Source organism: Dyadobacter sp. HNCC25DJ184 (genome assembly GCF_056895215.1).
This window is the reverse complement of sequence record NZ_JBXHAQ010000002.1, coordinates 346,029-403,699: the sequence shown is the minus strand read 5'-3', so window position 1 is coordinate 403,699 and position 57,671 is coordinate 346,029. Positions and strand designations below refer to the sequence as shown.

General features: G+C 42.4%; 47 protein-coding genes (2 of these 47 cut by a window edge). 11 read left to right on the top strand and 36 right to left on the bottom strand.

Features of this window, described 5'->3' with window-relative positions; genetic code table 11:
• The 5 genes from ccsA (AC1XUD_RS04590) to AC1XUD_RS04570 all read right to left on the bottom strand — a co-directional run.
• Window positions 1–2,089, bottom strand: the 5' portion of a protein-coding gene (gene ccsA, locus AC1XUD_RS04590; RefSeq protein WP_483359786.1) for a cytochrome c biogenesis protein CcsA. 509 nt of this gene lie to the left of the window's left edge; only the first 2,089 of its 2,598 coding nucleotides appear in the window; it begins with the start codon at window positions 2,087–2,089; its stop codon lies beyond the left edge, outside the window.
• Entirely contained in the window at window positions 2,086–2,520 is a 435-nt protein-coding gene (locus AC1XUD_RS04585) for a cytochrome c maturation protein CcmE domain-containing protein (protein ID WP_483359785.1), read from the bottom strand. The genes ccsA (AC1XUD_RS04590) and AC1XUD_RS04585 overlap by 4 nt, the downstream gene beginning before the upstream one ends.
• 102 nt (window positions 2,521–2,622) lie before the next feature.
• Window positions 2,623–2,856, bottom strand: coding sequence for a CcmD family protein (locus AC1XUD_RS04580; protein ID WP_483359784.1), 234 nt, complete (start codon window positions 2,854–2,856; stop codon window positions 2,623–2,625).
• Window positions 2,857–3,025: 169 nt separating this feature from the next.
• Entirely contained in the window at window positions 3,026–3,688 is a 663-nt protein-coding gene (ccsA, locus tag AC1XUD_RS04575) for a cytochrome c biogenesis protein CcsA (RefSeq protein WP_483359783.1), read from the bottom strand.
• Window positions 3,689–3,857: 169 nt separating this feature from the next.
• Window positions 3,858–4,520, bottom strand: coding sequence for a heme exporter protein CcmB (locus tag AC1XUD_RS04570; protein ID WP_483359782.1), 663 nt, complete (start codon window positions 4,518–4,520; stop codon window positions 3,858–3,860).
• Window positions 4,521–4,815: 295 nt separating this feature from the next.
• Here AC1XUD_RS04570 and AC1XUD_RS04565 point away from each other — a divergent pair, with 295 nt between their 5' ends.
• Complete coding sequence (locus tag AC1XUD_RS04565) at window positions 4,816–5,043, top strand: FeoA family protein (protein WP_483359781.1); 228 nt, start codon at window positions 4,816–4,818, stop codon at window positions 5,041–5,043.
• Between the two features lie 23 nt (window positions 5,044–5,066).
• Window positions 5,067–7,193 carry a ferrous iron transport protein B gene (gene feoB, locus AC1XUD_RS04560; RefSeq protein ID WP_483359780.1) on the top strand — a complete coding sequence of 709 codons (2,127 nt, stop codon included), beginning with the start codon at window positions 5,067–5,069 and terminating at the stop codon, window positions 7,191–7,193.
• A gap of 3 nt (window positions 7,194–7,196) precedes the next feature.
• Here feoB and AC1XUD_RS04555 read toward each other — a convergent pair whose 3' ends face one another.
• Window positions 7,197–8,678, bottom strand: coding sequence for an NAD(P)H-hydrate dehydratase (locus AC1XUD_RS04555; RefSeq protein WP_483359779.1), 1,482 nt, complete (start codon window positions 8,676–8,678; stop codon window positions 7,197–7,199).
• Between the two features lie 298 nt (window positions 8,679–8,976).
• Here AC1XUD_RS04555 and rplS point away from each other — a divergent pair, with 298 nt between their 5' ends.
• Together rplS and dapF are read left to right on the top strand one after the other, a co-directional pair.
• On the top strand, window positions 8,977–9,342 hold the full coding sequence (rplS, locus tag AC1XUD_RS04550) for a 50S ribosomal protein L19 (protein ID WP_483359778.1): 366 nt from the start codon (window positions 8,977–8,979) through the stop codon (window positions 9,340–9,342).
• 289 nt (window positions 9,343–9,631) lie between these two features.
• Window positions 9,632–10,411 (top strand): diaminopimelate epimerase, encoded by a 780-nt coding sequence (dapF, locus tag AC1XUD_RS04545; protein WP_483359777.1) that lies wholly within the window; start codon window positions 9,632–9,634, stop codon window positions 10,409–10,411.
• 135 nt (window positions 10,412–10,546) lie between these two features.
• On the opposite strand, the gene AC1XUD_RS04540 is transcribed toward dapF, so the two are convergent.
• The 17 genes from AC1XUD_RS04540 to rpe form a co-directional block, all read right to left on the bottom strand.
• The gene (locus AC1XUD_RS04540) at window positions 10,547–11,044 is read right to left on the bottom strand and encodes a GNAT family N-acetyltransferase (protein ID WP_483359776.1); all 498 of its coding nucleotides are present in this window, start codon (window positions 11,042–11,044) and stop codon (window positions 10,547–10,549) included.
• A gap of 136 nt (window positions 11,045–11,180) precedes the next feature.
• Complete coding sequence (locus AC1XUD_RS04535; RefSeq protein ID WP_483359775.1) at window positions 11,181–11,486, bottom strand: rhodanese-like domain-containing protein; 306 nt, start codon at window positions 11,484–11,486, stop codon at window positions 11,181–11,183.
• A 192-nt stretch (window positions 11,487–11,678) separates the two neighbouring features.
• Entirely contained in the window at window positions 11,679–12,812 is a 1,134-nt protein-coding gene (locus tag AC1XUD_RS04530) for a DEAD/DEAH box helicase (protein ID WP_483359774.1), read from the bottom strand.
• A gap of 223 nt (window positions 12,813–13,035) precedes the next feature.
• Window positions 13,036–13,887, bottom strand: coding sequence for a bifunctional helix-turn-helix domain-containing protein/methylated-DNA--[protein]-cysteine S-methyltransferase (locus AC1XUD_RS04525; protein WP_483359773.1), 852 nt, complete (start codon window positions 13,885–13,887; stop codon window positions 13,036–13,038).
• Between the two features lie 78 nt (window positions 13,888–13,965).
• Complete coding sequence (locus AC1XUD_RS04520; protein WP_483359772.1) at window positions 13,966–15,696, bottom strand: M14 family metallopeptidase; 1,731 nt, start codon at window positions 15,694–15,696, stop codon at window positions 13,966–13,968.
• Between the two features lie 127 nt (window positions 15,697–15,823).
• Complete coding sequence (locus AC1XUD_RS04515) at window positions 15,824–16,855, bottom strand: hypothetical protein (RefSeq protein ID WP_483359771.1); 1,032 nt, start codon at window positions 16,853–16,855, stop codon at window positions 15,824–15,826.
• Window positions 16,856–16,857: 2 nt separating this feature from the next.
• Window positions 16,858–19,539 carry a DUF3352 domain-containing protein gene (locus AC1XUD_RS04510; protein ID WP_483359770.1) on the bottom strand — a complete coding sequence of 894 codons (2,682 nt, stop codon included), beginning with the start codon at window positions 19,537–19,539 and terminating at the stop codon, window positions 16,858–16,860.
• Between the two features lie 11 nt (window positions 19,540–19,550).
• Window positions 19,551–20,294, bottom strand: a complete 744-nt coding sequence (locus AC1XUD_RS04505) for a glycosyltransferase family 2 protein (protein ID WP_483359769.1) — start codon at window positions 20,292–20,294, stop codon at window positions 19,551–19,553.
• Window positions 20,295–20,368: 74 nt separating this feature from the next.
• The gene (locus AC1XUD_RS04500; RefSeq protein ID WP_483359768.1) at window positions 20,369–21,511 is read right to left on the bottom strand and encodes an acyltransferase family protein; all 1,143 of its coding nucleotides are present in this window, start codon (window positions 21,509–21,511) and stop codon (window positions 20,369–20,371) included.
• A 1-nt stretch (window position 21,512) separates the two neighbouring features.
• Entirely contained in the window at window positions 21,513–23,207 is a 1,695-nt protein-coding gene (locus AC1XUD_RS04495) for a hypothetical protein (protein ID WP_483359767.1), read from the bottom strand.
• On the bottom strand, window positions 23,204–24,124 hold the full coding sequence (locus tag AC1XUD_RS04490; RefSeq protein ID WP_483359766.1) for a transketolase family protein: 921 nt from the start codon (window positions 24,122–24,124) through the stop codon (window positions 23,204–23,206). The genes AC1XUD_RS04495 and AC1XUD_RS04490 overlap by 4 nt, the downstream gene beginning before the upstream one ends.
• Window positions 24,121–26,115, bottom strand: a complete 1,995-nt coding sequence (locus AC1XUD_RS04485; RefSeq protein WP_483359765.1) for an NAD-dependent epimerase/dehydratase family protein — start codon at window positions 26,113–26,115, stop codon at window positions 24,121–24,123. The genes AC1XUD_RS04490 and AC1XUD_RS04485 overlap by 4 nt, the downstream gene beginning before the upstream one ends.
• Entirely contained in the window at window positions 26,108–26,935 is an 828-nt protein-coding gene (locus AC1XUD_RS04480; protein ID WP_483359764.1) for a transketolase, read from the bottom strand. Before AC1XUD_RS04480 ends, AC1XUD_RS04485 begins: the two co-directional genes overlap by 8 nt.
• Before the next feature lie 167 nt (window positions 26,936–27,102).
• Window positions 27,103–28,998: a glycosyltransferase family 39 protein gene (locus AC1XUD_RS04475; RefSeq protein ID WP_483359763.1), complete on the bottom strand. Its 1,896-nt coding sequence runs from the start codon at window positions 28,996–28,998 to the stop codon at window positions 27,103–27,105.
• Between the two features lie 80 nt (window positions 28,999–29,078).
• The gene (locus AC1XUD_RS04470; protein WP_483359762.1) at window positions 29,079–31,118 is read right to left on the bottom strand and encodes an OmpA family protein; all 2,040 of its coding nucleotides are present in this window, start codon (window positions 31,116–31,118) and stop codon (window positions 29,079–29,081) included.
• Window positions 31,119–31,345: 227 nt separating this feature from the next.
• A complete protein-coding gene (locus AC1XUD_RS04465) occupies window positions 31,346–32,620 on the bottom strand; it encodes an apiosidase-like domain-containing protein (protein ID WP_483359761.1) in 1,275 nt (424 codons plus the stop codon).
• A gap of 5 nt (window positions 32,621–32,625) precedes the next feature.
• Complete coding sequence (gene rpe, locus AC1XUD_RS04460) at window positions 32,626–33,273, bottom strand: ribulose-phosphate 3-epimerase (RefSeq protein ID WP_483359760.1); 648 nt, start codon at window positions 33,271–33,273, stop codon at window positions 32,626–32,628.
• A 308-nt stretch (window positions 33,274–33,581) separates the two neighbouring features.
• Between rpe and AC1XUD_RS04455 the strand changes: the two genes are divergently transcribed.
• On the top strand, window positions 33,582–33,863 hold the full coding sequence (locus tag AC1XUD_RS04455) for an HU family DNA-binding protein (protein WP_483359759.1): 282 nt from the start codon (window positions 33,582–33,584) through the stop codon (window positions 33,861–33,863).
• Window positions 33,864–34,019: 156 nt separating this feature from the next.
• On the opposite strand, the gene AC1XUD_RS04450 is transcribed toward AC1XUD_RS04455, so the two are convergent.
• The 13 genes from AC1XUD_RS04450 to AC1XUD_RS04390 all read right to left on the bottom strand — a co-directional run bounded on the left by AC1XUD_RS04450 (window position 34,020) and on the right by AC1XUD_RS04390 (window position 47,459).
• Entirely contained in the window at window positions 34,020–34,634 is a 615-nt protein-coding gene (locus AC1XUD_RS04450) for a sterol desaturase family protein (RefSeq protein ID WP_483359758.1), read from the bottom strand.
• A 1-nt stretch (window position 34,635) separates the two neighbouring features.
• On the bottom strand, window positions 34,636–35,202 hold the full coding sequence (locus tag AC1XUD_RS04445; protein ID WP_483359757.1) for a DUF4833 domain-containing protein: 567 nt from the start codon (window positions 35,200–35,202) through the stop codon (window positions 34,636–34,638).
• Between the two features lie 15 nt (window positions 35,203–35,217).
• A complete protein-coding gene (locus AC1XUD_RS04440) occupies window positions 35,218–36,126 on the bottom strand; it encodes a PfkB family carbohydrate kinase (protein WP_483359756.1) in 909 nt (302 codons plus the stop codon).
• Between the two features lie 50 nt (window positions 36,127–36,176).
• A complete protein-coding gene (locus AC1XUD_RS04435) occupies window positions 36,177–36,890 on the bottom strand; it encodes an HAD family hydrolase (protein ID WP_483359755.1) in 714 nt (237 codons plus the stop codon).
• Window positions 36,891–36,955: 65 nt separating this feature from the next.
• A complete protein-coding gene (locus tag AC1XUD_RS04430; protein WP_483359754.1) occupies window positions 36,956–37,996 on the bottom strand; it encodes a lysylphosphatidylglycerol synthase transmembrane domain-containing protein in 1,041 nt (346 codons plus the stop codon).
• Window positions 37,986–38,942 carry a CDP-alcohol phosphatidyltransferase family protein gene (locus tag AC1XUD_RS04425; RefSeq protein WP_483359753.1) on the bottom strand — a complete coding sequence of 319 codons (957 nt, stop codon included), beginning with the start codon at window positions 38,940–38,942 and terminating at the stop codon, window positions 37,986–37,988. The genes AC1XUD_RS04430 and AC1XUD_RS04425 overlap by 11 nt, the downstream gene beginning before the upstream one ends.
• Window positions 38,942–39,811, bottom strand: a complete 870-nt coding sequence (locus AC1XUD_RS04420) for an ATP-grasp domain-containing protein (protein WP_483359752.1) — start codon at window positions 39,809–39,811, stop codon at window positions 38,942–38,944. The genes AC1XUD_RS04425 and AC1XUD_RS04420 overlap by 1 nt, the downstream gene beginning before the upstream one ends.
• Window positions 39,812–39,884: 73 nt before the next feature.
• Window positions 39,885–40,610: a nucleotidyltransferase family protein gene (locus AC1XUD_RS04415; RefSeq protein WP_483359751.1), complete on the bottom strand. Its 726-nt coding sequence runs from the start codon at window positions 40,608–40,610 to the stop codon at window positions 39,885–39,887.
• A gap of 27 nt (window positions 40,611–40,637) precedes the next feature.
• Window positions 40,638–43,196, bottom strand: coding sequence for a DUF5686 and carboxypeptidase-like regulatory domain-containing protein (locus AC1XUD_RS04410; RefSeq protein ID WP_483359750.1), 2,559 nt, complete (start codon window positions 43,194–43,196; stop codon window positions 40,638–40,640).
• Window positions 43,197–43,376: 180 nt separating this feature from the next.
• On the bottom strand, window positions 43,377–44,387 hold the full coding sequence (locus tag AC1XUD_RS04405; RefSeq protein WP_483359749.1) for an NAD-dependent epimerase/dehydratase family protein: 1,011 nt from the start codon (window positions 44,385–44,387) through the stop codon (window positions 43,377–43,379).
• The gene (locus AC1XUD_RS04400; protein ID WP_483359748.1) at window positions 44,384–45,520 is read right to left on the bottom strand and encodes a P-loop NTPase family protein; all 1,137 of its coding nucleotides are present in this window, start codon (window positions 45,518–45,520) and stop codon (window positions 44,384–44,386) included. The genes AC1XUD_RS04405 and AC1XUD_RS04400 overlap by 4 nt, the downstream gene beginning before the upstream one ends.
• Window positions 45,517–46,725, bottom strand: coding sequence for a serine palmitoyltransferase (gene spt, locus AC1XUD_RS04395; RefSeq protein WP_483359747.1), 1,209 nt, complete (start codon window positions 46,723–46,725; stop codon window positions 45,517–45,519). Before spt ends, AC1XUD_RS04400 begins: the two co-directional genes overlap by 4 nt.
• 107 nt (window positions 46,726–46,832) lie before the next feature.
• Window positions 46,833–47,459 (bottom strand): TetR/AcrR family transcriptional regulator, encoded by a 627-nt coding sequence (locus tag AC1XUD_RS04390; RefSeq protein ID WP_483359746.1) that lies wholly within the window; start codon window positions 47,457–47,459, stop codon window positions 46,833–46,835.
• 911 nt (window positions 47,460–48,370) lie between these two features.
• On the opposite strand from AC1XUD_RS04390, the gene AC1XUD_RS04385 reads away from it, so the two are divergent.
• The 6 genes from AC1XUD_RS04385 to AC1XUD_RS04360 form a co-directional block, all read left to right on the top strand.
• Window positions 48,371–49,258: a sulfite exporter TauE/SafE family protein gene (locus AC1XUD_RS04385; protein WP_483359745.1), complete on the top strand. Its 888-nt coding sequence runs from the start codon at window positions 48,371–48,373 to the stop codon at window positions 49,256–49,258.
• 306 nt (window positions 49,259–49,564) lie between these two features.
• A complete protein-coding gene (locus AC1XUD_RS04380; RefSeq protein ID WP_483359744.1) occupies window positions 49,565–50,494 on the top strand; it encodes a hypothetical protein in 930 nt (309 codons plus the stop codon).
• 240 nt (window positions 50,495–50,734) lie between these two features.
• Window positions 50,735–51,340: an RNA polymerase sigma factor gene (locus AC1XUD_RS04375; protein ID WP_483359743.1), complete on the top strand. Its 606-nt coding sequence runs from the start codon at window positions 50,735–50,737 to the stop codon at window positions 51,338–51,340.
• Between the two features lie 261 nt (window positions 51,341–51,601).
• Complete coding sequence (locus tag AC1XUD_RS04370) at window positions 51,602–52,720, top strand: FecR family protein (protein WP_483359742.1); 1,119 nt, start codon at window positions 51,602–51,604, stop codon at window positions 52,718–52,720.
• A gap of 193 nt (window positions 52,721–52,913) precedes the next feature.
• Window positions 52,914–56,222 (top strand): SusC/RagA family TonB-linked outer membrane protein, encoded by a 3,309-nt coding sequence (locus tag AC1XUD_RS04365; protein ID WP_483359741.1) that lies wholly within the window; start codon window positions 52,914–52,916, stop codon window positions 56,220–56,222.
• Window positions 56,223–56,234: 12 nt separating this feature from the next.
• Window positions 56,235–57,671, top strand: the 5' portion of a protein-coding gene (locus AC1XUD_RS04360) for a RagB/SusD family nutrient uptake outer membrane protein (RefSeq protein ID WP_483359740.1). It continues 72 nt past the right edge of the window; only the first 1,437 of its 1,509 coding nucleotides appear in the window; its start codon is at window positions 56,235–56,237; the stop codon falls past the right edge of the window.

The window sequence follows — 57,671 nt, the reverse complement described above, 5'->3', positions numbered from 1 at the left end:
GCTCATCAAGCGGATTAGTGACCATACTTACGTAAGTATACATATCCTTGCTCAACTTTCGCTGAATATCAGGAGAAGAGACGATCCCACCCATTCTTGGATTAATCTGAACGCGCGGGAAAAGGCTGAACACCTGCCCTGACGGATCACGATATTCGATTTCATAGTAGAAATTCTCAGGGGATATTTCGAGCGTATCACCTTTTGAATAGTACTTCTTTTCATCTACAACGATATCGCGCAAAGCTACAGCGCGATAATCGCCCTCAATAATATCTACCCAACTTTTAGAAATATAGGAAGGAACATGTCTTGGCTCCACGCGTACATCACGCCAGGTAAGCATATAGTCCCCCATTTTCTCTGGCTTGTTTTTCCAAAGCGTGATGTTTTCACGGTTTTCTTTATTGTCGTTCTGTGTAAATTCTTCGCTTCGGGAAATCATCAAACCCGAAGTATTCAAAGAAATCACCTTCGTATATGCGGACGAGAATAGGATTCCGATTAACATTAAAGCAACTCCGATATGCGTAATCGCACCTCCTGACAGGCTATAATTTCCACGAATAATATCCCAGAGAATACTTCCGTTGGCCACCACCGCAAATACAGAGGCAGTAAGGAATATGATATAACGGATGTCTTTTACTCCCTCAAAAGTGATGATCGCACCGCTGATCAACAGTGTCAATATCAATGGATTATAAAGTGCCTGAAGTTTCCCCTGACCCACTCGCTTCCACCAGAAATATTGGCCAATACCGGTCATAATGATAATGATGGAAAAGAACCAAAGCTGGAATTTGTTATAGTGTCCGATCTGGTCGGTTGGTAACGCCAGGTTAAGGACGGTTCCAAAAAGCTCCGCGATTTTATTATAGACCGGGATAGAAGTAGTGGCGATAATCTGGAATCCTGAAAGGCACAATAGCGTAGCACCAATAAAAATCCAGAACTCTTGCGAATAAGTCGACACTTCTTCTTTATCGCCTGGAAGGTCTTTCCAGCGATATATCAGCAATCCGACGGACACAAAAAGGAATGTAAGGAGATATATTAAAAGCTGACCGGAAAGTCCAAGATCTGTGAATGAGTGAACAGACGCGCTTCCCAAAATTCCGCTCCTCGTCATAAAAGTCGAATACAAAATCAATACAAAAGTCGTGATCGTCAAGATAAACGACGTTTTGAGAGCGGTTGCGTTTTTGCGGCCGATGATCATGGTGTGCACCGCGGCAACCAAAATCAACCAAGGTACGAACGACGTGTTTTCAACAGGGTCCCAGTTCCAGTATCCTCCGAAGTTCAACGTTTCATATGCCCAATAAGCGCCCATCAGAATACCGACGCCCAGTATCAGGCATGAGAGTAATGCCCAAGGCAATGCGGGACGAATCCAGTCCTGAATTTTCCTGGTCCAAAGTCCTGCGATTGCAAATGAGAAAGGAATCAGAGTAGACGCAAACCCTAGAAACAGGGTAGGAGGGTGAATAACCATCCAATAGTTTTGAAGTAACGGATTAAGGCCGTTGCCGTCTTTTGGAATGAAGTTCGGATCCATTTTCCAAACTGGCATATCCGGCATTACCTCTTTTAAAAGTAAAAACGGAGTTGAACCTATTTTCAGATCGATGCCCGGAATGACGACCCCTAGAATCATGGAAGTCAAAAATGCCTGAACCAGTGCGAAAATGGTCATTACAGGTGCTTCCCACGACCTGTTTGTATAAATCAATATGGCACCCAGAATTACATTCCAGAAAATCCACAAGAGAAAACTACCTTCCTGATCTTGCCAGAAACTGGAAATAGTATATCCGGCGGGAAGTGACAATGACGAATTTTTCCAGGCGTAATGATACTCAAAATAATGGTTTCCGATGATCCAGTACAGGGAGAAAACCACTCCAAATACCGCTAAAAGGTGCATGAAGAAGGTGGCTCGCGCAAATTTTTTCCAACTATCGACATCCGCGATCGCCGTGTTAGACATGCCAGCCTTAAAATAAGCAAAAGTGGCTACCACCGCTGTTACAAAAGCAATGATAACCAATAAGTGACCTGCACTTCCTATGGTAGTATGGATCATGAGTTTTTCGCGGTATGTTCAGTGGTTTCAAGTTTACCTTCGTTGTATTTTGAAGGGCATTTCATCAGAATTTTTTCAGCAGAAAATACGCCATTGTCCATTTTGCCAATAACGACCACCTGCTCAGATTTATCAAAATCCTGTGGTTTAGTGTTCTTGTACACCACTTTTTGGACAATTCCTTTATTGTCAACAAGGGTAAAAGAAAAATAATTAGGGTCAATTTGCGGTTGATACGACATATCCAAAATATTCCCGGCGGCATCTTTTTTCAATTTGCCAACTACGTGAATACTTTCGTCATCGCCGTCCGCTGCCATTTCCTGGGCTTTTGCAAAATCGACATATGTGCTGGCGTCACCTGCGGTTGATACGATAATTCCTATCGCTACCGCGATGATGATCAAGCCGAATATTTGAATCTTTTTCATGTTTTTAACTTTTGGCTGTTAGCGATTAGCAATTAGTTTTCAGTACCAAGCTGAGATTACAGATCAAAGCCTTTGTGCTAACACCTAACTACTAATACCTAATCACTTAATTTTAAGTTCTTTTTCTACTTTACTGATCTTGCTGTCTAATCTGAGCATATTGATGGCTATACCAATAAAAACTACGGCAATTACCGCAACCACAACCCAGATTTTGCCATCTTCCCGCATCTTGTCGGCCATTTCCACTTGATCAGTGCCGGATTGGGCAAACAAAGAAGTCATGCTCAGGAGCAGGATCGCGAAGGCGTTTGAAAGTTTTTTAAGCGTACTCATATGATATCTTTATTCGTAACGAAATTTTATATAGAAATGTTAAAAAAGAAAGAAATTAAGTAACTACAATTATTCAGTGTGTTGTTACCTAAAAATTTAACAATAATCGAAAAAAATATAAACAATTGTTTTTCAGTTCAGAATTCAGTTATGACGATATTTCCCGCCGCTACTGGTCATGCTGAATCCGGTCAATAACTTTCAACCTCACTCTAAGTTCTGCCATCCATAGCCCAAGCAAAATCCATCCGATAATGGCTGGGTAAAACACCATTCTAAGGTTATTGTCCAAGTCAAAAGAACCGAAGGTTGCATTTCCACCGCTTCCCGGATGCAATGAATCGGTTAATCTTGGAAGGATATATATCAATGGTACGAAAACAGCAAATGCGAATATGTTGTACACTGACGATATACGCGCTCTTCTTTGCTCATCTTCAAAAGAACTTCTTAATAACAAATAGGCCAGATATATCAGAATTCCAACAGCCGCACCGTTCAGCTTCGGGTCGTTCGGCCATGGATCACCCCATGTGAAATTCGCCCACATAGACCCGGTTGCACAACCTAAAATACCATAAAATATCGCCGACTTCGCGAGTTCGCTAGCAATATCATCGTCCTGGACTTTTCCATTTTTCAAATATAAAATCGAGAATATCATCGAAGCCAGTAATAGAGTCGTCATTGCCAACCATAAAGCAACGTGAAAATATGTATTCCGAATCGACTCATTTAATATCGGAAGATGTGGAACCGGACCCATAAATCCATATACCATCACATATACTAACAGGATGATACACAAGAATTTCCACCATTTCTTTCTCATTTTCTTCAATATTTATTCGTTACTAAATTTAATCTTTCCCGGTTCCAATAAACCTGGTCGTCTAGCCGAAAATCCCGACTACTTCAACAGTCAAATGACAATTCCTTGACAACCCCCGACTACACCATTGTGCAGCTCTATTTTAGCAATACCCAGAAATGAGTCCGTCTTAACTCCTCCATAAATAAGGGAAAAGCAAATAACTCAGCGTTATTACTATGGCATCAATGGACAACAAGGTTCTGATCTCATCCATACTAACATCCCAATCCAATCCATCCAATGCATTTTTTGCCAAACGAATCGTCATTAAAAGCATAGGTAATATGATCGGAAAACTCAATACGGTCATCAAAGTAGCACTATTCTCGGCTTTTGAGGCTATTCCTGCTACAAGTGTCAGAACCGATGCAAAACCGATCGCTGCGAGTGCAATACTTATTAGATAAAGGCCCATATCACCTACCGGATTACCCATCACAAATGCGTAAAACGCAAAACCTGTCAACGACAAGGTTAACATAATGAGGCAGTTGTAAATGATTTTGGATAAAATAATGGACTGCGGACTGCAGAGGCTGTAATAATATATCAGTCTTCCGTAACGTTCCTGAGAAAAACTTTTGGCGATGGCATTAACTGCCGTAAAAAGAAGGATAATCCAGAAAAGTGTGTTCCAAACTATGGGCGTTAACTGGTTTCGTTTCATGCTAAAGCTCAGGTAGCAAACGAAAACAGTGCTTACAACATAAAGGAGCATCCCACTTAATGCGTACTTTTGGCGCCATTCCAATGTGGCCTCTTTCCAGATAAGGGTTTTAATCTCCTTCAATTTGAAATATTTCCGGTTCGAATGTTCGGAGGCCGGTTTAAGATCGGTTCATGGTGAAATACGATTGAAGGGCTTTTCCGAAGCGACCGGACATCGTCAAGAAATCCTGAAATTTTCAGTTGAGTCGTTCAATTCAGCCACAAAAGTACGACAGAAAGCCTCAGGGTGATAACAAAACCATCAGTATTTTATATGACTTTTTACTAAATACAGAAATTGACAATCTTAATTATTTGATTTCCCGACCGTGACCGCTTACTTTGTAGTTAACTATATTCGATCTAAATAAAAAATCATGAGAGAAAGGACTGTTTCCAAGTTGAAAAGAGGTGAGACGGGGGTTGTGAAGTCATTCACAGATCCGGCAATGTCCTTGAAATTGCTGGAAATGGGCTGTGTTCCGGGATGTGAGATTACGTTGGACGCCGTGGCGCCTTTCGGAGATCCGGTGTGTGTGAACATTGGAGGCAATTACTGTTTGTCGCTGAGGCTCAATGAAGCCTCCACGATCGTGATCGAATGACATTTTAATTACTAAAAGTAGCGTTGAAAAAAGCAAGTAAAAAGATAGCCCTCGTAGGAAACCCGAATGCTGGAAAGTCGACTTTGTTTAATGCCCTCACCGGTTTAAATCAGAAAACGGGCAATTTCCCCGGAGTTACTGTTGATAAAAAGTTTGGTCGGTTTAATTTGACAGAAGATAGTTCGTCAGAAGCTGTTTTGGTCGATTTGCCGGGAACCTACAGTATATATCCCAAATCCGTGGACGAGTCAGTCGTAATGAATATTCTTGCCAATCCCGCAAATCCTGATTACCCTGATGCGTTGATTGTTGTTGCTGATGCGTCAAATCTGAGACGTAACCTACTGCTGTTCACTGAGGTGCAGGATTTGGGGATACCCGTGGTTTTAGCACTAAATATGATCGATGTTGCGAGAGAAATGGGATTGACTGTAAATGCGGTTCAACTGGCTATGCAGTTAAATGTGGCGGTCGTTAATATCAATGCCAGAACGGGAGAGGGGCTTGATCGTTTGAAAGCGGCTCTTGTAAGTTTACTGGAAGGTGCACCCATTAAAATGGATCGATATTTCTTTGATCCGGCTGATAAGGATCTGGCATTAATTGAAGAAGTAAAGGAAATCCATCAGCTCAAGAACAGCTATCTGGCGATGCAATATGTTTGTCAGCACGATAATTTCTCGTTTGTAGCGCAACCAGCAAGGGCACGACTGGATGAGCTGATTGAAAAGCATAATTTTGACGAACAACAATACTTAGCGGATGAAACGATCACGAGATATAAGAAGCTTGATCCGATCGTAAAAAAGGCTGTCAAAGTTGAAGGGGTTATTCGACAACCCTATTGGACCAGAAAACTCGATAATGTTTTTTTACATCCAGTTTGGGGTTTTGTATCGTTTGGATTGGTATTGTTCCTGATATTTCAGGCGATATTTGCGCTGGCATCCTATCCAATGGACATGATCGATGCTGGAACGGCTGCGACCATATCCTGGGTAAAGACCACGTTACCTGAGGGTGTTTTAAACGACCTGATCACGGATGGTATACTGGCTGGGATCGGCGGAATTGTTATTTTTATCCCTCAAATCGCTATTCTCTTTGCACTGGTTTCTTTGCTAGAAGAATCTGGATATATGGCCAGGGTGATGGTGATCATGGATAAAATGATGCGCAAATTTGGATTGAACGGGAAAAGTGTTGTTCCACTAATATCCGGAGTGGCGTGTGCGGTTCCAGCGATTATGACGACCAGAAGTATCAGTAGTCGATATGAACGACTGCTGACTATATTAGTTACGCCATTGATGAGCTGTTCGGCCCGTTTACCGATCTATGCAATTTTAATCGCTGTAATTATTCCGTCTACCAAAGTTTTAGGATTTATTAATCTTCAGGGCGTTGTGTTGTTCGGGTTGTATTTCTTGGGATTGATTGGAGCGCTAGGTTCGGCTTGGATACTGACTCTTTTTATTCCGAGAACAGATCCGGGATATTTCATGCTCGAAATGCCATCATATAAATTGCCTCATTGGGGCCGCGTTGGTATGACGATGCTTGACAGTGTGAAGTCGTTTGTGTTTGAAGCAGGTAAAATAATTATTGCCATATCCATCGTACTTTGGGTGTTGGCATCTTATGGTCCGGGTGACCGGATGGATGTTGCTGAAAAGCAGGTAATATCCGAAATGACCACCCAGCCGCAGGAGGAAGTCGATGCAGCAATTGCCTCCGTGAGACTTGAAAATTCATATGCCGGAAGTTTCGGACATTTCATCGAGCCGGCAATCCGACCATTAGGTTATGACTGGAAAATAGGAATTGCACTTTTAACTTCATTTGCCGCGAGGGAGGTTTTTGTGGGAACAATGTCGACGATTTACAGCATTGGTGGGGATACAGAGGACGTGCTGACGGTAAAGGAAAGACTTATAAAGGAGATCAATCCCGAAACTGGTGAAAGGATGTATACAACGGCGGTTTGCTTCTCACTACTCATGTTTTACGTATTTGCTATGATGTGTATGAGTACCATCGCAGTGGTTTACCGCGAAACGAGAGGCTGGAAATGGCCGGTTATCCAGTTGGTGTATATGATGGCGCTGGCTTATGTGGCCGCTTTTGCCGCTTATCAGCTATTGAGTTAGAGTTCACCAACCCAGATTCTCAATTACATCTGAAGCAATTAATGCACTCTGACCCTTTTTTGACGCAGCCCGGTCTCCTGCCAGGCCGTGTTCATATGTGCCCAAAATTGCGGCCTTTTCAGGTTCATATCCCTGTGCAAGCAAACCTGTAATAATTCCTGTGAGCACGTCACCCGTACCGCCAGTCGCCATTCCGGGGTTTCCCGTTGAATTGAAATGTACGTCGCCATTTGGCAAAATGGCGGCGGTATTCGCTCCTTTTAGGCAAATGATCACCTGATATTTTTTGGCAAACGCTCTTCCTTTTTCTAATCGTTCATATTCGTCGCTGCTTTCGCCAACCAATCTTTGAAACTCTTTTGGATGTGGTGTCAGAATGCTTTTTGCAGGAATATATGTCAGTAAATCAGGGTTTTGAGATAAGATATTGAGCGCGTCCGCATCAATGACCAGTGGTTTATTGGCGGATTTCAAAAGATCACTACACATGGAAACTGTTTTCGAATCCTGCCCAAGCCCTGGACCTATCCCTATTGCCGAATAAGGTGATAAATCAGGAAATTCAGTGTTACAGTTTCTATCGTTATCAATTGTAGCCATTGCCTCCGGAACCGATATTTGAACAATTTGATACCCGCGTTCTGGAATATGCATAGTTAACAGTCCTACCCCCGAACGTAAACACGCTTTCCCGGAAAGCACCGCCGCACCCATTTTTCCATAGCTGCCGGCAATGATCAGTGCATGACCAAAAGTGCCTTTGTGTGAGTATTTATCCCTTGGCTTGATGATACCCTCAATTGCGTCAGCATCAGTATAGTAATTTTTAGTTTCGGTTTTTGCGATAAAGTCTTGATCAAGCCCAATATCCAGCCAACGCCATTCTCCAACGTATTGTGCATTTTGGGGAAGCATAAAAGCAAGTTTGGGAAGCTGGAATGAAATAGTGAATTGAGGTTCAATAATCACATCGTTTTTATCATTGGAGCGGTTCGCAAAAAGGCCACTGGCGATGTCAACCGAAATGATCATGTTGCCGGATCGGTTGATATGGTTAATGATATCTGCTAATATTCCCTCAGTGGATCTTGACAATCCCGATCCCAACAACGCGTCGATACAGATGGTGCCTTTTCTTAAAGCAGGTATATCTTCTAAATCAGTTATAAATTGAGGACTAAGATGGTGTTTCAGTCTTTCCAGGTTTTTGCTGAAATCTGCTGAAGCATTGCTGGAATGGTCAGCTATGAATACCTGGACACTGAACGTTTTTTGACTAAGAATTCTTGCTATTGCCAAACCATCGCCACCATTGTTTCCTTTTCCACAAAAAATTGCGACTGGTTGCTTATTCTGAAATTGATTGCAAAACCACCAGCTAAATGTCTGTGCGGCCCGTTCCATTAAATCTATTGATGAAATGGGTTCGTTGGTGATGGTGGTTTCATCCAGTTTTCGGATCTGATCAACTGTCAGTATTTTCATGGGAAGCTTTAACGGATTTTAACTGAAATTTATGCCGATTTTAAAACAATTGAAAGTCAAATGCCATCTATTGGTATTCTCTTCAGGGTTTCGTGGAAATTTAATACTCCTCAAACTCAGCGAAATACTCTTGTAACTCCGCGTTTAAATTTAAGCTATAAATATTAAGCCAAAGCTTCCATATATCAGGAATAAGAATTAGCTTTGCACTCGTTTTCTCAAAAACTGCTTTGAATGAAGGGGCGTCACCTCATCCGCTGGGAGTAGATATTAATTTAAATATATAAAAGCATTCGTCATGAGCGAACTTATTAAACTCGTTGAAGCTACGATCGAAAATCGTAAATCCGAGTATCCTGCATTCGGTGCAGGCGACACAATTAACGTTCACGTGAAAATCAGTGAAGGTAACAAAGAGCGTATCCAGCAGTTCCAGGGAACAGTGATTCAACGCCGCAACGAAAACTCTCCTGGTGAAACTTTTACAGTTCGTAAAATTTCTAACGGAATAGGTGTTGAGCGTGTTTTCCCTATCCTTTCACCAAGCATCGCGAAAATCGAATTGCTTCGTCGTGGAAAGGTACGTCGTGCCCGTTTGTTCTACCTACGTGGCCGTCAAGGTAAAGCTGCTCGTATCAAAGAGCTTAAAAAGACATCGAAATAGAATAATTTTCGATTCGAATTGGAAGCCCTGCAACGATCTTTTCTTGCAGGGCTTTTTTGGTTGTGAGCTTTAAGTTGCTATTGCATGTGTGCCTGTGGTAAAGGGAACCTATTGGGACAGTTCACAGTTTATTTTTTTGAAAAGGGTAATAAAAAAAGGGATAAATCAAACCAATTTTGAGGTTGACACCAGGGGCTAGTTAGAGGATCAAATCATGATGGCTCTGTTGAAATGGATATTAGTTAATTAAACTGGCATAGGGGAGTATAACTTCGTGCCTAAATATAAAATGAAAGTAACTTTTTTTAAATACCAGGGTACCGGCAATGATTTTGTGATGATCGATGACCGTTCTCAAACGTTTCCCATTGATAAAGATTTAATTGCTCATTTATGCGACCGTCGGTTTGGAATTGGTTCCGACGGGCTTATTCTGTTGCAGAATGACGACAGCTATGATTTCCGCATGGTATACTTCAATGCCGATGGCGGAGAAGGTAGTATGTGTGGCAATGGCGGACGGTGTGTTGTTAGGTTTGCGCACGATTTGGGTCTTTTTGAAGAAAGGACGAGCTTTATAGCGGTCGACGGCCCTCATGAAGCAAATGTCGATGATGAGGTCATCAGATTGAAAATGTCACCTGTTTCTCATGTTGAGCTGCATAGTGATTATGATTTTATGAATACTGGCTCACCTCACTACGTTACTTATGTGGATAATGTCGACGAGACGGATGTGGTGGAAATAGGAAAAGATATTCGATATGGTCCCAAATATGGTCCAAACGGTGGTACAAATGTAAACTTTGTACAAGTGATGGATGAGAACCACCTGAGTGTCAGGACATATGAGAGGGGTGTCGAAGACGAGACTTACTCCTGCGGAACTGGGGTTACGGCCTGTGCGTTATCGGCAAGTCTTCGGGAGGAGTGGGCGAGCCCGATCGCCGTGGAAACAGTTGGTGGCAATCTGACAGTTGAGTTTCAGTCGCTTGCAGATAACAATTTTGACGACATATACTTAATTGGTCCGGCGAAAAGAGTTTTTACCGGTGAGGTAGAGATTTAAGTTGGCAATTAAATTATAAAGTGGCAGCCCCGGGACAGTAAAATGTTTCGGGGTTTTTTGTTGGATTGAAATTATCCAGAATGATTTCATTTGTTTTCAAGCAAACCAATTTCAATGATTTAAAACCATTATTCCTTAAAGTTCAAGCCTATAAAGCCAATACTGTTTCCCGAACATCGAGGGAATTTCCTTGATTCGGACAAACCCCAATCCTTCATAAATATGCCTTGCAGCGTCCATAAATTCTGAGGTATGCAAGGCTACTGTTTTCTCGTCCGCTTGTTTGGCATAATCCAGACATATTTGAGTCAATTTTCTTGCTATACCTTGCCCGGAATGTTCGGGAGAAACTCCAACCATGCGAAGATAGCACCAGTCAGCAGCAAAAACTTCAGTGGGATTCCCGTTAGGCACTAAAAAGGCCATACCTATAATTGTATTATCGTCTTCGCAAACGAAACATTTGGCCTTGGATAATAAATCTACATATCTGCTTTCGTCGGAGAGTCCACTTTGTAATTTGAGCCAATTCTCTTCTGTTAAGGCAGTCCTGTGTGCTCCAAAGGAATCTAAACCCAGAGCCAGAAGTTGTTGAATATCAGCTATGGTCCCCTGTCGAAATTTATGGCTCATGAAATTTTTTGTTCTAAATAGGGTTTGGGAGGAAAGGATATTGGAATTGATACTTTATGCGGGCAGTCATTGACTTACGAAATGAACGACGCGTAAATTAAGCAATCTCTAAGAGGTAAAAATCTTAACTTCGGCATCACTCTGCCTCAATAATCCCGCCTTTCACGTGTAATATCCGCTTGTCAATCCACTCAGGAACGCGGCAGTAATCCATGGCAGCTACTTTGCTTCGCACTCCATTAGTGCATATGACAATAATGGTTTGGAAATCCTTTAATACTTCACGTTTCTCGCGAATTTCGGCCAATGGTATATTGACACCACCTTCATTAAATTCCTCAAATTCCCAAGGCTCGCGAACATCGACTACAATTGTCGACTCATCATTTCGTGATAATTTCATCTCAGGAAGGCTGATGTCCTGATAAGTATTCTTTTGCATGCTAAATTGAACAACTTTTTTTCTCGACAAGGCTGTATAACCACTGCGGTAAAGATTGAATAAATAAAAGAAGCAAAATTCACCCATTTAACCTTAGCTTCTTCGCGTCTTTGTAACAAAAAAACGCAACTAGTTTTAAAAAAATAACCACGACGAAGGCCGTGGTTAGTGATATGCTTGCTGATTAATGGATTATGAAAAGGGATGATCCTTAACAACCGGGATATTTTTGGCAATCAGTTTATGAATATCTTTCAGATACGGTTTTTCTTCATTATCGCAGAAAGATAGTGCAATTCCTTTCGCTCCTGCACGTCCCGTTCTTCCGATCCGGTGCACGTAAGTTTCAGGGATATTCGGGATTTCGTAGTTGATCACGTGTGTAAGATCATCCACGTCAATACCTCTCGCAGCAATATCAGTGGCTACTAATACTCTGGTTGTCTGTGCTTTAAAGTTTTTCAAGGCATTCTGGCGAGCAGTTTGCGATTTGTTTCCATGAATTGCCTCAGACGTTACGCCAGCCTTTTTCAAAACTTTCACAACCTTATCAGCACCATGTTTTGTTCTTGTGAATACAAGCGCAGTAGCGATTGACTGATCCTTCAATATGTGCAACAAAAGCGAGTTCTTATCACCTTTATCTACATAAAATAACGATTGACGAATGGTTTCTGCAGTTGACGAAACGGGTGTCACTTCCACTTTAACAGGGTTGGTCAGAATCGTATTCGCTAATGTCTGAATAGCAGGAGGCATCGTTGCCGAGAAGAAAAGTGACTGGCGTTTGTTTGGCAAAAGCTTCAAAACCTTTTTAACGTCATGCACAAAACCCATATCCAACATTCTGTCGGCTTCATCGAGAACGAAAATTTCCAGTTGATTCAGTTTTATAAAACCCTGATTGATAAGATCAAGCAATCGGCCGGGTGTTGCGATCAACACATCCACGCCATTTTTTAGGGCATCCGTTTGCGGTTTTTGTCCCACACCACCAAAAACAACGGTGTATCTTAATTTGGTATGACGTCCATATGCTTCAAAACTTTCTCCAATTTGAATGGCAAGCTCACGCGTCGGCGTCATAATCAATGAACGAATACGCGTTCTGTCGGCATGCTTGGGAGCATTTTTTGTCAAAATTTGCAAAATTGGTATCGCAAACGCAGCAGTTTTACCCGTGCCCGTCTGGGCGCATCCCAATAAATCCTTATAATCTAAAACAATAGGAATAGCTTGGGATTGAATGGGGGTAGGAGTAGTGTAGCCTTCTTCTTTGAGAGCCTTTTGGATGGGCTCAATTAACTCTAATTCTTGAAATGTCATCTGTATTTTTAAAGGTGTCCATTCCACAAAACTATGAGGCAAAGGACATATGAAATTATTCTGACGCTATCGCGTCAGTTACTACAACGCCATATATCCCTTTTGGGTTCATATTGCCCATATTTCCTGGTTTTTAAAAACACGGAGCCCACCGTAGACCACTACAACTATGCCCTAAACCCTTCGCTCCATACAAGTTTTCGATCTGCCTAAGCCCTTCGCCCTATACCCCAGCCGCCTTCACCTGGCTTGCTTCCCAACCAATAATTGCAGCTTTGCGATTCGGCCCCCACATATATCCACCAAAAATTCCTGAAGACTGAATCACGCGATGGCACGGGATCAGATACGCAACCGGATTGCTTCCGATAGCTGTTCCTACCGCTCTGGAAGCTTTCTCGTTTTGAATTTCAGTCGCAATTTTCCCATATGTGGTCAGGCCACCCATGGGAATTTTTAACAGCGCTTCCCAAACTTTGAGTTGAAAATCGGTTCCTTTTAAGTGTAACTGTATGCGATTCAGCTTGTTCCAATCTTGAGTGAAAAAGTACAGCGCATTTTGTTGTATCAGATCGACCAATTGATGGAATTGAGCATTTGGGAAGCTGTTCGTTAAATCAGCAAGAGCAATTTCCTCGTTTTTGGTAAATGAAATATGGCATATACCCTTCGAAGTGGATGCAACTATAATATTGCCAAACGGACTTTCGGCGAAACTATAATTGATCGTGAGATTTTCTCCGCCGTTTTTATATTCACCCGGCGTCATACCTTCTATGTTGATAAAGAGGTCATGAAGACGGCTCGTTCCCGAAAGCCCCGTTTCATATGCGGCATCGAAAAGTGTTAATTGCTTTTCCTTTAAGACACTCTTCGCATATTCAACGCTGATATATTGCAAAAACTTCTTCGGACTTACGCCAGCCCAATCTGTAAAAAGCCGTTGAAAATGAAACGGACTTAAATTGACTCGTTCCGCAACTTCATCCAGTGTCGGCTGGGTTTTGAAATTTTGGCGGATATACCCTATCGCTTCGGCGATCCGCAGGTAGTTGATGTTATCTTGCTCGCTCATAAAATGGTTCGTTTATGAGATAAAAATATGACTTTGGCATTTGCGACAAAGCCCGAAACTTGCTCAATGAAAAGAATGTCAGGGTATTCTGAAAACAGGATATTGCAGATATTCCTTTTCGCGATAGGGCGAGTTGTTATAAATGAAGTCCAATTGCGCGCTGCCATTTTTAGCAAATTCAGGATCGGCTTTTTTCTTTGCTTCAAGCTCGCTTTTTAGTTTTGGATCTGATTTCAAAAGTTCGGCCGCCAGGTCTTCAAATACATAAGCAGAATAGTGTTCCTTTGCCTGTAAAATGGTATCAAAGAAATTCCACTTAAAAAACGAATCTATTCCTTTTGGCTCTAAAGTCTCAATAATGTAACGGTTAGTCCACTGATTGGCAGGTATATACCAATCTCCTTTCCGGAATTTCACTTTCTTCTTTTCTTTGGATACTTCGACGGTATTGTGCCAGTAATGACCTTCGAAAGGTTGTTTGGGAGCATCGTATTTGTCAATGTGGTACGCCTCAACTTCCAATTCACTATTAGAAGTCAATTGGCTCATAGTCACGCCATTCAATTTCATCAATTCGATGATGTTAAACCAACCTTGCGGGATAATATATGCCGTTGGTTTGTCCACCACATCCTGTGCAACATATGTATCGTAAAAAGGAATGGTTTTGGTAAAGGGCTTTGCGCGATTATAATGAAGTCGAGCAGTTCCGCTTATCTCGCTTGGAAAATATTCGGGTTCAAACCCTTTAAAAGATATTTCCGTTTTTTTAGACTGGTCTGATTTCCAGGTCAATGTAAATTCTTTTTGAGTTTTTACTGCCTCCTTCGTTTCCTTTCTCAATTTCAGTAATTGTGTTCGCTGACTCGCCAGAAATTTAAGATTTCCATGCAAATAAGCGTAAGTAGACTTCACCCGCTGATCGTAAGGTTTAAGCATATGCGTTTCGGTCATGACGCCGATGGTATGAAAGAGCGCGGCATATCCCGTCGAATATCTTGGCCAATCCGGAAACTGGACAAATCCTTTGTCGGGAGTTTGGCCCCAAGCGTTTACATATGGCGTAGCCTCATATCCTGCCTCTTTGAGGAACTTGAACATATATGGCAAAAAAACTTCATTGTTGTATGCGCCCAACGCTCCTCCCAATTTATCCTTTTGAGCGTAGTCTAATGTAATAACATATTGATAATCAGCACCATTGCTTACATGAGTGTCGGCGAACAGATCAGGATCCAATTCGTGAAATATTGCCGCAAAACTTCTCGCATTTCGCGTGTCACTTTTAATAAAATCCCGGTTCAAGTCATAGTTGCGGGCATTTCCACGGAAACCATATTCTTCCGGTCCGTCCTGATTCGTACGTGTTGTGCTGTTACGATTGAGTGCCCCACCGATATTGTAAAAAGGAATGATAGCCAGCACAACGCTGTCAAGTTCGGGGAAATCTTTTGGCCTTACGGCAATATCGCGAAGTAACATCATCGATGCATCAACACCGTCTGATTCGCCTGGGTGAATCGCGTTATTTACGAACAATATGGCTTTGCCCTGCTCCTTTAGTTTTTTGATATCAAAGTTTTTGTTGCGCGAATAAAGTACCAAATGAAGCGGAAAGCCGCTGTCAGTCAGGCCCTTTTCCGTCATTTGAATCTCGGAAAATTTCTGATCCAACTTTTTATAGAAAGCAATCCCTTCTTCATAAGTCGGCGTTTGTTTGCCACCACTTTCTTCAAAACGAGTTTCAAATTGGGCGAATGCCGGAGATAATAACGTGGTAAAAAGGAGTATTGCAGAAATGATTTTCATTGATGTGGAGTCAGAATATAGAAGCCTTCTGCAAAAATAACGGGCGGTTATGCTGTGACAACATTTCGGCATCAAATAAATCGATATTTAAGTAACGGTTTGGGTAAAATACCAAAGATGCCAGAATTTAATGCCGACTGATCAACGAGCCAATCTTCCGGTTCGCTTTGTCCAGCCAAATATTTTGCCCGACGCAAGTCCAGTGGGAATCACCTTTAAGATAGCTATTCCTTCCTGTTTTTTGAAAATCAGATAAGACGTCGATATACGGAACGCGTAATTTTGGATGAAGATAAACGCGTTCGATCAATTTATTATACGGACCGTAGGTGGGTGCAACGACAGACACCTTATTGGGTATGACAGATAAAATAACCTGATCGAAACCTATGGAACGAGCGAAATCGGCCGAGCTATTGACATTTTTAACGATGGAATTGATTTCCACATCTGTTAACATGCTAAAGGAGGATGTTGTCTTGGATGTATCCGTGTCGGTATCCATATAGTAGACGATATCCTTACCATCATTGACTATGGTGACTTCTTTGTTGGTTCGCCCAAAAATGTGGTAGTTAAAGTCGGCTTTCAATTGCCTTAATCCCAACATAAAATCGTTTTGAAAAAGGAGTTGATCCAACCGCACTTCCGAATGATCAGCTTTGAATGCATTATCGAGATTTTGCATTGCGCTGCTTTTCCCCAATTCAATAAATGTCGCAGTGTCGCCTTTCACATAGTTTCTCAGCGACCCTTTGGCAAATTTCTCTCGAAAATGTCTCTCTACGCATTCCACCAGTAGAATACTGATCGCTGCGGTATCTGGTTTAAAATGAAGCATTTCGCTCCATTTGGTATAGTGATATTTTGCCACTGCAAAATCTTCCCGCTTAATCCGTTCCTTTTCTGTGAAGCTGTCGCCTATGATATATAAATGTACCGGTTTGGAGGAATTGTAACTTATCACAGGGTCGTGACCTTGACATTCTCGTCTTGGGTCTCTGAACGCTGATAAATTAGATAGTTTGTACAAGTCACCATATTGATATCCGTCGTGTGTCAGACCCATTTTGGCGGCTATGCCGTTAATTGTGGGGTTGATGCCCGCAATCCAGATCAGTACAAAAATTACTAAAACAATATATTTAATCGACTTCATTGCTATCTTAGCTTAATAGACCAAACCTGAATTTTCTTTTCTGATCTACTGAAAATCAATAGTTTATAATATCCGGGTTGATAGGTTAACTTCACCGGCATCTCTGATGGAATTGCTTTATCACCCAACCGTTTTCCCGTCATATCGAATATGGTGGAATAACTGCCGGACTTTATTGTGATGAAGCGGTTATCGACCCCAAAGAAGTTGTACTCTACTGTTGCATTGGGAAGGATATCTTTGATTTCGAACAATTCAAGACCGTCTTTTGTAATGATTGCCATTTTGGAGCGCGTAGCTCTCACCAATATCCAGTCCTGCGAATTTTGGTCAAAAAGCAGGCGGAATGTTGCCCCAGGTTCAGGGCGTATCAGTTGCTGCCGTGACACTACCTTTCCACTTAAATTGATACGAATCAACTCCCCGGAAACGCTCACACCCACTAATTCCGATTGGCCCGTTTCAGGGTCTTGAGTCCATGTAAACGGACTGTCAGCGCGTGTTAGAATATCACATGGAAATCCTGGTCGTACACTGCCATTTTCCCCTAAAAGAAAGATTTTGCCATTTCTCTGAGTAACAATAAAACCGCGATTTCCCATTTGATTGAGTGTTACAACCGGCCCTACGATACCGTCGAAAGCATTTCTGCTCAGTCGGCGTAAGGGCTGTGTCACACTTTCCCACAAATACAACTCCTCATTATCACTTTTGATCACAAACCGATTACTTCCATCTTTGCCACCGTCTATTAGATACAAGCCAGCAATTTGAGCCAGTGACGGCAGGTTTTTGAAAAAAGTAGTATAATTCGTCGAATCATCCTGATCTATGGCATATACTGTATGAGGCGTCGCAAACACCCGTTGCTGGCGACCTATATTCAAGAAGTCGACTTTAAATGCTCCCGTAGCAAGATTGCCATTCAGTTTAGCGACATTCTCAACCTTGCCGGTTCGCAAATCGGTTGTTTTTAATAAATCATATTGCTGGTTAGTAAGCAGTAATTCAGAACTTCCGTCAATTGGATTTTGAAGTGCAACTAGTTCTCTGTCAAGCATATCTGGCAGCTCAATATCCAAATTCAGGAATGTTCGGTTCACAACTTTCGGTGAGCTTGGCCGGCTTTTTGTATTAAATGTAATATCCGGAAATGCTTCCTTGCCATCATATCTGCACTGCACCACTACCGATTCGATCTTCGAATTCAAATCAGAGTAGCTCTTTCCGAAAGACTGCGTGTTTCTGGATTGAAGCTTGCGGACATTCGCAACCAGTGAAATTTGCGGACGTACAGACGCAGATACCAATATGCTGTCAAATTCAGGCGACTGCTTCCACGAAATCTGGTTTTCGAAATCAACAATATAGTTTTGAAGGACCTGGGAGTTATTGCTGAAGACCAGATAAGGAGCAATATAGGTAACGTAAGATTTATTAAATCCTTTAAATGATGGTCCAAAAATGCCAGATGGAAATTCGGGAACACTGATTGAAAAGATATCATACCCCTGAAATTTGTCCGTGCTGCTATTGCTCTGATCGTTGGATAGAGCCGCGAGTTTTTTAAGAACGGGTCTTAGTTTTTCATAATTGGAGTATTCCGCCAATAATATTTTGCCGTCGTTTATACTATTATTCTCCTCTAACTGACACATAATCAGCTCCGAACGAAAATTTGTAATTAGCAGTTGGCTTTCTTGTCCTATATGGTATGACACTTTATTCCAAGCTTCTGATCTGGCCTCACTATGCCATTTCAGGAAATTTTCGTGGAATGATGCGCTGTCTCCGGCAGCATATCTGTATAATAGAGATGTTTGCTGGGAAATATATTTATGGCCCTTAAATGATGATCCTGAGCCGTCTTTCAGCCATTGAGCAATATATTGTTTCGGAGCCGGAGTTCCTTCCGATGTAATGGTTAGCGATGACTTTTGGTTGATATCGCCAAAATGATAATCCTGAAATTCAGGAAAATTTTTGATGAACTCGGTATAATGACTGCTTCCAACGCCTTCTGCTATAACAGATTTCCATGCACCAGCTTTCAAATATACACTTGTTCCAAACGGTGTGTCATCAATTTTAGAGAAGAGCGATCTGAGTGGGAATTTTTCAATATTCAATGAAGACACACGAATCACATCTTCAATCAAATTTCCATAATAACTGACAATCAGGTAATTATCTTTAACGATATAGGAGCATAGCCTATGCAAACCATTGTCTGAAAGATCGGTAATCCTATTATCCTGAAAGCTATGGTGGGTTATACGTACCTCAGGATGTGTCGGACGCGCAAGCCAATCTGCTTCTTCATTATCCTTCACCGGGATATATAACACAATTCCCCATTCAGTTCCTGTTTTTGGATGGAATGAGTAAGTAATTGACTTTTTGCTCAAAAATTTGTGAAGGCGCTTTTTGTCTTTGCTCAGGAAATTCAAGAGCGAAAGGTTGTCGCTGGCAATGTCAATCAACGGAAGTCTCTTAATATCTAGACCGGCCTCAGTTGCGGTATAAGTAGAATCCTGCAAATGCTCGCTCGTAATGACTACCATGGCGTCCGACGGAATTAGTTTCCAGGTAGCCGCCGAGCCTCTGAACCATTTGAATGCGAAATATCCTGTCAGCACGATAATTAATGCCAACAGGACAAAAAGGATTTTTTTCTTAGCCACAAACCAGTTGTTTAAGCACGAATTGCTTTCACTTTCTCATTCAGTTCAATGCGGAATTGAAGTAATTCTTTAAAGCTTCTGATACAAACTTTCCACAAATTCCATTTAACGATTGAAACCGTTCCAGTCTCTCGATCTTTGTGGGTGATCGGTAAGTCAAAGGTCTCCTGACCTGATTTTTTAGCCATCACCGACAGGAAGATATTTGGTGCAAATGGCTCAGGATTAGGTAGTTGATCCATTAATTTTTTCAGGAACGTCCCCTTTATCAAACGGAAAGGGATATTGCTGTCCATGATATATGTTCCGTACACTGCGGAAATGGTACCTCTCAAAAATTTGGTGATGAACAGGCGAACACCTGCATCGTGGCGTACCTCGCGATATCCTAATATAAACTGAGACTGGTTTCTACGATCCCACAATTTATCAAAGTCCTCAGAAACGAACTGATCATCGCTGTCTGTCTGAAATACATATTCAGATTGCAGCGAAAGGGCGGTACGATATCCGTTCACAACCGCGTTGCCGTGGCCACCGTTTTTCTGGTGAATAACTGTCAGGTGCGATACTTCACTACTTAATTTATCTAACAATTCTTTTGTATTATCCTTCGAGCCATCGTTGATGACAATCAGTGTGGTATTATCGTTAGGGAATTTCTTCTTTAAAAAACTCGTCCAGTTATGTACTACTTTTTCTATACAATCCTGCTCATTATAAGCGGGCATCACTATACTCAGAAGGAACGACATGCAGAATTTTATTTGGTAAGTTGGCGCGAAATTAATAAATGTTAACGGTATCCTCTTTATAATAAAAGGTTTATTTAGTATGCGTACTTGTCTTTCAGGGCATTAATCGGTTTTTCAAAGAAATGCCATGACATGGAGGCAACCAGAATGGTAAGCCCTACAACTACGACGAACTGAAAGGCCGCAAAGTCTCTCAATTCAGGAATATATTGGTAAATTTTATTGAAAAGGCGTACCGTAGGATGGTGTAGCCCGCTGTGATAATGGTTGTAAACGAAGTTGTGATACAGGTATATTCCGTAACTAATCTTTCCCAAATAAGTGCTTACCCGGTTTTCAAGGAACGAACCCATCACGCCAGTATAACCCATTACACCTTTTCCGATCAGGAAGAAACAGAAGATAGAAGAAACTAACCTATCCAGAATGACATTGCCCACATTATACTTCAATTCATTGAAATTGTGTGTCCAATACTGCAGGGCAATCCAGCAAAGCAAACCTGCGATCACCGGCCAGCTTTTTGAAAAAACCTTCGCGAAAGTTTCTGATTTGTAAACCTGCAGCCAAGCCATAAACCCACCGATTGCAAATGCGTCCAGACAGGCGGGCATTGTCACATAGGATACTACCCATGTTTTTCCACTAAAAAAGAAAAAGGCGCGCAGCAACACAGCGAAAGTTCCCATAACAAGAAACCATCCGGGAAGCGCTTTGCGTGGGACAAAGAATATCAATAATGGGAAAAAGAGATATACCTGTTCTTCCACGGCCAGCGACCACAAGTGATCGACCGACCCCATCCAGGTTTGGTGAATGGCCATATAAATGTTGGTACCATATAGCAACAACCAGGCGAGATGCTCCCTCAATGCAGGCTCATCGAACCATGCAAACTGCGGAAACCGCGTTGGTTCGTTGAAAATATAAACAACAAGAAGACACAGATAGTAAACAGGGAATATGCGTATTGTTCTTCTAATGAGGAACTTAGATAGGTATTTCTTAAATGCGTCGGGTTGATCCGCAAGTTTGTCCTTACTTTTAAGTAGTATCCGGGAAATCAAAAAGCCGCTTAGAACAAAGAATATGGTTACACCCAACGGCCCCAAAGAAACCCAACCTTCTTTCAAATGTTCTATCAATACCAAGGCCACAGCAATGAAGCGCAATCCGTCCAATTGAATGATATGACCCTTGTTTGTTGCGTGTATCATTTTACCAGTTTACTTTAATCTTATTGGCCTCCGTTTTGGGGATATGAACCTTTTTTTCTCCAAAAAACACATCGATATCCGCTCCGTTTTGTCGTAAAATGCCCAGTTTATAATCGCCGGGAGCTACTTCCGAGAAAGATACATCAGCATGATAACCGGAAGCAAAATAGTGCTGTTTCAGAAATAGCTGTTTTCTGTTTTTATTCCGGTCGCGATTGGCCGGGAAGGCAAAAAATCTGTTGTCAGAGCTTAAAATCAAATATATACCGCTATCCTGAAGTCGCTGGCTAGTGAAGCTATTATTCACCAAATGAAAACCCGATTGATCACTGTGAAAGGCTGTATTCTTGTAAAGTGACGGCAAATCGCTCATTTTACCCGCATATCCCTGCCTGTCAGCGAGTTTTATCAATGTTGGCCATGCTTCGTAAAACACGGGCGTCTTCTCCATTACATTGGCTGCAAACGTGGTGTCAGTCGGTGGCTGTAAATTCTTATCGCGGAAAGTCCAGTTGAACTGCGACATAGTTAGATACTTCCGAAGATTATATGCATCAACCAAATGATAATGGTAGCTGAAAATATTGAAGGTGATCGCCAACGCGATAATGGTGGTGATATAAGGGGATAAAAAACTACCTCTGATAGGAATAACTACATAAAGATAAGCCGTGATAAGCAAGAGAACCGAATATATCTTGTATTTGCTCGCGATCAGACCTTCCAGCCCGAAACCTGCTCGGCCGTAGACTACAACCAGCGCGGTGCCTAAAATAAACAGGATCGTGCCCAGGCAAAAAAGATCGGTAGTTTTCTCAGCTTTTGCAGAATACTTATTCCTCATGATCCGGAACAGCGTCGTCGAAGCAATGGAAACAGCTACAAGAAATAGAACAGTACCAATAAATATGCAGACTCCAAAATGATCAAGAACGGGGAACGACTCGGCAAATGAACCCAAAAATGCCATATATCCTTTTGTGAGTTGTACAAGCGAAGCTCTCGAATCAGGGTTCGATTCGGGGCGGATATAGTTTGAAAAATAGTAATAAATAGCAACAGAGCTCGCTAGTATCCAAGCGATTAATCTCTGTCTGTTACCATTCAGGAAAATAAGCAAGACGTCGATGGGAATAATAAAAAAGCCATTCGGACTTGTCGAGACCGTCAATCCAAGTAACAGAATGGAAAACAGGTAGGGAAGGGGTTTTGGGTTAACACATAGATAGAGCGTCCATAGTGCCAGCGTGACCACTCCAAAGTTCTGTATAGAGGCCATACCCCAATACATATTTTCCCACTGCGCCAGTGTCAGCCACAGGAATGGAATTGGGATGAGCGCGAAAAATGGCTTTTTGTTATTTTTTAATATGATATACCACAACGGGATAAGGGCAACCAACAACAAATTTCCGGCCAGCATCAGGTGACGATAATTGAGCTTCCCAAAAATGGAATAATCAAGCCAGGAAATTAACCTGGTTAGCGCGATGCGATGTTCATTATGTTGTTTGTAAAGTGCCGCGATTTTGGCCTGCCAGCCATTTGAATGCGCATATGTATCAATAAAACCCTTCAATGGATGGTCGTCCCATTTAGGTATATTAATGGCATAGTAATCCCAGGCCGTAAAATATACGGCAACCGGAATCAGAATAATCAGGCTTATGATGATATTGGCAGCCCTTTTACTCATGCAGGAATCAGGATTTGGCTAATATAGCTTGCTATTGAATCTGTATCTAGTCCCGAAAGTTTCTGATGATAGCCCTGGCTTCCATATCTGGAATTTGGATATCCTTCCGCTTTCAAACTCTTGAATGAATCTAACCTGATACCTTTTTCAAGGAGCTGAACAGAAAGCTGCTGCGCAAGCCCGCCGATACTGATATGTTCTTCAACAATAAGGACGTTGGGCGCTCTTTCAACAAGATTGAGCACTTCGTTTTCAAGTCTTAAAGGAAAGTGTAGTGCAGTGATGACGTTGATTTTCGAAGATAATTCAGGAAACTGCGCCACGGCAGAAACGACATTATTCGCAACTGGACCCAAAGCGAAAATGGTCATTTCGGCATCTATACCCCGATGAATAATCTTGAATGAACCCGAAAGCGTGCTGCCTTCCGGAGTCGTTTTTCCCGCTCCTAATCTTAAATAAGCAGGTTTTGCGTCTGCCACTATATTTTTCAAAACTGGCTCTACTTCATCAGCAAATGCAGGAACCCAAATATTGGCATTTTGCATACCACTCAAAACTGCAATATCTTCAATTGCATGGTGACTGCTCCCCATAATTCCATATCCATATCCGCCTCCATTACCAACTAAAAATACAGGTAATGAATTGAAACACACATCGTTGCGAAATTGCTCAAGACAACGGTAAACGACGAATGGAGCAATGCTATAACAAAATACTTTATATCCTTTATGTGCAAATCCAGCCGCTACACCTACCATATTCTGTTCGGCAACTCCAGCATTAACAAACCGGTTTCCCAGTTTTACCTGAAGGTTTTCAAGGGCGTTATAACCAAGATCTCCCGTAATGAAAACAATCGAATCGTCTTCTACGGCAAGTTGTTCAATGGCTGATGAAAACTCCTTTCTCATTTCCTTAACTGTTTTACAAGTGTCCTGATCTCATCTGCTGTTTTGTAGGATTTGGATCCTCGTCTGATCCTTGTCCTGATATATTTCGGTCGTTTTTTTGTCTCCTCAAAGATCTTGGTGATGTATTCACCCAGGAATGATATACCCAGAATAGTCAAACCGCCGAAGAAGGTTATCAGAACTATAACGGTACTGATACCTCGAGGTGTATCCGGGAAAAAGACAAGTTTAGCCAGGATTTGCCAGATAATTCCAAGAATGGAAACTCCCGTCAATACAAAACCTGCGTAACTCATCAATTCCAATGGAGCAAAACTGAAAGAGAATATTGCTTTCTTAGCCCACCAGATATTTTTTGTCCAGTTATTGGTTGATACTCCAAACATCCGTTCTGGTCTCACATATGGTACACCTGTTTGCTTGAACCCTACCCAGGCACGAAGCCCACGAAGGAATTGCTCTGTTTCTGGAAGGTCCACAAGTTCTTTAACCACTTTACGATCAATCATTGAAAAATCGCCGGCATCGCGTGGAATTGGGATATAACTTAGGCCCTGGAATATCTTATAAAACGATTTATAAAAGAAATGGATATGCGGTTTCATTTCGCGCTGCACACGAACGCCGTATACCACGTCATTTCCATCCATCCATTTTTCGTAAAAAGCAGGAATAATCTCCGGTGGATCCTGCAAATCACCGTCCATTAAAACAACACAGTCCCCCGTAGAGATCTCCATTCCACTTAAGAACGCAGATTGGGAGCCGAAATTCCGCGAGTGGCTGATGCCTACCACGTTAGGATCCTTATCACATATTGCATTGATCACTTCTTCCTGATTATCAGGCGAGTTGTCGTTTACAAATATGATTTCATACCTGACCTTCAATTGGTTGAAAGTTTTCACCAACCGATCGTACATATAAGGAATGGCCTGCGCATCTTTATAACAGGCGATAATTGCTGTTATGATGGGGTTCAGTTTCGGATTTTCAAATGCCGGGATTACCTTTTCCTCGTATCCAACTTCCTCCTGCCACTGACTTGTTTTCCAAAGTCCATCCTGAAGAGAAGTGCGGGCTACCCAGCCGAAATCTTTTTCAAACGCACTTGGGTCACCGTACCATTCGGCTAGATCCCATTTACGGTTAGTCATACTACCCCAAACCGGCTCTTGTTCAATCCCAAATGTTTTTTTAGCGGTATCGATCAGATCGGCAATCGTCGTTTTTTTTCCGGTAGCAATGTTATATGATTTTCCCGATGTCTCACTGGTGAGGTTAAGTGCTGCATCGACAAAGGCTTCTATACAATCTTCCACAAAAACAAAGTCGCGGCTGATATCCGGTGAAACCAAAGGCGGCAACTTTTTTTGACGAAGATTTTCGATCAGTCGGGACATCAGTCTATCGGGTTCTTCCCAATAGCCATATATGGAATACAGGCGCAAGTTAACTGTTTTAAGGTCAGCAAGTTTGGCGTAATATTCTAACAAATATGCAGCTGAAACTTTAGAAACAGCATAATGACTATTCGGTTCCACGCGATCCGTTTCTTTCGGTGCTGTGCAATTGAAACCATATTCAGAGCTACTTCCGGCATGGATGTACACCATCTCCTTTGTGCAGTTCTGTAACAGGTTTACAGTCCCGATTACGTTGGTTTCGTAAGTCAGATTGACACTGCTTTGCTTGCTATATGCCCCGTAAGCCGCCAGATTGAAAATCGTTTGCGGTTTGTATTTTTCAAATACTTCCTGAACAGAATTGTGTGAGAGTATATCGCAGTGGATGATATTCTCGAAAGGTACATTCAGCAATTTGAGACGCCATGCTTTGGTGGCATCATGAGTAAGCGCATAGCAATCCTTTCTTATTTTGAAAATATCATTGAAAAGATTAGCACCTATAAAACCGCTGGCACCAAAAACGAATATAGGTCCTTTTAGTTTCTCAATTTTATCGTGGTAGACCGGTAAATGATCAAGCATTCGTGAATTCTTTAAAATAGTGTTCCTTTACTTCGGAAATGGCCTGCTCGTATTGATCCTTGTTCATAGGCAGGTAGTGCCACTCCAGTTTGTTTTCCATATAGGAAACACCTTTGCCTTTTACCGTATCTGCGATAATTGCTTTAGGTAATCCGTTTTGATGAGTTTTTAAGATTTTTATGGCTTCGTTGATAGCGACAATATCATGTCCATTCACGCTCACTGTTTCAAAACCAATGGCGTTCCATTTGTCAATGGATGCTGTTTCGCCCATCACCTGATCTGTTGTTCCGAAGCCCTGCAAGCCATTTTTGTCGATAATCATAATCAAGTTATCGAGCTTATTTTGGATAGCATAATTAGCTGCTTCCCAAGTAGTTCCTTCGTTAGTTTCGCCATCGGAAAGCAACACGAAAGAGGTACTGTTGTCGCCAGATACTTTACTGGCATGTGCTATACCCGATGCAATAGGAAATCCATGACCAAGTGAACCCGTTGCAAAAGGAATTCCCTTATATTGGCGGGGAGCAGGGTGAGCAGGAAGGGTCGTGCCGTCCTCGTAAAAGGTGGCCAGCTCTTCATCTGAAATTTCACCGAGTGTATTGAGACAGGCATACAATGCAGCCGCTGCATGTCCCTTTGAGAGGATAAAAGTATCCTTTTCCTCTTTGTTCAAAAATAATACTCCGGCCATCAGGTCGATGCAGCTCAAAGAGCATCCGATGTGTCCGGCATTTGCCTTATGGTATAATCCAAGCACTTTTAGCCGCAATTCACCGGCCAACTGTTTGGGATCGTTTAATATGTCTTCTGCTGTCATGGCAAGTCTGTGTATCTGTGTTATTTAGTCTGCTAGGATGAAATTCGAACCTTTTTTTATGGGTTAATCTTCTCAAACTAAACCACAAATTAACGAGCATTTTACTTCAAATAAGCGCGCAATATACGAAATCTTATTTGACGGCTTTTTAAATTGATGTTCCATGTCTATTGAAAGCCGTATCGAAGTCCCTTTAAATTCATGATAACCAGGGTGTCCCGCTCGATTTTACGTTTAAGCAGAATTTTTTCTGTTTGAGTCGTATCCATTACCTGTATATATTTAGCAGTTTTAGGTAAATACAGGTTCGTGAATTGGGCATCCTGTATCGAAAATGGCAGATATGTCCGGTCCATTTCAGAGGTAATCAAAGAAATAGGTGCCGGATAAAAGATGGTATCGCCCGGTTGATATATTTCCATAATCTTCTGAGCAGCAATGGTATAGGGATTTTTAACCCGTGGTGTAGCGAAATAATTATACTTGGCGGATCGGTCTTCATATAGTTCCACCAGCCGGTAGGAGACAAAGTAAAGCTGCATGGCGAAAAAGCCATATATCAAAACCTTGTATTGTAACTCAAGTTTGGCATAATAAACCAGCAACAAACTAAGCAACAGAATCACAAACGGGAATGAGAAACCAGAATACCGTTGGGTAATACCATAGGTATGCCCGTTTTTGATTGCCATCACGATCAGGAAAAGTGTCGGTATTAGCCCCATTGTATACAATAACCAGAGCCTTTTCTTACCTGTGACGGTTTGACTTTTGTGAAGGTCCGGTATAAACGATAGCGCAAAAATACTCACGGATAAAATGCCAAACTGAAGGTTATGATTGTTATAAAGCACCAAACTTCCAAGAACAAGCCCAATCGGAATTATCGCCAGGATATTCGCATTGATTCTTCCCAGTACACGCTTTCCGGATGCAGCTTCACTATAACGATACCAGACAATCAGTATTACTCCGATTAATATGGCGATGATCGTGTTCCTTTTTCCTAAAAGCGCATCTGTGAGTCCATTCGTAAATAATATCAAATCTGAAAATACGGGTAAAGACTTATTAAATACGTTGGTAAAAGTGGCAGGAAGGGCTCCGAACGGATTGTTTCCGGGATTTTCTTCGGCCATTCTTTTGTAAAGTGCGGCCTGATGGTTTAAAGAATACAAGGTATATTGACCGCCTCCGAATATCATCCACCAAGCCACTCCTGCCAAAACAGCTGGTGCTGCGATCAGCATCCGAAGCCATGTCTTGATATTTCTCAAGAAAAACAAAGCATATACAGCATGCGAAAGCAAAACGGCAATAACCAGGAAATGAGAAAGTATGCCGAGGCCTGCAGACAGGATATACCCGATGTACAGCCAGAACGTTCTCCACCCTGAATTTCGATTTTCAATAATTGCCAGAAAAAAGTATGTAGCCAGGAAGGTCAGGAAAAACGTCATCGAATAGTTTCTCGCCTGATGGCTGTAAGCAATGAAAAATGGTTCGACGGCGACAATTCCCGCTGCAATCAGACCCACCTGTTGCGAGAAAAATCTTCTTCCAAAAATATATGTCAAACCGATAATTAACACACTGAATATCACCGAAAATGCGCGAGCGGAGTAGTCGGAAATCCCAAAAACTTCCAGCCAATAGTGGAGTAGCCAATAATAAAACGGGCTGTTTCCAATATCGCTTCGGGTTAAGGCCTCATAATAGTCCGCCAGCGTTTTAGGAGCCCAGAATTCCTCCGGAGTAAAGGCCCTCGGTACAAATGTTTCCGTAAAAGTAAATGATCGTGCAATGGGAGGACGCGGTTTGTAGTCGAGCTTTGGGGCTGGAGTTTTCCAAAATTCAGAACTGCCCACATGCGAGGTAGCAAAGGCCTTTTTCTGATTGGCACCTTCCAGAACAATTCCCTGGCTGATCACCATCGTGCTTTTTTCATCGTAAAAGATGCTGTACTTGTCTAAATGGTAAAAACGCAGGAACGTACCGCTCGCGATAATGATCAATAATATAATATAGGTAAGACGTGATTCTTTTTTAATGTATCGAGTCATAAGGTAAAAACAGGTCGTAAATTTATCCGATGGATTGGTCCAAATTTGTCCGCATTTTGGACGGACAAACGTATCCGATATTAGATTTTCAGAATGGTAAATTCCACCCGACGATTCTTTTGACGCAATTGTTCGGTTTCGTTGCTGGCAATAGGCCTGGAAGGTCCCCATGCTTTGGTCTGAATGCGCTTAGGATCAATGCCTTTGGACGCCAAATATTTTTTTACTTCAACCACCCGATCTTCGGAAAGTTTGATATTTTTCTGAATTTCTCCCTGATTATCCGTGTGACCTTCTAACAGAATTTCCATGTTTTTATAGGTATCCATAACAGCAACGAGCCGGTCCAGTTCTTTATAGGAGGCAGGTACTACTTCGGAGCTGCTCTGGAAAAACATTGCACTACTCAGCCTGATTTGCTGGCCAGCTTTCAGAGGTTGTAAGTAAAGGTTTCGCTTAATATTTCTAAAACCCGTTTCTGTACTCAAGTCAATCTCTTCTTCTGCTGGAAAGTACCCGTCGTTCGACACGGTAAAGGTATATAATGCTTTGGCTGGCAGAATTAATTTGTAATCCCCGGCAGATGGCAGATAATCAGTTTGGGTGAAGGTTTCGTCTTTGCCTTTAATTTCAGCAATAACCTGCGACTGGATTGGTTTGTTGGTGGCTGCATCATATACCGCCCCGGTAATGATAGCAACAGCCTCCGGTTTGATTTCTGGTGTCAGCCGAACGCGAAAGATATCTTCCTGGCCCAATGTATTGGCACTCGAGCAAAAGTATCCGAATTCCCCGGACGCAGGAACACTGAAAAATCCATCCCATTTTTCAGAATTGAAAACCGGCCCCAGATTCTCCGGCTCAGACCAGTGGACCCAGGTATCGTCCAAACGTCTCGACATGAATATATCGGCTTCCCCAAAACCGCTATGGCCGAAGGACGAAAAATATAAAGTCTTGTTATCCATAGCCAGAAATGGTGCCACTTCGTCAGCTGCGGAGTTAATGGTTTTGCCAATATTAACCAAATCAGACCAGGAATTATCACTTTTTTGAAACGAAACGTAAAGATCCTTTCTGCCCTCTGTTTCAGTACTTTGAATAGATATCACCAATACGTTTCCATGTGGAGATACGGCGACTTCCATTTCACTATTTTTTGAATTTACCCTTAAATTGGGAACTTTCATTTCTCTTGGAAACCCCCATCCCGCGTCCGTATGTATTGAATAGGAGAGGCCAAGTGCCAATGTGCCGTCGGGTTTGTATTTGTTAATGACATAGAGCTTCTTTCCGTCTGACGACAATCCTAATGCAGCGTTATCGCCTGCGTTGTTGAGCGGAGCACCGATGTTAACAGCGTTAGTCCACTGGTTATTTTTCCCGATGGTTGAATACCAAATATCCTGATTGCCCGGAATACCAATATTCTCCTCGTGATTGGCGCGTGTAAAATATAGCGTTTTTCCGTCCGACGATATTTGCGGAGCTACTTCAACGCCACTGCTGTTAATTGCCTTTCCCAGATTTTCTCTCTTCAAATCCTTTGGCAAGTTAGCGGCAAGATTGATTTTAGCCTGAATCGGTGTAGCGTTGTCTGAAATGCCAATCGCGTCAATTTGATTTTCACCAGGTACGGCCGACGGCTGGAGAACGACCTTGATACTTTGACAGATGATATCCTTTTGACTCGGATATACATTTAACATTCTTGCCGGCTCGGGAACGCGCCCCGGTTTGCCATCATATATAAGGTACTCTGCTCCTTCGGGCGTATAAGCATATACTTTTGATATGGCTCCTGGGTTAAAGTTTTCTCCGACAGCTACTTGACGTAAAGTGACTGCTTTTGCAAAACCCACTTTGATCCATTCGTCATTGATTCCATCCGGATTAGATGGCGTCCAGGCACATGGACTGTCACCGGAAGCCGGCAGTTTGTTGGGTTTTCCTAAGATCTGTTTTGAGCGATATCCGTTTTCATCACCCAGCGGCCGGAACTCAGAAGAAAATCCCAATACCTTATTAGCCCACAGAACTTCCTGCGCATAAACATTGCTGCAAAGAAACGTCAGCAGCAATATGAAAGTTGATCTAGAAAGGGGTAGGAGTATATTCATTCTTTGGTTAAAATGCCAGATATCTGGAGTTTGTTTAGGGTGTTGATGGGGTTAAAGGCGACAAAGGTGAAGGGTTAACGGAAAAACGGCATGACACTCACGCATTCACTCATTTGTCGCTCGCGACCCGGGTTATTCTCTAATTGTTATAACTGGCAATATTATGACATTTACCAAAGAATATCAAAGGCGGGCCAGGCTGTCAAACCATTAGCGTGACATAACCGCTAATTTTTTGAACCTACGAGCAATATCCAGTCCCAATCAGCTTGCGCATCGGGAGGGCTAATGAGTGTTGATGTTGACAAAGGGAAATCGCCGCCGCCCCAGCGTTTTCCGGTTCTTGGGCTGTACCAAACGGCCGTAAATTCGGTTCCGGTTAATTGCGTTAAATCCAAATGAATCGGCTTTGACTGAGGTAGATAGAGCATGGCCATCCTGCCATTTGAGAGTTTGAATACTCCGATCTCGGCATTTTCGGTGGAATCCGGTAATAGCTTGGAATCATGCTCAGGCTTCATAAATACCCACGGAAGTCGCTCCATGATCTTGACGAAATTCTGTATATAGTCTGCGCCATCCTGACGAATGTTGACCTTCCATGTTGGATTGAAATTTTTGATCGTACTCTGATGACAAAACCCAGCCGCGGCGCTCATGATAGACTCATATGCCTGGTTGCGGATCAGCGTCGATTGATCTGCAATGGTTTTCGGAAATTCAGAATTGGAAATTAAAAACGGCTGCGCCTGGCCTTCAGTCATTTCTTTCTGAGAAGCTGCCAACGCGGCATATTCTGAAACGGTGACGGTCGAATCAGGAATTACAAATTTCATATCCACCTTGATATCAGTAGACTGAGGTGATATTAACGCACTGCAGGTTGACAAGGACGCGACGATATTTCCGGAATTTTCATCTTTAATAGTTTTAGAAATGGCCTTTATCTCTTGATTTCCAGTTGATTGTTCATCTGGAATAATCCAGACTATGTTCTTGGCTTTTGCGAAACGCGCTGCCAGATACATTCCATAAGCTTTCGCCGCGTCTATCCCCTGAGTTTCAAATACGGTATTCCAGTTTTTCCCCACCACCACAAGTCCCACAGCCAGTCCACGAACTTCGGCTGCTTTTATGATCTTCTGGAGGTGATCGAAGTAACGTTTGTCGGCAACTTTCGCGTCTCCATTAGTGAACGGCGACACCTTATAGTAATTACGTTGATTTGGAAGTCCGGGTAGAACCTGAATCAGAACGGTATTAAAAGACTGCGATTTGCGGATATCTAAATATTGAAGGGCCTCCTCGTAACTCGTTCTGCGGAGCAATTGCCATGCCACGTCGGCCACCATGAGATATGGCTCACCGTTTGCGTCCTCAATATGTCTCCCATCAAGGCTAACCCTTAGAGGAAAGGCATGGGGGATGCTGTTTTCTGCATAAGTGATTGAAATAGAGCCTAACAGGATCAGAATATATTGGACAATTCCTTTGACGGCCATAGGGATTAACTATTTTTTAAAGCGCTGATCGTCTTAAGGGGATCCGAAGAATTGAACACGAAACTCCCGGCAACCAGAATATCCGCTCCACTATTAGCCAACTTTCCTGAATTACTTAAATTCACGCCACCATCGACCTCAATTTTGAAATTGTAGCCGTTTTCCCTTCGTATATGCTCGAGTCTGGCAATTTTCTGATAGGTATTTTCGATAAACTTTTGCCCTCCAAATCCGGGATTTACCGACATAATCAACACCAATGAAAGGTCAGCCAGAATATCTGTCAACAGTTCAACAGGTGTATGAGGGTTCAAAGCTACGCCAGGAAGTGCACCTAACTCCTTGATATGCTGTATTGTACTATGCAAATGGGTGCAAGCTTCATAATGAACGGTAAGTATCGAAGCTCCGGCATTTTTAAAGGCTTCAAGATAACGGTCTGGCTGCTCGATCATCAAATGCACGTCCAAAGGCTTGGTCGCATACCGGTTGATCGCCTCGCAAACCGGTAGTCCAAACGAAATATTTGGCACAAACATGCCGTCCATAATATCCACATGAATGTAGTCGGCCTCACTTCTATTGAGCAATTCTACGTCGCGCTGCAAGTTGGCAAAGTCAGCGGCTAATATCGAGGGAGCAATTTCTGGCATCGTAGTTCAAACTTTATGTTTGCTCGCGAAATTAATGAAATAATAGCCAATTCGGGCAAGTGGGACTCTGATCGACAGAAGATGAAAGATCTCATGCTACTTGGATTGATCAAAGACAATATCTTTAATACCGTGACATTGATAGAAAATTTTATTGTTTTTTTTCTATACAGGATTTTTTTTCAAATATTTAATGCACCTTGTAACACTTTGAATAATAATTCATTGTGTAGTGCTTACATCAGTTTCATTTTTGGTATAAACATGATATTTTTGTTAAATAGCTTTAATTTTTTAATCCGTTTGAAATGACAAAAGCAGAGACAATCGCGAAAATTTCCGCAGCAACGGGGATTCTCAAGGAGGACGTAGAAAGGGTGTTGGAAGAGTTTTTTATTACAGTAAAAGGTTCTCTCAGCGAAGGCGAGAATATTTATATTCGGGGTTTTGGCAGTTTTATTGTCAGAATCAGAGCCGAAAAGAAGGCGAGAAATATCTCCCTTAAGTCGACAATCACGGTCCCTGCTCAGCCAGTGCCGCACTTTAAACCTTCGCCTGATTTTATGGAACAGGTTAAGGCTGGCAACTAATTACATCTTTTAATCTGGTATATTTTGCCAATTGATCCGAGCCGGCTTCCAAACCGGCTCGGTTTTTTTTATGATTAAACGCAGAGTAAAGGGAGTAATACACGAAGTTTCGCTGAGTTTTTGTCTGCGAAACACTCCAATAACTCTGCGTTTAAATCACCTATAATCCGACCGGAAGATCTTGTCCCAAAAATCCGAGCTTACGCCGTAGCCTCTGTCTGCGTCAGAATAGTGGTGGGTCATATGGTGTTTTTTGAGTTTTTTCCAGAATGCGCTTTTGAAGTTCGCGTGGTGCAGCGCATAGTGTGTCAGGTCATAAAACAGATAACCTGCTATAAAACCTGAGAAGAAAGCCGCCAATTCGAACGCTCCAAGGAATACAGAAAATAGAAAATAGAAACCTGTTGCCAGTGGGATACTAACGGAAGGCGGCATCACCAGCCTTTTGGCGTCATTCGGATAATCGTGGTGCACCCCGTGGAAAATGAAGTGTATCCTCTCCATGAATTTACCGCGCGGATTAAAGTGGAAGACAAACCGGTGCATTACATATTCGGTCAATGTCCAGATAAAAAGTCCTCCGGCGAGGTAGGCAACATATTCTAATATAGAAATGTCTGGCGAGGTTAACGCTTTCCAGGAAAAGTATAAAATGACAGGTACAAAAATAATCAAGGGCACTGTGTAATGCACCTTCGAAAGTGATTCGAGAAAGTTACTTTTGAACATTCTCGACGATTCACGGGAGTTGGAGACAAAATTCTTGGCCATTTCAAGATGGTATTATCCGTTGAATAATGGTTTTTCCGCTGGCAATATCGATGCCTTTTAATTCAATATAAAGTACATTCGGAGACCAGAAAGTACCGCCGTCGATTCGAATAAATACGCGACTAAGCATACACTTTTTGTTGTTTATATCGGCATAAACATGGTATTGATTTTTGGGATCTGGCTTCAAATAAAGTGGCAATTTGTTATACGCCACTGAACGTAATTCAAAGTTGCCATTGCCCAGAGGCTTTGAATTAATACCGTATGCGAACTTGCGCTGCAGATAGTTCAGGTTCTTCTTTACGCCACCTTCCGGATAACGGATCCAATAGGTGTTCACAGGCGCATCGACACTAATTTTTCCATCCTTATCGGCATTCAATTCATATACAATGGTATTTGTATTCGGGTCACGCTGAATATAGAAAAGCAATTTAGGCACTGTCGGTACCGGGAAAGTATCCGGATTGGCAAGGTGATTAACCTCGTCCTTTTTAACAGTATCAATACGCTTGAAAGAAAGAAGAAGTGGTATGGCTAATAATATGGTAATCAGGTACTTCATGATACTTAATGCGTGTTATTTTTCAAGGACGGAAGCCAGCTCTGTTTTTGTCCAGACTCCGGTGTTAATCAATTCATTTACGGTTTCAGGCGTTCCGTCAAATGGTCCGGATCCCTGTATTTTCAACGTGGCCATAGCGGCCCCATATTTGCCGGCTTCTTCAATCGAAGCACCTTTGGATTTCTGGTAGAGATATCCTGCCATATATGTATCCCCGCAACCCGTTGCATCTACCACTTGCTGAGGCTGATAAGCTGGTATTTCGTGAAAAACGCCATCGGCAAATATGATCGAGCCCTTGCTGCCCAGCGTGATAATCACCTCTTTCACTCCCATTTCGGCCAGGTATCGCGCACCTTCTTGAACGTTGGACGTGCCAGTAACCGCCTCCATTTCGAATTCGTTTGCCTTCAGGTATGAGATATATGGTAATGCCTCTTTCTTGTCGGCCCAGTCGGTATAGAACACTTTTTTGTTTTCCACGTAACGCAAGTATCCCTGAATATCCAGTGAAACTTCTCCTCGTTCAGCCAGTGATTTTAGCAGACCAACAGTAATGTCGTCCGAAAGTAAGGGCCCTAAATGAAATATAGTTGACTTGATATCAGGCATCTGCGGGATGTCAAACGGTGCTGCCGTATGCAAAACGTTCTGGTCACGATGATCCTGATTCTGGCTATAAATATTTTCAAAATGAACTGTAAAATCACTTTCAAGTGAGCGAACTTCAATGCCATTGTTTCGCAATCCGTCGACTATATATTGCTCCTCGCTGCCTAATGCAGTTACAAGGGTATATTTAACATCAAAATTTTGAAGTGCCTTGGAAAAATAAAATGAAGTGCCACCGGGCATATATTTGACAGACTGCGGCGTGACCACCTTATCAAGTGTGATATGTCCTATGGTGCAGATATCGTACATATTTTTTAGATTTAATTCGATGATTAGCACACAGCTAATATCAAATGAGATTACTGATTCAACTTATTTATTGTTTGGGGCAAAGACGAAAAATCTGTGATTTCAAAGTCTGCCTCATATTCCTTATTGATAGTAGGTTTGTCTTCCCAGCCCGTTACGTTAAGCCATATGGCTTTGCTTCCCAGTTTCTTGGCGGGTATGATATCCTTTGAAAAAGAATCACCAACTACCACACATTCTTTTGGAGACAACCTAATACTTTCTGCCCCTAATTGATAGATCGCTGGATCTGGCTTGCGTACTCCTACGACCGCTGATTCTATTATCTTTTCGAACAGATTTTGTATCCCAAAAATTTCCAAAACCCGGTGAATGTTTCCATAAAAATTAGATACTAACACCAATGGATACTTTTCAGAGAGTTGTTCTAAGACTGGCTTCGCATCCAACACGGTTTTACGAGCAAATTCATTACAGCTTTCCGCGATCGTAGTAGCCAATTCGGGAGCCAGTTCGGTGCCGTTTTCTTTTAAAAATGCAAATTGCTGCTCAACTTTCAGATAGAGTGTATCATAAAAAGAATGCTCGGGTTTAATGATCGGGTTGATCGCCAACGAGCGTTCTCCAAATGAATATGCTTTTGAAAAAAGCTCCTTTTCGATCTGGATATTGGCTTTTTGATAACTCTCCCAAAGAACTGCACCCCAGTGTAAGCCATTGGTATCGATTGTGCCGCCGTAATCTAATAGTACTCCGTTAATCATTGTTTTTTATTTAACTTCATCAGTTGGCTCGTGAATGAACCAATACCCCTGCGCAACTCTGCTTGCTAATACCCCGAACTCTGCGTTTCGACCTTCAACTCTTCTAGTTTATTTTCAATTTTTGGATTGCTTCTGTTCATGAACGCCAGACCAACCAGAATCCAGAATATCTCACGAATCCGCATCACAACGCCAATAAATATTCCACTTGCCGAAGGAAGCCCAACGAGCGAGAGTGACATCGCGAGCCCACCTTCTCTGGTGCCTAACTGCATTGGGAAAAAGAATATCAGATTGGCGAATAATGATGAAGCCGAACTGATGACCAACGCCTCAGTCAATGACATATTCAATCCTATTGCCAGGGCTGTGAAGTAAATTTCCAGGCAACCGACTACTCTTCCTACAAACTCATAAACCAGCGAAGTATAAAATCTCGGCTTCCTATCTGTATAAAGAATACGGATCTGGTTGTCGATTTCCAGCAGATTTTCTCTGTTTGATTCGCCGAATGCTGCGATCTTTTTACCTGCAAAAGGAAGTTGTCCAAACAAGCGAATCGTGCTCACAGTGAAACCTTTTTGATATACTTTGATAAACCAAAATCCAAGTAACAGACTGATTACGAGCATAAAAGCGCAACCCGCCAATATCGGGCCGGTTAATGGAACAACTGCCAATATCAACCCGATCGACGCCAGCCAGAACATTACATGCGAAAACATATGCATCAGACTATACAAGAGTACAGAAGATGCCGCCTTGTTCATGCCCATTCTGGGTTTCAATTCCATAACGCGATAGGGTTCACCCCCCAGTGCGACAAAGGGAGTGATATAGTTGATCGCATAGCCGGTGATCGTCAGTTTCAGCACATGCCAAAACGGTAATCTTGTTTCAGGCAACGCAGGCTCCTCGATAATCGCATTAAATGCGTAGGCATTAAGAACGTATATCAGCAGCCAGCTACCGATCACGGGCACAAACCAGATTCCGGTTTTTTGTATGTTTCGCCATATTTCTTCCAATCCAAGGCCATAAACCATATAGCCCAGCGTGAAAATGCCGATCAGCAGAAATATTGCTTTATATACCTTAGACCCCATATTCGCCTTTGGAAATTTGTTCTGAAAAGTATTTGCTCACTTTTTCCTGACGGACGCACATATAAATCAGGATTGGATTCAGTATAAAAATGTCGAAGAAAAAGTAGATCCACGGCTGCCCGATAAACAACCACAGAAACAGAAATATTACTCTTGTGTTGAACTGGACTATATTCGTGTATTTCATTAAAGGTTTATTTTGCGCACGAAAATCGACGATTAGATTCTGTGGCAAACCAGCAGGAAAAGTCTTGCGAATAATGGCCAAAAGTCGCTGAAGCTTCGGCGATATGTTTTCCTGTAACTTGGTATAGTTCAGGTATGAACGGCTGATCAATTTGATCCCAAAGTTTTTAGACCAGCTTAACTCATCATATTCTCTCTGAAGGTCGCGGCTATTATCCAGCTCGCTGCCCGAAGTTCCCTTGATAAAAAACAAATGGACATTGCGATAGTAATCCGCCATGGCCGATTGGAATACGTGGGATATACCTGCCACAACGCCAGGAACCCATATCCATGCAGTCCAGCCTTCGTTCATACTGCGTAAACAAATGGCGATATGGATCGATGCAAACCAAAAATCACCAGCGGCTCCATCAAGAATTCTGCCCAAACGACTTTTATTGTTGGTCAGTCTTGCAAGTTGTCCATCCGCGCTGTCCAGTGAGTTGGCAAATATCAATGATAACATTCCGATAACGTTGATCCATAGATCGGCGGTGTAAAACAGGATTCCGGCAGCAACTCCGAAAAATATACTGATGATCGTCACCGTGTTCGGTGTCATGCCGATTTTTGCACAAAAAAGTGCGATCTGATATCCTATTGGTCTGTAAAACCAGATGTCAATTTTTTCTTCCGTGTCGTTCGATTTTAACGAACTTTCAAATGCCGATGGGGCGGCTTGATTTGGTTCCAATATGTTTTCGGTTGATTCGCTCATCAGGCCAGTTTCATAAATTTCTGAAAAATTCTTTCTGCGATATGCCCCGCAGCTGCATCGCGACATGGTGCAAAACTTGGCCAGTCGTTCAGGTCGATGATATGAAAACTGCCGTCTTTTCCGATAATTGCGTCGCCGCCATAAATATCCACCCCCAGTACTTCCGCTGCGGATGCTGCCACTGCTTTTAGCTCTGAAAGGTCAAAAGCATGATACTCAGACTTTCCGTTGATCTCTTCGTAAGCCGCATATTTATGGTGATTATTATCATAAGGGTAAAACCAATGGAAAAAATCGGTATTTGATACCCCATAAAATTTGACAAGATCGCCAACTAAATGTTCCGATATTACCGCGTCAGGAATATCCCTCAGTTCGTATTCACGCAAAATTTCCTTTGCCTCCTGCATGGTATATGCGAAAGTCACATCCTCCTTGTGGATCGCGTGAAAATCACCTCTTTTTATCCAAAAACCCTTTCCAGGCAAATTTTCAAACACTTCATCACCCCGATAGCTCGTCGGAATGATATAGCTTTTCGGGTAGGGGATATGATTGTCAACCAAAATATTCGTTAAATTGGCACGGTAGCAGTTCTCGATTCCCTCTCCCGAGTTGACAATTGCCACCCCAGACTCCGCCAATGATTTAAGTTTGTTGACGGTATTTTTTTGGCGAGCCATTGTAAAAATTAATTGCTCAGGTATTTCTTTGGTAGCCAGGAAGTTATCCTCGCTGATTATCCGCACGGTACCACCTTTCTTTTGAAGTGCCTGCATGGTCAATGAAAAAATTGCATCATCATTCCCGATATGGTTCGGGGAGAATTTCTTATTCCGGTGTATTCCTAATATGTTTAAATCTTCCATTTGGTGTCTTAATTCTAGTTATTAAACGCTGAGTCGGGGGAGTAGGGCGCTGAGTGACGCGGAAAAAACTCCTTCAACTCTGCGTTGAAACAAAATCAGCCTCTTCCCTTAAGAACAATTCCGCCGTTTCGATATCTGCAACGTGATCCACATCCACTATTTTTGAGAAAGGATATGCTTTCAGGTGGAGGTTATTTGCCAATAGTTGACGTTGAAAATTTCTCATTCGGCTTGTTCCGGCTTCTATTGCTTCAAAAACTGTTCCCACGGCTTTCCCGCGCAGACAGTAAATCCCGCCGGATATATAGGGGGTATTAGTCGAATTTGAATCCGTGAAATCTGTAATATTAAGATCTTCATTTACAGCTACATACAACGGACTTTCGTCGTCCACAAAAGTTGTAACGGCCATCAAGCCGTCCAATTCCCGGTTTTGACGAAATGCATTTATAAAAGAATGAAATTCCGCTTCTTTAAAAACTGTATCAGTCGTCGTTAAACAAACCTCGTCCAATTCACCGGCCTTAAGTAATTCGTAAAAACTATGAAGAGAACTCGGTGTTGACTTTTTTACAATTTGAATAGATGCTTCATAACCAGCATTTTCCAAGTGATTTTGGAGTGGGGCCGATTCCTCATTGATGATAATATGGATGCTGCTTGGTTCACCTTTAACAAAAACGTTAATCAACCGTTCGATCATCATTTCGCCGTTGAGGGTAACCATAGGCTTGGGCAGTGCGAAACCTTCCTTTGCCAGGCGTGATCCTTCTCCTGCTGCTATAATTGCGTAATTCATCGTTGTTGGTTTTCAGTTTTTTGCTGATTAAAAATCAAATCGGAGTCTTGCACGTACGCCCCATTCTGAAACGTTCGGATTATTGAGATAGGTTAATCTTTTCACAAGATCCACTCTCAGGAATTTAAATATGTTCGCAACACCAACGCTCGCCTCCATATATGGCTGCTTCGAAAGGGTATATGTAATCGGGATACCATTTTCATCCACAGGTACTTGATATACATCAGCTCCTTTATTCGGATTATTATTGTCGCGAAGACCGCCTGCCAAACCTTTGAAACTAACTACTTCCCGAAGCTTCAGTTTTTTCAACAATGGAATCTTATTGAAAAGGAAGCCATTGAGATAATATTGAACGTCGATACTCGCATAATGATCGCTCGCAAATTCGAGGAAATTCATGAGGTTATAGGAATTGAGCTGATATGCGTAGGTCTGGTTCGCGTGATGAATTGTCAACAATGGGAAAGGAATATTCTTTCCAAAAATATACCCTGCCTCCGTTGTAACGTCCGCAAAACCAAACTGCGAGAAATAAAACCGTTTGGCAATATTGGCGCTGACATTCTGGTAGTTATTCTCGCCGTTGAACAAACCTTTTATACCCTGGCTGTAACGCAGTGTAAAAATCGGGAATTTGTTGACTATCGGTGTTCGATATAATTTCCCTTGATAATACTGCTCGTTCGGCGCCCAACGAAGTTCAAGATTCGCCTCTGTGGTGGTTAATGCGGTGATCAACTCTCCATCGGTCGATGGATATACCGGTCGATATTCCAATATACCTGCCGGGTGCTGAGTCCATTGCGTAAATCCGATTTTATATGAAAATCTGTTCTGGAACTCTCTGACATATTCAACCTTATAGGTCTGGTTGTAAAGCCATCTATTGTTTTCTCCTCTTTTGAACGACAGTAAAAAGTTATCTTCCTGTACAAACTGAAGATCTTGCCCCGGAATTTTGGTATCGTTCTGGTAGCTCGCCCGTATGTAATGCAACGGAAAATGATATACCGATTTGTTGTTAAACGAGTAGGTGCCGCTCAGGAAGTACTTCCATTTCATGTCTTTAAATCCATAGGCGGCATAAGTTTCAAAATACACGCGCTTGCTGAGATCCGTGGTAGTCCGTCCGCCAAACCGCAACCGAAATCCTTCAATAGGGTTGAAGCTATAAAAGGTATTCACCGGACCCACCTCCACGATTCCAAATGATTTATAACCTGCTAAAAACAAAGTGCTTACGTCAAGTGCTCTTCTAAAAGAAGGGATGGTTTGAAGCGTATCCACATTTCTGTAAACATCTTTTTCAATACGATCCAGCGGCATATGCCTAACCTCTTGCCAGTAGCTTTCACCTTTATTTTCCTGCGGATTATAGGCGATTTGCTCTGCTGGTCCGGCGTAAAGGCTGTCGGGACGCGAGATATTGGTTTCGTAGTTTTTAAAGTTCACAACCCGTTTACCAAACAATCCCGCTCCTTTTTCTCCCATGGCAAACTCCATACTCAAAGCGGTCTTCGAGGGATGATATCGCCCGTCTGCGCTTTTTTCGTATTCAAGCATCGCTTCAAGATCGCGCATGAAGTTCATGTTAATCTCCTTATTGACAGTTAGATATGCATTCTGAACTGCATAGTTTCCGTCAAGGGTAATAAACAATTTTCCTTCAAAAAGCATATCCGTTTTGTTTCTTGGCACAAAGCCGAGTTCAATCAGCCACGGCTCTTGAGTTTTGACTGTGTCACGGATAAAAAATTTGTAGAAAGTGGGAGAGGAGTTTGCTATCGGGCTCAGCAGGAGGTTGGTAGCAATTGAAATATCATTTTTATAGATATTAATATCTTCATATAAACGATTGAAATAACTGCTCAGACCATCGTTATCTACGAATTTCGAATCAAATTCCGCACGACGATTAGCCTTAACCCACTGTTTCTTGGTGTATGGATCCTTTCTGAAGTAAACCTGAGAAAGTTTTTCCTGCATGTACGCAGGCAACATATGCTTGCCACCGGCCGCAGTAGAGTCCTGATTTTGAAACAAAAACTGATAATTCCGGAATATCCGGCGATCCGTGAATTTATCAGAAAGATTGCTCAGTGCAAATGAAATCTTTTCATATTGCTCGTACTCAACCTGATTGTAGTTTCCCATCTGGTTTTTGTCCTTATTGGCAATCACCTGACGGATGAGCTGAACAGCTGGGTTGTCGCGGTTACGATATTTCGCTTTTCCCTTAACTGTGATTTCTTTCAACATCGAAGCATCGACAGACATCTTGATATTGACCGTCTGACTGATACCCGCCGTTACCTTTTTGTCGATCGATTCATATCCAACATACGTAAAGCGAATCGTAGTGTGTTCAGGCTTCAGCTGAATCGCATAATTCCCCTCCTGATCAGAAGAAGTTCCCATGGTAGTACCAGGAATAATAATGCTCACAAACGGAAGCGTTTCGCCAGTTTTAGCATCTGAAATAACACCTTTTACAGTTGTATTTTGGGCCAGCAGAGTTCCGAATCCCAGTAACGAAATACTGAAAATCAGGAAAACTTTTATGTGTATAATTTTAAACATGAGTTGCGATAGGGGGACCTAATTTTCACGGCTATCTCAGCGCCGGGAATATACCCCGCGCCAAATCCAGTCAGTTAATTTTTCTTTGTTGAGTTCTAAAACGGAACCCGAATTGCCTATAATATACTTATAGTCAACTAGTTAGATTTATTTTGTCGATAGCTGAGTGCGGAAAGCCACCTAGATCCAGTGATTAGCCGAATACCAGCTTAATGTTTCCGCGAGCCCCTTTTTCAAATTGTATTGAGGAACATATTTCAAATGGCTCTGCGCAGCGTCAATGCTGCAATACCAGTTTGCAGCAGTCAACTCTTTTATTTTTTCCTGATTGAGGACAGGAGTATGTTTTGAAAATTTTGAAAATGCTTCCAGACAAACGGCAGTCAGCTTTATGACATACAGTGGCAAATGAAACCGGACAGGCTGCTTGCCTTTTATTTCTTTAAACAAATCTGACAAAGCATAACGGTTATATTCCTGACCATCAGATATATTATAGGCTGTATGTGTCGATGAAATTTCTTTCATAGCCGAAATTGTTGCCGTCACCAGATCATCTACATATACGAAACTAAGCCGCTGAGGATCATTTCCGATATAAGGATCGAATCCCTTTGCCAAAGTTTTGAAAACGATAAGGATATCTTTTTCTCTCGGACCAAACACAGCAGTCGGTCTGATTATCGTCAGCGGAAGGCTTTTCAGCGCATCCAGATACCGCTCTGCCAACAACTTACTCTTGCCATAAGAAGTAATCGGAGCTGCTTTCGTATGCTCATCGATCGGACTGCTCGCGTCGTAGGAAACCGGACCAATCGCAGCCAGACTGCTTAGAAAAACAAATCTTTTCAGAGGTATGCCCGATTCCAAAGCCGCTTCAGCAAGCGACAAGGAATAATCCGCATTGATATGATTATACGCCTGATCGTTTTTTGCTCTAGTCGCACCTGCTGCGTGGATGATATAGTTATACTGTCCCGCCGCTAGAATTTCTATCAGACTTTCTTTTGATTCATAGTCTGGATATACAAATGCCAGTGATCCAGTGCTTTGCCCTAACGATTGGAGCGAAGAAACGTTACTCGAGGACCTCACCGCGGCGTGAACTTCATATCCGTCTTTTAATGCTTTTTGCACCAAATGATGGCCGATGAAACCACTTGCACCCGTTATGAGGACTCTTTCTTTCATATCTCTTTTTCGAACAATCGATATCTTTTGTAAAGCTTTCCGTTGAGCTGCTCGATGGCATGATTCATGAGGTAATTTTCCTCCAACATCCATGAACATTCGCCACCTGTGACTTTTGTACCGTAGGTATTCTGGATAATGCTTCCGTACAAACAGGCCTCAATTCCCATTTTCCGGTATTCTTCCACAACCCCCAGCGTCAATACCCTGATTCTCGTAATTTTATTTTTCAAAAAGAGCAGTTTGAATATGCCGGTCGGCAATAGTCTTCCTCTCTTAATTTTGATCAAAACCTGGTTGATATCAGGTATTCCCAGCCCGAATCCAACAAACTTATCGCCTTTTTCAGCCACAAGACAGTACCTTGGATCGACGATCATTTTCAGATCTTTGGCCAGATAGGTAAACTCTGCATCCGTTGCCGGTACAAACCCCAGGTTTTTATCCCAGGCTGCATTGTAAACGTCTTTTATTTTTCTCGCTTCGTTGTCAAAATCCTTCATATTCGCCTGACGGATTGTTATTCCGTTTTTGGCCAATCGCGCTTTTAACGTTTCTAACAACCTGATTGATCGATCGTTAGACTCGCTCACTTCCAGCTCATATGCAAGAAGATCCGTTTTCTTTTTCAATCCGTAGCCATTCAGAAGTTGCTCGTAATATGGAGCATTGTACGTCATCATCGCCATCGGAGGTCTGTCGAAACCGTCGATCAAAAGACCGCAGGTGTCGTTTGTTGACAGGTTCACCGGTCCGATCATATTGTTGACGCCCTGTTCTTTTAACCATTTTTTTGCTTCGTCCAGCAAAAGTGTGGCCGTTTGAGCGTCGTCAATGCAATCAAAAAAGCCGAAGAAACCGTCGTTTGTCCCGTTGAACTGATTATGATTGTTGTTCAAAATTGCGGCAATACGTCCGCAGACGCGCGATCCGGTAACACGATTTTCATTATACGCCAGAAATAGTTGAACTTTCGAGTGTTCGTAAAACGGATGCTTGCCTGGCGTGAGCAGATCACGTTGGGCAATGAAAAGTTCTGGAACGTAATTTGGATCGTGCTGATAAAGGTCATGAGGGAAATCAATAAACTTACCCAGTTCCTTACCCGGTGATATCGCTACAATTTTGGTCATAGTTTTTGTTTCATTGCTTCGGGACATACCTCGCGGTATATTTTGGACATTTTATCAACTGCTTCTTCAATTTGACTAAATGTGTGAGTCGCCATCAATGAGAAGCGGATCAATGTTTCGTCAGCTGGAACGGCCGGAGAAACGACTGGATTCACAAAAACTCCATTTTCCAATAACTGTTTGGTAATCAGGAATGTTTTTTCGTTGTCTCTGATATATATAGGCAAAATCGGGCTTTCGGTAGCACCCAGGTCGAAACCGTTTAACAAAAGCAATTCTTTCGCATAGCGGGTATTGGCCCAAAGGCGCTCCATATGATGTGGCTCCGATTCAATGATATCCAAAGCCGCCAAAGCGCTACCCACACTTGCAGGCGTCATGCTTGCACTGAAAATCAATGACCTGCCTCTGTGTTTGATATATTCAATCGTTTCGGCGTCGCTGGCGATAAATCCACCCAAAGAAGCGAATGACTTGCTAAAAGTTCCCATAATCAAGTCTGTGGAGTCCGTCAGACCGAAATGCGAAGCGGTTCCTGAGCCTCTTTCCCCAATAACTCCCAAACTATGCGCGTCGTCAACCAGGATTGAAGCACCAAAGTCTTCAGCAATTGCGCTTAACTCCGGAAGCTTTACGATATCGCCTTCCATGCTGAATATCCCGTCCGTCACGATCAGTTTCAAAGCGTCTTCTGGTAAAAGATTCAGCTTTTTTCGCAAATCGGCCATGTTGTTGTGCGCATACTTGATCACCTTTGAAAAGGACAATCTGCTTCCGTCTATGATAGATGCATGGTCGCGCTCGTCTAAAATAAGATAATCGTTTCTACCTGTAAGACAAGACATTGCTCCCAGGTTCGCCTGGTATCCGGTGCTGAAAAGGGCTGTCGCCTCTTTGCCGGTAAATATGGCAAGCCGACGTTCCAGTTCTTCGTGAATATCAAGGGTGCCATTTAGAAAACGCGAACCCGCACATCCGCTTCCATATTTTTCAATGGCTTTCTGGGCTGCTTCGGTCACATACGGATGGGTAGTTAAACCCAGGTAGGAATTGGAACCAAACATCAGTACCGGTTTCCCGCCGATCACTACTTCTGTATCCTGAGCCGACTCAATTGCTCTGAAATATGGATACGCGCCCGATGCCTTTGCCTGGGCAGCTTCGGTAAATTCAGATACACGTTTTTTAAGTCTACTTTTAATCATGTTAATTGGTGTAGAAATTAGCTAACCGAGGAGTTGCGGTTTCTAAAATGTAAAATTATTTATTCTCAACCCTTCCTGTATACCAAATAGCGGTCTTTAATATGATTTTAATCCAATTGTGGTACTGAGTTAAAAAGGTAGTTGTCCACCATCCCGATCACATGGTTCTTATGGCTTTCGGTGAACCGATCATACTCTTCTTCGCTCATATTATGAATTTTCATGGTCATACTTTTACCCAGGAAAACAAACTGAATACTACCGATAATAATAGGCATCACATGTTGTACTTCGATATGCCTCATTGCACCCTTAGCAACCTCTTCCTTAATCTGTTGCTGCAATTTTTGGCCTAAAATTTCTTTCAATCTGGATAGTTCAGGAAGCAGATTTTCACAGTCGCGGTGAAGCTCGTTCATGATGAATAGGGCCAGGTTTGGCTCTTCCTTCAACATTCGATAATCCTCCTCAATCATCTCAGTGATCTTCTCGCGGAAGGTAATCGGCTTGTTCATGATCTCCACGACATTCTTGAAATACAGTTTAAAGAGATCTTTAAAAATTTCAATAAACAGTTTTTCCTTGCTTCGGAAATAATAGTTGGTCAGGGCAATATTCATTCCTGCCGCATCTGAAATGTCGCGTGCTGTGGTACCTGCGAACCCTTTCTGTAAAAAAACAGATTTCGCCGCGTCCTTAAGCTTCTCCTCACTCGATAAGTTAATACACTTCACTGTTGCTGATCATTATTGATGCTACAAAAGAATAATAGAAAATTTAATTCTCCAATCATTTTAACGTAAGATTTTAAATGTTTGTTTAAATCTTTCAATTAAAACAATGTTATATTCGAAAATTTATATTCCTTAATATTCCTGACTCGCATTGCCGTGGATAAAGGACGGATTTTGAATCAAAATGGTTCCCCTTATTTTGGAAAAAGTATGGACGGTTTCAGAAGGAAGACAAGGGGAGGTGATAAAACTTCGAGACGCAATAAGGCTAACTAATTGGATGTAGCCAGACAACCAAATGGTATTGGTTTTGACAAGTACTTTGGCAAATAAAAACACATTAAATTTTATTATTTTAAACTTTTAATTGGTTTTTTAACATAATGATAATGTTTAATTTGGAATGTGTCATTTTGTAACATTTTGAAAATCAGCGCGTCGTTGATCAAGTACATTAGTTCAGCATTAAGCCGCTAGCAAATAGAAAAGCCCTGATCTTTGGTGATATTACTTTTAAGATTTTACTGGAAAGCTTTCCCATTCCATCAAATTGACTGGTCACAGGGAGGTATTATGTGTCTTATTTTGCCCTCGAATGCGCTTTGGAAATAGATCGTGGTAATAAAATTTTACGTCTATTCGTGATTTGATTTTTACATTTTCGGACGAAGATCAACTTTTTGCTATACGATGGTAAAGTGCAAATTGGAACGAGTTTGCAAAGATGCATCCAAAGGGTAAAAAATCTGAATATGCAAGACGTTTTCGGGAGCTGGCTGGCATTCGATCGAAATGGATCATGATCACCAGCAGAAGATGAAAAAAATATTTTATTAGTATATAAGTTTTGTAGACTTAATAGATTTATATACATTTGCCACAAGTAATAAAAACCTATTGTATCCTTGAAAATGCGTGAAAAGGTAATAGCCCTTCGACTGACCTCCCAAAAATATTGGTACTTTTTTGTGTTGCCGCTTATTTTGCTGGGAACATTTGCTTTTTGGACTTACTCGGGCGCGGTCAGTAGTTGGATACAAACTCATGATGTCCATCTGACTAACGATTTCTTCTTCTATTTGTTGGTAGGGTTGGGAGCTCAGCTAGTGGATGGCGCTTTGGGAATGGCATATGGTGTCACTTCTAACTCGTTTCTGATTTCACTGGGTGTTTCGCCGGCTGTCAGTAGTGCCAGCGTACACATCGCCGAAATGTTCACGACAGGGGCTTCCGCTTTTTCCCATTTCAAATTCAAGAATATCAATAAAAAACTGCTTCGTAATTTGATTATACCAGGTGTAGCAGGAGCCGTGACGGGAGCTTATTTGCTGTCCGACCACATAGACGGGAATATGATTAAGCCATATGTCGCTGTATATATGGGTATTCTGGGTATTATCATTTTGAGGAAGGCTCTCAAAAGAACGCATGTAAAAACTAAAACCAAAAGGCTCGGATTACTGGCTGTTTTCGGCGGATTCATGGATTCCGTGGGAGGCGGCGGATGGGGGCCAATTGTTACTTCAACTTTGATTGGACAAGGGCGTGACCCAAGATATACCATTGGAACTGTCAATACTGCGGAATTTGCGATTTCATTTGCAAGTGGTATAACCTTCATTCTTTTTACCCATGTGAACAACTGGCAGGTGGTTATGGGGCTTATTTTAGGAGGCGTTATTGCCGCCCCGCTGGGTGCGATGGTTGTCAATAAGATTAAGAGAAAGCCGATGATGATTGCGGTAGGTGTTTTAATCCTTCTATTGAGTATCAGAACGGTTTATTTGTCTGTATTTTAAGAAATAATGAACTGACCGTAAGTCAGATATAGAGTTTTATTTATAATTATTTCTTTCTGCTTTTCAACCACCGTCAGGCAGAAATTTGAGAGCTAACGTTATCAAACGATGAGAAACATGCGTTTAACTTTGCTACGGACTATGTCCGCACTCTTGGTGGTCAATCTTTCCAATTACCAATCTAATTGTTGTTGCGGTTGTTGAAAGCAACCAGATCATTCTTCCTTTTACATTTCGGTTCATCCTAACGTGACGGCTGTCGCACGTGGCATACAACATTTTACTCCCATAAATCATATTCAAATTATGAAAACTGTTTTTAAAGGTTTAACATCACTCACATTCGCTATCGTATTGGTTTCAAGCGCTTTGGCGCAAAAGGAAAATCCGAAAGTTATAATAACCGGAGTTCGTTTTGCATATCCGTTGGTTGATAAGTGGATCAAAGATTATAGGGCTGTTAATCCCGGTGTAGATGTCATAATCGAAACCCGGACTGTTACCGATCCTGAAAAATACGACTTGCTGATTGAAGCCATCGAGCACGAAAAGTCTGTGAAAGAAGGTCGTGAGTATATATCAATTGGGAGATATGCATTACTTCCTATTGCGAATTCAAAATCAGCATTTGCAAAAGAATTCGGTGAAAAGGGATTAAATGAGAAGCTGTACAAACAGATATTCTTCCATGACGTTTTCGCTGAAAAAGGAGAATCAATTGCTCCTCCTTTCACCATATATACACGCTTGCAAAAGGCAGGTGCTCCAGCAACCTTCGCCAAATATTTTGGCTACGAGCAACAGCAGATCAAAGGAAAGGCAATTGCGGGAGCTGACGAGCATTTGATCAAGGCATTGTTGAAAGACGAGACTGCCATTTCATATACAGTTCCATCACTTGCATTCGATTTAACAAGCCGCAAACCAGCAGAAGGTCTGACGATCATCCCGGTTGACTTGGATGGTAACGGAAAAGTTGGGAAAGACGAGCGTATTTTTGATAACCTGGATAAGGTGCTGACCACTTTGGAATCACAGAAAGTGAATAACGTGCCTGTTGAATACATTCATTTCTCTATCGATAAAAATTCAACTAACACAGAAGCAACCAGGTTTTTGCTCTGGGTAGCCTCGAACGCGGATAAGGATCTGCATAACTTCGGATACCTGTTACCGGAAGCGAAAAGAATTGAAAACGAGAAACATAGACTGGAAAAGTTTTCAGCGCTGAAATAGACTTTTTGTCCTGCTGATACATCTCTGTATCAGCAGGATAACTCAAAATATCATATTCAATATTTAATTAATTCCAATCTCAGTCAAGAAGGCGGGAGTGAAATCTGAAACTGTCAAATTTTGTCAGTTTTTTGTGGTTTTTAAGCATACCGTTTTCGGACCAAACAGGGATTTCGAGTTGCTTGGTATATTATATCTTTGTTAATTAGTGGTCGACAAACTACGAGATTTACTAATTGAATGGATATTACTTACCCAGCTGCTGGACGGGAAATTAGTGAGGAGCTTTGGGGGAAATTCAAAGCTGGTGACCCTGATGCACTCGGTCGTTTGGCTGATATCCATTACCGTGGCCTTCTCAACTACGGCGGCAAATTTTCCCGCGATATGGAGTTTGTCCGGGACTGTATTCAGGATGTATACCTTCAGTTATGGGAGCGAAAAGTTTTTCTGGCCGACGACGCCGTTGTTAAGTCCTACCTCTTCAAGTCGTTAAGAAATAAAATTTTCAAGGAAAGCGTTCGGCTGAAACGCCTGGGCGAATCTTCGGAGTTACTGTTTGAGCCGGAGGACTCTTCGGGAACTATTGAATCGCATCTGATCGAAGATGAACATCAGACTCAGGAACTTAGGCATCTGAACCGCATCATATCCGGGCTGAGCAAACGCCAGCGCGAAATTGTTTATCTGCGATATTACCAAGGTCTTGGCAATGACGAGATTGCCGAAATTATGGACATCGGCAAGCCCGGTGTGGCTAATCTTCTTTCCAAAACCCTCCGTGAGATCCGCGACCAGTGGGGAGTCGTTTTCTGGCTGCTAGCCAGCATCTTTTCCGTTTTGTAAATCGGGCCTTCTTGATTTCAAAGTTACCAATACCGAATTTTTGAACCAATTATCTACCTACTCAGATCGCTCTTATTACTTTGTAATTTGGTTTTTTGGCTATGTAGATCGCCTGTTATTTTCAAGTTTTGTTAGTGTTAATTTGTTAGTTTTAAAATAACAGAAAATTTTTTTGAAAAATAATGGTGATAAACTGATGACATCAGGATAATCATACATGAAGTGTGTTCGTGCACATAAATTTTATCCGGAAGCATTGAGATGAGTAATAACGATCATATAACGTTTGAAGAATTAGCCGGAAATCGGGCTTTCCGCAGGTGGATACTCGATCCAACCAAAGACTCGTCAGTGTTCTGGGAGAATTGGAGCCGCGAAGCGGAGGGGAGGACTGAGCTAATAGCCAGGGCCAGACTTTTGGTACTTGCGCTGGATGAACAGTTTGGTGAGGCGACCGATGAACAAATGGTTCAGGCTGATCTTCAGAAATTGATCAACAGAGCCCACGATCAACGGGATAGCAACGATCGGCCTGAAAAAGCCAGAACGGGAAGAATTTCTGCATATATCTGGCGTGTCGCCGCTTCGCTTATACTGTTGGGAAGTGTCGGAATCTGGTATTGGCAAAGGCAGCAAACTGCAATTCCTGAAATTGTTAAAATCTATTCAGGTGAGGAAGAGAGTGAATGGCTGACTAAGACTAACACAACTAATAAAACCCAAACGGTTTTGCTCAACGATGGTACTGTAGTCATGCTTGAAAAAGAGAGTGCGCTAATATATCCGGCGACTTTTTCAGGTAAAAACCGTGCGGTATACCTATCGGGAGATGCCTTTTTTGATGTGACAAAAAATCCTAAAAAACCATTTCTTGTTTTTGCAGGACAGACAGTTACAAAAGTTTTAGGAACCAGCTTTCGGGTACGGGCGCTTGATGAAGATGGCGATGTATTGGTTGCCGTGAAGACTGGAAGGGTATCCGTTTATGCTCAAAAGGAATTTCGTGGCGCCGGGTTTAACGGCGACTCTGTAAGAAGTGTCGTGTTGACGCCAAATGAGGAGGTGCTGTTTAGTACGAAAGCCAAAAAGAACGAAAAGGAGATCATTACTGATCTGGAAATACTATCCAGCTTGCCAGATGAGGATGAAGTGATATTTGAAGAACGGCCGGTTTCGGAGATATTTCAAAGTCTGGAAAAGAAGTATGGAATTGAGATTGTCTATGACGAGAGCAAGCTTTCTTCCTGCACATTGTCTACTGTTTTCAAAGAAGAGGGCTTAAAACAGCGCCTCAATGCAATTTGCACGGCACTAGGAGGGACGTATAGTATAGAGGGTGAGAAAGTCGTGATCCATGCAACGGATGGATGTAATCAATAACTAAATTTACTGCCTAACCTAAAACTCAACCATAATCACAATCCTGCCCATGAAATAGCACGCGATTACAAAAAAAGCCAGCAGTGTTTGCCCCACTACTGACTTCAGTTTTTTCCCGGAACTTGTAAGTCCTTCAAAAAAGGACACGGGAGTAATTTGTCCAATTCAGAAAAGAACAAACCAATTCAAAAGTATGGAAAAACGTCGACAAAGTACTCGGCTGTTACTTAAAGCAATGAGAATTTCTTTCTATCAACTTTTACTGGCTATTATGTTTGCGGGTTTATCCTTCGCGAGCAGTGCCGGCGCACAGGAACTTTTAAAGCAAAAGGTTTCTATTCAGGTTAAGAATCAGGAGATTAAAAGCGTGCTGAAAGAGCTTGACAAGATCTGTAAAGTTCATTTCACTTACACGCCATCTATATTTCCGGCCAAACACAAAGTGAATCTTCAGGTGACAAACAAGTCGCTGGAAGAGGTATTGGACGAACTGCTTTTGCCATTGGAAGTTAGTTATCAGGTGGACGGGCAGCAGGTGATATTAAAAAAGCAACAGGCCGATCAGGGAGCGTTAAAGGATGAAGCAAACAATTCCACATCTGTTGATAAGCAGATAAGAGGAACTGTTAAGGATGAAAAAGGGGAGCTGTTGGCCGGCGTGACTGTGATGGTCAAAGGTACCAATCAGGGAACGGTGACAGACGCTGCAGGGAGTTTTGGTTTGAATTTATCCGATGCGGATATTAGTTCTGCAACTCTCGTGTTCAGTTTTGTTGGGTATCAGAGTCAGGAAGTTTTGGCGAACAATCAGGCCGTATTTGATATTGCATTGCAGCCGTCTGTCAATCAGCTGGAACAAATTGTGGTGACGGGATATGGCTCCAAAAAAGCGAAATACCTTTCGAGTTCGGTGGCGGTAATTCCAAATGAAAAGTTGAGAGATGTGACTTCCAATGAGCTTTCGAGCTTGCTACAGGGTAAGGCACCGGGGGTGGTAGTTTCAACAAGTTCCGGAGACCCGACAAGTGGTTCAAATATCCTGATCCGTGGAGCAGGTACTATATCAGCCAGCACAGCACCTTTGATTATCGTGGATGGAAATATCGGAGGTTCGTATAATCCGACTGATATCGAGTCGGTTACGGTGCTTAAAGATGCGGCGGCAACAGGCTTATATGGTTCCCGTGCGGCAAATGGTGTAATTATCATCACCACCAAAATGGGGAAAGCCGGTAAAACCAAAATCGATTTTAGCGCGACCCTTGGTTTTGCGGAAGCCACGACCGGGAATTTCAAACTCATGAACTCCCAGCAACTATATGATTATCAGAAAACCTTTTATGATCGGGACCCATCGATCGTGAATACCAACACCAACTGGTGGGATCTGGCTTTCAGGAGAGGAGTTGTGAACAGCTATACCCTGTCAACTTCCGGCGGATCGGAGAAAACGCAGTTCTATGTTTCGGGTAACTATTATAAAGAGCAGGGAACAGTTCTGGAAAATGATAAAACCGGCTACAACTTCCGGTCTAATATCACTTCTAATTTAACGAAGAAGCTGAAACTGAGTGTTTTGTTTAATGGAATATTCACTCAGGACAACTACGAAAACAGCGGAACCATTTACGACGCGTATGTGAATATGCCTTTTGACAAAGCATATGACGCTGACGGGAATCCGACAGATGGCCGTACTGAGCCAAACTGGCAAGGCCGGGACCGTGAAAACTTTTTGCAATCACTACCCTATAACTATTCCAAAGCAAGAAGTCTGAATATCAATACGGATGTTAATCTGGATTATGAAATTACTTCCAAGCTCACCTTTTCATCGTATAATCGCGTCCGGTTTCTTGACTACAAAGGAGCAAGCTACTATGACAAAAGGACAAAACAAGGTGGAGCAAACGGAGGAGAGCTGTACAATGACCTGTCTTACACTAGCCGCATACTAACTTCAAACAGACTGCGTTACGAGAATAATTTTGGCGATCACAACCTTGCAGTTCTGGTTGTGGGAGAGGCTGAACGCAACTATTATGACAATGCCTCCATATCCGGCAAAGGCCTCCCTCCCGGGAGAGACGTAATGTCGGTAGCAACGGATATTATCAACAACCCATCGGGCGGAAACGATCAATATAGTTTCAGTAAATACCTGGCGCAGGCTGACTATAACTTTGCCAATCGCTATTTCGCAATTGCATCCTTTGTACACGAATATTCATCCAAATTTGGTAGCAACAATCCGGCTGGAAATTTCTATCAACTAGGTGGTTCCTGGATTGTTTCTAACGAAAATTTCATGAAGCAATGGAAGACCATCAGCTTCCTGAAACTGCGTGCCAGTTATGGAACGGTGGGTAATGCTGACGGTATATCAAATTATGCAGCATTGGGACTTTACAGTATTTCACAAGACGCCAGTTACGCGGGATTTCCAGGGGCCGCTCCATCTCAGAAAGGCAACCCTGACTTGTCATGGGAAAAGATCAAAACAGCAAACGTGGGAGCAGAGATCGGACTTTTCAACAACAGAATTGATCTGACGGTTGACGCATATGAGAAGAAATCAAGTGCGCTTTTATACAAACAGCCGTTGCAGGCCACCACGGGATATAGTTATCGCTGGGTCAATGCCGGTGCCGTTCGTAACCGCGGGATGGAATTTAGTGTTACTTCCAAAAATATCGTAGGCGCTTTTAACTGGGAAACCAACCTGAACGTTTCTTTCAACCGCAACAAAGTATTGGAATTGAGTGACGGAGCACAGGTTTTCAACTCAGGAGCTCGTCAGCCGATCGCAGTCGGGCACAATATGGACGAGTGGAATTTGCCGATATGGGCGGGTGTAGATCCGGCAAATGGCGATCCACTGTGGGAAAAAATCGTAATGGATGCAGACGGAGCCAAATACAAAGTCCTCACAAACTCATATAGTTCGGTTGCAACGGCTCAGTCTCGTCAGTTCACAGGAACATCTGCCGCTCCTAAATTCACCGGAGGTATCAGTAATGCTTTCTCTTACAAAGGAATAACGTTGAGTGCGTTCTTCAATTTTGTATACGGCAATGAGATATATAATAACAGTCGTGCCTATTTTGACAACGACGGTTTGTATGAAAGTTACAATGCCATGGTACTTGCCCCCGGATGGAGCAGATGGGAAAAACCGGGTGATATCGCTACGCATCCCAAGCCGATCGTGGGTGGAAACCATGATTCAAACCAATCGTCTTCCCGATATCTAGAAAACGGAAGCTATATCCGTCTGAGAAACGTAAAAATCAGCTACGCGCTTCCAAAAGCATGGTTGGGTACGAAGGGAATTTCAAACCTGAATGTATTCCTGAGCGGTGATAACCTTTGGACGGGCACCAAGTTCTCAGGCCCGGATCCTGAAGTTTCTTTTACGCAAACGGACCTTAGCTCAGGAGTTTCGAGTTTCAAATATCCGATCAGCAAGAAATTTCTGTGCGGTGTAAATATTTCATTCTAAATAAGATAGATAATGAAAGCGAACGATTTTTTAAAATATATACTATCAGGCGTTTTGATATTCGGTGCATCGGCCTGTGAAGAAACTTTTGCTCCCTCCACTGCAATTGAAGAAACGTCAGCGTTGACCAATGCGGGCGACGTAGAAACCGCAACAATCGGAACATATGCGGTTTTGAGAAACCCTTCTTATGTGAGAAGCGTGCATTTTCTTACAGAGTTTCCAAGTGACGAAGTCGCGCAGGGTCAGTCTTCTTCCGACGACTTAACCCGGGCATATCGGTATACTCATATTAATACTTCCACGCACTGTACTAATTTCTGGGGACAAGCATATAAGGTGATCGCAGCGGCTAACAAGATCATTGCCTACGTGCCAGACGATGCTGGCGAGGATTTGGCTCAGCTAAAAGGAGAAAATCTTTATCTGCGGGCTATGATGCATTATAATCTGGTGCGGGTTTTTGGTCGTCCTTATTCTCAGGGAAATGGAGAAAATCCGGGTGTGCCAATCTTAAAAGATGGACTTTCCGACGCTGAGTCAACCGGGCTCTCGCGTAGCACAGTAAAAGAGGTATATGACTTTGTAATTGCAGATTTGCTGAAAGCAGCCGAGCTGATGACCGCAGAAAAAAGCAATTCATTTGCCTCTAAGGAGGTTGCCTATGCACTCTTATCAAGAGTTTATCTGTATAAAGAAGACAACGCGAATGCGGTTAAGTATGCTGATTTAGTGATCGATTCGGGGAGGTATTCCTTGTTGGATGGAGCCAATTACCAGGGATATTTTAAAATGGATCCTGAGACGAATCCTGAAACAATTATGTGTATTCGTCATACCAAGGTTCAAAATGAAGACTTCTCTGCAATCGGTTCCATGTATTTCAGTGGCGATGTGGCAGGAAATCCGGCAGGACAAGGTGTTAGTGGCTGGGGTGAGATATATGCTTCACAAAAACTGGTGGATCAATATGCACTACATCCGGCGGATCTACGGAAGAGTTTCATCACACCGTATATCATGGACGGCGTGCTCCAACTAAATGCTAAGCTGACACCAAAAACGCCGATGTACTACGTCAACAAATACAATTTGCAGGAAAGTATTATCAACCTGAGCTCTCCGGTATACCTTCGTCTGGCCGAAATGTATCTGAACCGTGCCGAGGCTAATGCGAAACTTGGAAAAGTTGCCGATGCCATAGCAGACGTTAATATCATCAGAACCAGGGCCGGACTATCGGGTGATGCGCTATATACTGAGTCGCTTCCGGCTGGAAAAACAGCGTTGGATATTGTTTTGGAAGAACGTTGGATGGAGTTGGCTTTTGAAGGACATCGTTCATATGACCTGTTCCGCAACAACCGTGCGCTGACCAGAAACTATCCTGGAACGCACTCGCTAAACAATACGCCGACGACGAATGTAAACCAAACTGTGACCGCCAAC

Bases quoted from the DNA above. Each gene is read 5' to 3' on its own strand.
- AC1XUD_RS04585 (WP_483359785.1), bottom strand. From the start codon at position 2,520: ATGAAAAAGATTCAAATATTCGGCTTGATCATCATCGCGGTAGCGATA.
- AC1XUD_RS04580 (WP_483359784.1), bottom strand. From the start codon at position 2,856: ATGAGTACGCTTAAAAAACTTTCAAACGCCTTCGCGATCCTGCTCCTG.
- ccsA (WP_483359783.1), bottom strand. From the start codon at position 3,688: ATGAGAAAGAAATGGTGGAAATTCTTGTGTATCATCCTGTTAGTATAT.
- AC1XUD_RS04565 (WP_483359781.1), top strand. From the start codon at position 4,816: ATGAGAGAAAGGACTGTTTCCAAGTTGAAAAGAGGTGAGACGGGGGTT.
- AC1XUD_RS04555 (WP_483359779.1), bottom strand. From the start codon at position 8,678: ATGAAAATACTGACAGTTGATCAGATCCGAAAACTGGATGAAACCACC.
- rplS (WP_483359778.1), top strand. From the start codon at position 8,977: ATGAGCGAACTTATTAAACTCGTTGAAGCTACGATCGAAAATCGTAAA.
- dapF (WP_483359777.1), top strand. From the start codon at position 9,632: ATGAAAGTAACTTTTTTTAAATACCAGGGTACCGGCAATGATTTTGTG.
- AC1XUD_RS04540 (WP_483359776.1), bottom strand. From the start codon at position 11,044: ATGAGCCATAAATTTCGACAGGGGACCATAGCTGATATTCAACAACTT.
- AC1XUD_RS04535 (WP_483359775.1), bottom strand. From the start codon at position 11,486: ATGCAAAAGAATACTTATCAGGACATCAGCCTTCCTGAGATGAAATTA.
- AC1XUD_RS04530 (WP_483359774.1), bottom strand. From the start codon at position 12,812: ATGACATTTCAAGAATTAGAGTTAATTGAGCCCATCCAAAAGGCTCTC.
- AC1XUD_RS04525 (WP_483359773.1), bottom strand. From the start codon at position 13,887: ATGAGCGAGCAAGATAACATCAACTACCTGCGGATCGCCGAAGCGATA.
- AC1XUD_RS04520 (WP_483359772.1), bottom strand. From the start codon at position 15,696: ATGAAAATCATTTCTGCAATACTCCTTTTTACCACGTTATTATCTCCG.
- AC1XUD_RS04515 (WP_483359771.1), bottom strand. From the start codon at position 16,855: ATGAAGTCGATTAAATATATTGTTTTAGTAATTTTTGTACTGATCTGG.
- AC1XUD_RS04505 (WP_483359769.1), bottom strand. From the start codon at position 20,294: ATGTCGTTCCTTCTGAGTATAGTGATGCCCGCTTATAATGAGCAGGAT.
- AC1XUD_RS04500 (WP_483359768.1), bottom strand. From the start codon at position 21,511: ATGATACACGCAACAAACAAGGGTCATATCATTCAATTGGACGGATTG.
- AC1XUD_RS04495 (WP_483359767.1), bottom strand. From the start codon at position 23,207: ATGAGTAAAAGGGCTGCCAATATCATCATAAGCCTGATTATTCTGATT.
- AC1XUD_RS04490 (WP_483359766.1), bottom strand. From the start codon at position 24,124: ATGAGAAAGGAGTTTTCATCAGCCATTGAACAACTTGCCGTAGAAGAC.
- AC1XUD_RS04485 (WP_483359765.1), bottom strand. From the start codon at position 26,115: ATGCTTGATCATTTACCGGTCTACCACGATAAAATTGAGAAACTAAAA.
- AC1XUD_RS04480 (WP_483359764.1), bottom strand. From the start codon at position 26,935: ATGACAGCAGAAGACATATTAAACGATCCCAAACAGTTGGCCGGTGAA.
- AC1XUD_RS04475 (WP_483359763.1), bottom strand. From the start codon at position 28,998: ATGACTCGATACATTAAAAAAGAATCACGTCTTACCTATATTATATTA.
- AC1XUD_RS04470 (WP_483359762.1), bottom strand. From the start codon at position 31,118: ATGAATATACTCCTACCCCTTTCTAGATCAACTTTCATATTGCTGCTG.
- AC1XUD_RS04465 (WP_483359761.1), bottom strand. From the start codon at position 32,620: ATGGCCGTCAAAGGAATTGTCCAATATATTCTGATCCTGTTAGGCTCT.
- rpe (WP_483359760.1), bottom strand. From the start codon at position 33,273: ATGCCAGAAATTGCTCCCTCGATATTAGCCGCTGACTTTGCCAACTTG.
- AC1XUD_RS04455 (WP_483359759.1), top strand. From the start codon at position 33,582: ATGACAAAAGCAGAGACAATCGCGAAAATTTCCGCAGCAACGGGGATT.
- AC1XUD_RS04450 (WP_483359758.1), bottom strand. From the start codon at position 34,634: ATGGCCAAGAATTTTGTCTCCAACTCCCGTGAATCGTCGAGAATGTTC.
- AC1XUD_RS04445 (WP_483359757.1), bottom strand. From the start codon at position 35,202: ATGAAGTACCTGATTACCATATTATTAGCCATACCACTTCTTCTTTCT.
- AC1XUD_RS04440 (WP_483359756.1), bottom strand. From the start codon at position 36,126: ATGTACGATATCTGCACCATAGGACATATCACACTTGATAAGGTGGTC.
- AC1XUD_RS04435 (WP_483359755.1), bottom strand. From the start codon at position 36,890: ATGATTAACGGAGTACTATTAGATTACGGCGGCACAATCGATACCAAT.
- AC1XUD_RS04430 (WP_483359754.1), bottom strand. From the start codon at position 37,996: ATGGGGTCTAAGGTATATAAAGCAATATTTCTGCTGATCGGCATTTTC.
- AC1XUD_RS04425 (WP_483359753.1), bottom strand. From the start codon at position 38,942: ATGAGCGAATCAACCGAAAACATATTGGAACCAAATCAAGCCGCCCCA.
- AC1XUD_RS04420 (WP_483359752.1), bottom strand. From the start codon at position 39,811: ATGGAAGATTTAAACATATTAGGAATACACCGGAATAAGAAATTCTCC.
- AC1XUD_RS04415 (WP_483359751.1), bottom strand. From the start codon at position 40,610: ATGAATTACGCAATTATAGCAGCAGGAGAAGGATCACGCCTGGCAAAG.
- AC1XUD_RS04410 (WP_483359750.1), bottom strand. From the start codon at position 43,196: ATGTTTAAAATTATACACATAAAAGTTTTCCTGATTTTCAGTATTTCG.
- AC1XUD_RS04405 (WP_483359749.1), bottom strand. From the start codon at position 44,387: ATGAAAGAAAGAGTCCTCATAACGGGTGCAAGTGGTTTCATCGGCCAT.
- AC1XUD_RS04400 (WP_483359748.1), bottom strand. From the start codon at position 45,520: ATGACCAAAATTGTAGCGATATCACCGGGTAAGGAACTGGGTAAGTTT.
- spt (WP_483359747.1), bottom strand. From the start codon at position 46,725: ATGATTAAAAGTAGACTTAAAAAACGTGTATCTGAATTTACCGAAGCT.
- AC1XUD_RS04385 (WP_483359745.1), top strand. From the start codon at position 48,371: ATGCGTGAAAAGGTAATAGCCCTTCGACTGACCTCCCAAAAATATTGG.
- AC1XUD_RS04380 (WP_483359744.1), top strand. From the start codon at position 49,565: ATGAAAACTGTTTTTAAAGGTTTAACATCACTCACATTCGCTATCGTA.
- AC1XUD_RS04375 (WP_483359743.1), top strand. From the start codon at position 50,735: ATGGATATTACTTACCCAGCTGCTGGACGGGAAATTAGTGAGGAGCTT.
- AC1XUD_RS04370 (WP_483359742.1), top strand. From the start codon at position 51,602: ATGAGTAATAACGATCATATAACGTTTGAAGAATTAGCCGGAAATCGG.
- AC1XUD_RS04365 (WP_483359741.1), top strand. From the start codon at position 52,914: ATGGAAAAACGTCGACAAAGTACTCGGCTGTTACTTAAAGCAATGAGA.